Source organism: Micromonospora sp. NBRC 110038, assembly GCF_020884815.1.
Classification (GTDB): domain Bacteria; phylum Actinomycetota; class Actinomycetes; order Mycobacteriales; family Micromonosporaceae; genus Micromonospora; species Micromonospora haikouensis.
The window spans coordinates 57,672-111,824 of record NZ_BBOL01000012.1 but is presented as its reverse complement, the minus strand read 5'-3'; the positions used below and the strand labels follow the sequence as shown (position 1 = coordinate 111,824).

The following is a 54,153-nucleotide window of genomic DNA, read 5'->3' as shown; positions in this document are numbered from 1 at the left end:
GGATGGGATGTCGAGCTTGCCCAGTGGTCCGCCGACTGGGAACAGATTCCGGGCGCTTACGTCATGGTTTGGGGCTGTTTGCCCCGCCCGCCGTAATCAGAATCACCGGCCGCCGGACGGGTCGGTGAGCCGGCGACGCAGCGAGACGGTGGCCAACGCGAGCGCCAGCACCACCAGCAGCACCGAGATCACGATCAGGGCGACCGCGCCCCGCTGCGCCGTGCTGAGCCCCCCGCCGGGTCGGTCGCCGGCCCCGGCGGCGGCGAGCACCCCCTGGGAGCCGGCCGGGGCGGGCGTCGCGATCGGGGTGGCCATCGCGGCCGCCGCGGTGATCCGGAAGCTCATCTGCAACTGCCGGGCCTGCCCGCTGCGCGGGTCGAGGCGGCCGACCACGGCGCCGGCCAGCGGCGCGTCGCGCTGCGCCTCGGCGGTCGCGCTGACCGTGAGCCGCAGGGTGGCGGCCCCGCCGGCCCGCACCGCGCCGACGTCGCACCTGGTGCGGGTGGCGCTCAGCGCGGCACAGCCGGCCGGCGGGGCCGGGATCGTGACGCCGTCGGGCAGGACCACCTCGATCCGCCCGTCCGCGTCGACCGTGCCGGTGTTGCCCAGCCGGACGGCCAGCTCGCTGGCGCTCCCGCTGATGTCGAACGCCACCCCGTCGGCCCGCAGCGCGATGCCCGGCACCGGCGGGCCCGGCGGGAAGAGCACCGCGAAGCCCTCGTTGTCGTCGACCGACCCGGCCACCACCCCCGGGGCGGTGGCGCTCACCCGCACCGCGCCGCTGAGCGGCATCCGCCGCCACGCGTCGCCGTCGACCCGCACCGAGATCAGCGTGCTGAACCGCGCGCCGGCCGCCGTCGTCCACGCGCCGCAGCGGTGCCCGCCGCCCCCGGCCGGCGCGCAACCGGCGGTGCCCGCGTCGGTCAGGCCGGCCGGCAGCGTGTACGAGAGCCGGATCTGCTCGGTTGCATCGCCGGTGTTGGTCACGGTGATCCGCAGCGTGGTCGTGGTCCCGGCCGCGTTCCAGTACGCGTCGGTCAGCACGACGTCGTCGGTGCTCACCCGCACGCCGAGGCGGCCCGGTGCCGGGGCGCCCGGACCGGGGGCCGACGTGCGCACCGGCGGGGTGGTGGTCGGGGCCGACGGCCCGGCGGTGGTGGCCGGCGCCGTGGTGGTGGGCGGGTCGGCGGGGCCGGCCGGCGTGCTGGGCGCCGGCCCGGTGGTGGTGGGGGCCGGGGCGGTGGTCTCCGGCGGCGGGGGCAGCGTCGGCGGGGCCTCGGTGGGCGTCGGCTCGGCGGGCGTCGGCTCGACCGGCGGGGTCTCGTCGCCGGGGTCGCCGGCCGGCCCCGCCGGAGGGTCCGCCGGCGCGGCCGCCGCGCGGGCCGGGGGCGGCGCGGCCGTGGCCCAGCCGGGCAGCGCCGCGACCGCGGCGAGCAGCCCGACCGTCAGGGACGCGGCGAGCAGCGTCACGAGACGTCGGTCGGTTGCCCGCCGAACGGGGCGTACGTCCACGCGGGCCAGCTCCTCCGCCAACAGTCGGTGACGGTTCATTATTCGGTAACACTTGCCCGGCGGCACTAGTCCCGCCGGGAAACAGTTCCGTAACGTGCGCCGGGCGCGGCACGGTAGGCTGACCCACCGTGACCGGTTACCTGGGCTCGTACGCGACGCTCGGGCTCCTGCTGCTCGCCGCCGCCCTCTTCTTCGTCGTGGCGTTCGCCGCGAACCGGGTGCTGCGTCCCGCCCGTCCGGCGGACCCGCCGGGGAAGCGGGCCGGCTACGAGTGCGGCCTCGACCCGGTGGGCGGCGACTGGGCCCAGATGCAGATCCGCTACTACGTGTACGCCTACCTGTACGTGCTGTTCGCGGTCGAGGCGGTCTTCCTGTTCCCGTGGGCGGTGGTCTTCGACCGGCCCGGCTTCGGGCTCGTCACGGTCGCCGAGATGGGCGTCTTCGTGGGCGTGCTGGCGCTGGGCATCCTCTACGCCTGGCGCAAGAACATCCTCCGCTGGACCTGAACGCCGACGCCGGGCCTGGCCGACGGTGCGGCGGGCACCCGGGCGGGCCGGGGCCGACGGTCAGGCCAGCCCGCGGCGGGTGACGGTCGGCGGGCGGTCGCCCCGGATCGACGCCACCATGTCCAGCACCCGCCGGGTGGGCCCCACCTGGTGGGCGCGGAACACGCGCGCGCCCAGCCAGGCCGACAGCGCGGTCGCCGCGAGGGTCCCCTCCAGCCGTTCGGCCACGGGCAGGTCCAGCGTCTCGCCGATGAAGTCCTTGTTGGACAGGGCCACCAGCAGCGGCCAGCCGGTGGCGGAGAGCTCGTCGAGCCGGCGGGTGATCTCCAGGGAGTGCCGGGTGTTCTTGCCGAAGTCGTGCGCCGGGTCGATGAGGACGCCGTCGGGGCGTACCCCCAGGGCGACCGCGCGCTCGGCGAGGCCGGTGACCGTCGCGACCACGTCGGCCACCACGTCGGCGAACGCCGCCCGGTGCGGGCGGGTGCGCGGCTCCAGCCCGCCCGCGTGCGAGCAGACCAGCCCGGCCCCGGTCTCGGCCGCGACCCGGGCGAGCGCCGGGTCCGCCCCCGACCAGGTGTCGTTGAGCAGGTCGGCGCCGGCCGCGACCGCCTCCACCGCCACCTCGGCCCGCCAGGTGTCGATGGAGATGACCACGTCCGGGAAGGCGGCCCGCACGGCGGCGATCGTGTCCACCGTGCGGCGGATCTCCTCGGCCACGTCCACCTCGTCGCCGGGGCCTGCCTTGACCCCGCCGATGTCGATGATCTCCGCGCCCTCGGCCACCGCCCGCTCCACCGCGCGCAGCGCGCTGTCCTGCGCGAAGGTCGCCCCCCGGTCGAAGAACGAGTCGGGCGTGCGGTTGACGATGGCCATCACCACCAGCTCGCCCGGCGCGAAGGTCCGGCTTCCGAGCCGAAGCGCCCCGGCCATGTCGCCTCCCGATCTCCCGCAGCCGCCGATCCGTCGCGGCCACCGGTCTGTCGCGGCCGTCGATCCTTGCGGCCGCCGGTCTTCCGTAGCCGGCCGGGCGACCCGGCCGCCTCCGACGCTAGCCGGTCGCCCGGTGGTCCTTCCTGGCGGTACGACGGCACAGATCCGCACCGATCTGTGGGAGGACCGCCCGGCGGGGTCGCTCCGGGCCCGTTCGCGTGCCACGATCTCTTGCATGGGTCAGGTGCTGCTCCTGCTGGTCGTCGCGCTCACCGTCGCGGCAGTGGTCTTCGGGGTGACGGTGCTGGTCACCGGCCGCGATCCCGGCCTCGCGCCGGTCGAGCCGGACGGGCGGGCCGTTCCGCTGCCGGTCAGCCGGCCGCTGCGTGAGTCCGACGTGGGCGACGTCCGTTTCGACACGGCGCCGCGCGGGTACCGGATGTCCCAGGTCGACCAGGCGATGCGCCGGGCGGCCTACGACATCGGGTACAAGTCCGAGCTGATCGGCGTGCTGGAGGCGGAGGTCACCGCGTTGCGCGAGGGACGGGTCGCCGACGCCGACGCGCTGCGGCACACCCGCGAGCAGGCGGCGGCTGCCGCCGCCGAGCAGGCAGTGGGGGCCGACGCCCCCACCGCCGCCGCAGCCCCCACCGCCGTAGCCGCTACCGGTGCGGCTGCCGCCGCCGACGCCCCCACCGGGGACGCCGCCCCGGCCGCCGTCCCCGCCACCGGAGCCGACCTCACGGTGACCGCCGCCGCCCCCGAGGCCGGCGACCGCGAGCCGACCGACCGCCCCGTCGGGTCGGAGCCGGCGTGACCGGCTCGGCGGACGCCGAGGGCCTCCGCGAGGCGGCCCAGCCCGGCGCCGGCGAGGTCACCGCCACGGTGATCGTCAACGCGCCGGCCGAGCGGGTGTTCGCCGGCCTGCTGGCCTGGGAGCGGCAGTCCGACTGGATCCCGTTCACCACCGTCCGGGTCGTCGAGGGCGACGGCGGCGAGGGCAGCCTCGTGGAGGCGGTCACCTCGCTCGGGCCGGCGGTCCTGCGCGACGAGATGCGGGTGGTCCGGGTCGACGCGCCGTACGAGATCGGCGTGGTGCACTGCGGTCGCCTGCTGCGCGGCCCCGGGGTGCTGCGCTGCACCCCGATCGAGGGCGGGCGCACCCAGGTCGTCTGGCACGAGTGGTTCCACGTGCCGGGCGGCGCGGCCGGGCGGGTGGCGTGGCCGGTGCTCTGGCCCGGCTCCAAGGTCAGCCTGACCCAGGCGCTGAGGAAGTTCGGCCGGCTGGTCGAGCAGGGTCGCCTGCCCTGACGGCCGCCACCGCGCCGCCCGGTGCGGGCGGGTGCGGGTCGGGCGCTGCCGGGTACGGCCGGGGCGTTACCGCCAGGTCGCCGACATGGTGGGGTCCCGAGGGTTCGGATACCGCCACCACGCCGGCACGCCCTTGCCCGGCCGGCGGCTCCGGCTAGCGTGTGAGCCGTGACTGACCTGGTGATCGGCGCGGACGGGCTGGCCCGCTGCGCGTGGGGGGCGAGCACCCCGGACTACGTCCCCTACCACGACCGGGAGTGGGGGCGACCCCTGCGCGGCGACGACGCGCTCTACGAGCGGATGACCCTGGAGGCGTTCCAGTCGGGCCTGTCCTGGCTGACCATCCTGCGCAAGCGCCCCGCGTTCCGGCTGGCCTTCGACGACTTCCGCATCGAGGCGGTGGCGGCCTACGGCGAGGCCGACGTGACCCGGCTGCTGGCCGACGCCGGCATCGTGCGCAACCGGGCCAAGGTCGAGGCGGCGATCGCCAACGCCCGGGCCGCCCTGGAGCTGCCCGAGGGGCTCTCCGCCCTGCTCTGGTCCTACGCGCCGCCGCCCCGGGCCGCCCGGCTGGCCTCGTTCGCCGAGGTTCCGGCGCTGACCCCGGAGTCGACGGCCCTGGCCAAGGCGCTGAAGAAGCGCGGGTTCCGGTTCGTCGGCCCCACCACGGCGTACGCGCTCATGCAGGCCACCGGCATGGTCGACGACCACCTGGCCGGCTGCCACGTCACCGACGTGATGGGATCGACCCCATGACCGACACCGACGACCGCCCCGACAGCACGGTCCCCGAGCGCCCCGACGGCACGGTCCCCGACGGCACGGTCCCCGCCGGGCCCGACCCCGGGCGGGGCGCCGCCGCCTGGGCCGTGCTCCTCCCCCCGGGGCGCTACGAGGCCGAGCGGCTCGTCCACCACGACACCCTGGAGCTGACGGGGCTGACCGGGCTGACCGGCGACGCCGCGGCCGGCGGCCCCGCCACCGGGGCCGGGGTCGGGGCCGCCGACGCCGGGGCCACCGCCACCAGGGCCGGGGTCGGGGCCGCCACCGCCACCACCGGCCCCCGGCCGGGTGACGCCGTGGCCGTGCTGACCGAGGACCCGCTCCGGCTGGTGGCCCTCGGCCGGGTCGCCCGGGCCACCGCCGAGCGCCGCGAGGACCCCGACGACCCCCAGTCCGACCCGGCCTCCGGCGCGTTCGTGGTCGCGTACACCCGGCGGGTCTTCGACGAGCCGGTGCCGGCCGACGGGCTGGCGCTCGACGGGCCGGTCACCGCGCTGCCCGCCGACGCCTACCGGGCGCTGGTCGGGCGGCTCGGCCCGCCGCCGGCCCGCCGGTCCTGGCTGGTCAGCCTGGACCTCCCGATCGAGGCGGCCACGCCGGCGGAGGCCGTCCGGCTTTTCTGGTCCTACGTGCGCGACCTGGGCCCCCGCGAGCTGCCCGCCTTCGTCTCGCCGTCCGGCGACGAGCTGGCGATGCAGGCGTTCGTGCTGGGGGCCGAGGCCAACCAGGATCCGGAGGAGGACGACTGACCCGGCCCCGGCGACCCCGGCCGCGTCCCGGCTGCGTCCGACGGCGGGTGCGGCGGCCCACCGGGCGGCGGGTTCAGCGGCCCTCGAAGACGGGCTTCTGCTTGTTGACGAAGGCCAGGGTGGCGGCCCGGTGGTCGGCGGTGCCCCCGCAGATCGACTGGGCCTGCGCCTCGGCGGCCAGGGCGTCGGCGAGAGTGCCGGCGTCGGCGATGGAGAGCTGCCGCTTGATCGCCCCGTACGCGACGGTCGGGCCGGCGGCGAGCCGGGCGGCCAGCTCCTGCGCGGTCGGCAGCACCTGCTCGTCGTCGTCGAGCAGGCGGGTCAGCAGGCCCAGCCGGCTGGCCTCCTCGGCGGCGACCGGCTCGGCGAGCATCAGCAGCTCGACGGCCTTGGCGTGGCCGACCAGCCGGGGCAGCGTCCAGGAGGCGCCGGTGTCGGCGGCGAGCCCCACCCCGGCGAAGGCCATCAGGAACCGGGTCTTCGGCCCGCCGATGCGGAAGTCGGCCAGGAAGGCCAGCGACGCCCCGGCCCCGGCGGCCATCCCCCGCACGGCGGCCACCACCGGCTTCGGCAGGTTGGCCAGCCGGGCGGCGATCGGGTTGTAGTGGGCCCGGACGGTGTCCAGCGGGTTCGCGTCCGGCGACTCCAGGACCTGCACGTGCTCGCGCAGGTCCTGGCCGGCGCTGAACGAGCCGCCCGCCCCGGCCAGCACCACGGCCCGGCAGGACCGGTCGGCCTCCAGCTCGGCCAGGGCGTCCCGGAGCGCCTCCTTGAGCGCCACGTCGAGCGCGTTCATCGCGGTCGGGCGGTTGAGGGTCAGGGTGACGACGGCGTCGGTGCGGTCGACGAGCAGCGGCTCGGTCACGTCTTGACGACCCTTCTCTCACGGTTGGTGGCGTCGAGGCACTGCTCGACGTACCGGTCGGCGGCCGGCCGCAGCCGGGTCGCGTGTCGGTCGAAGAAACTGGCCGCGGCGGTGCCGGGCCAGCGCTCGGGCAGCAGCGCCGGGGGGAGCTGCGGGTCCCGGAACAGGAAAGTACGCCATGCGTGCACGAGCCGGAACCGGGCCGCGTACGCCTCCTCGTCGTCGCTGCGCACCGTGACGGCGGCCAGCAGCGGGCGCTGCTCGGCGACGAACTGCTCGTAGGCGTGGCCGATCTCGGTGAGGTCCCAGGCGCGGCGGACCACGCCCATCGCGCCCGGGGTGCCGGCGGCGTGCGCGGCGGTGAACCGCTCGTACCGCACACCGGCCTCTTCGAGCAGGACGTCGACGTCCTCCGCCGGCCGGGTGGCCACCCAGGTCTGCTCGTCGAGGGCGCCGTAGCCGAGGAAGCTCAGGTTGGCGGCGAGCCGCTGCCGCTCCCGGCGGGAGGCGGGGCTGTCCAGGACGAGCATGTCGAACCGTCCGTCCCAGCTGATCCGACCGGTCCGGTAGATCCGGGCGGCCGCCTCGTCGAGTCGTCGTGCGGCTTTCGGTGTGATCGAATAGCCCGGCCCCGAGGCCAGCCGGAGCGGGTCGAGCCAGCCCTGGCGGACCATCCGGCTGACCGCCGTGCGCACCGCCGGTGGGGCGATCCCGAGCGGCGCGAGCAACTTGACCAGGGCGGCGACCGGCGCGCGGCCACCCCGGGGTCGGAGGTGGTCGCCGTACAGGTCGAAGAGTGCCGACCGTGCCTGCATGACCGCACATTGTGACAGGCCTTCTCAAGATAAGCTAGGTCCTGTTACATCAATGCCTCTTCGGTTTGGGTCCGGCGGTGTTCATCAGGGAAAATCGTTGGTCGACACCGCCGTGCACGTCGCGGTGGGTGATGGCGAAGAGGCTGTGGGGCAACCCACCGACCCTGTTGCAGGTCTGAGGGGAGACAACATGGCGGCGATGAAGCCGCGGACGGGCGACGGTCCGCTGGAAGTCACCAAGGAGGGCCGGGGCATCGTCATGCGGGTCCCGCTGGAGGGTGGTGGCCGGCTCGTCGTCGAGATGACTCCCGACGAGGCCAACGCGCTCGGTGACGCACTGAAGGCAGCCGCCGGCTGACCGAGGCACGGTCCGGGCGGCGCTCGTCGCGCGGGCGGTTCACACCTCCCTGAGCCACCGGCCCCGCCGGTGGCTCAGGGCTTCACCCTGGGCCCGGGGCGCGTCCGGGCCCTCTTCCGACCCATCTGGAGGTCGTTCCAGCGTGCTTGCCATCCGCCTGGTGGGTGGGCCCGAGCGGTCCGAGGCCCTGGCCCTGCCCATCCGACCCGCCGGCACGGCCGAGGACGGCGCGCAGGGGGCGACGGTGCTGCCCGGCCTGCCGGCGCTCGCCGACGACGTGCTGGCCGAGGCCGCCGCCCTGGCCCCGGCGGCCCGGGCCACCGGGCGGGCCGGCGAGGTGCACGTCCACCTGCGGCCGGGACGGGTCCCGGCGCGGTTGCTGCTGGTCGGCGCGGGCGACGGCGACGAGTCCGGATGGCGGGCGGCGGGGGCCGCGCTGGCCCGGTCGGCGTCCGGTGAGACACATCTCACGATCATGATGCCGGTCGATGTCGAGCCCGACGCGGTGCGCGGCCTCGTCGAGGGGCTGCTGCTGGCGTCGTACCGTTTCCGGCTCACCGAGGCCGGCGAGTCCCCGGCGCTGGCCGGCGTCGACGTCGCCGTCGGTGACCCGACCGCGTACGCGGACGTGGTCGAACGGGCCGAGGTCACCGCCCGGATGACCCGCCTGGCCCGGGACCTGACCAACACCCCGTCCTCCGTGAAGAACCCGCAGTGGTTCGCCGAGCAGGTCGAGGCCGCCGTGGCCGACCGACCCGACCTGCGGCTGCGGGTCCGGCAGCCCGACGAACTGGCCGCCGAGGGCTTCGGCGGCATCCTCGCCGTCGGCGGCGGCTCCGCCAGCGGCCCGCGCCTGGTCGAGCTGGACTGGCACCCCGCCGACGCGCGCACCCACGTCGTCCTGGTCGGCAAGGGGATCACCTTCGACACCGGCGGCATCTCCATCAAGCCGGTGCCCGCCATGAAGCTGATGCGCAAGGACATGGCCGGGGCCGCCGCCGTCGTGGCCGCCACGCTGGGCGCGGCCGCGCTGCGGCTGCCGGTCCGGATCACCACCCTGACGCCGCTGGCGGAGAACGCGGTCAGCGGGTCGGCGTTCCGCCCCGGCGACGTCATCACCCACTACGGCGGCGTGACCAGCGAGACCACCAACTCCGACGCCGAGGGGCGGCTGGTGCTCGCCGACGCGCTGGCGTACGCCGTCGCCGAGCTCAAGCCCGATCTGCTGATCGACCTGGCGACGCTGACCGGGGCGAACATGGTGGCGCTCGGCAAGCGCACCGGCGCGCTCTACTCCGACAACGACGAACTGGCCGCCGACGTGCTGGCCGCGATCGACGCGGCCGGCGAGTCGGCCTGGCGGATGCCGCTGCCGGCCGACTACGTCGAATATCTGGGCAGCGACGTGGCCGACCTCTACAGCGCCCCGAACCAGGGCGGCGGGTCGGTGCTGGCCGCGCTCTACCTGCGTGAGTTCACCGGCGACCTGCGGCAGCGCTGGCTGCACGTCGACATGTCCGCGCCCTCGTGGGCCGACGGCGACGCCGCCGAGCTGACCCGCGGCGCCACCGGCTGGGGGGTGCGCGGCCTGCTGCGCTGGCTGGCCACGCTCGGGTGACGTGTGCCTCCCCGGCGGCGGGGGCGGCTCAGGGCTTCGCGCGGCGGGCGGCGTGACTCAGCACTTCACGGCGGCGAGCAGGCCGTGACCGACCGGGAGCAGCGCCGGCGTCCAGTCCTCGGACTCCCGGAGCGCCTTGATCGTCTCCCGGGTGGTCACCGTCTCCACGTCCCGGGCCGCCGGGTCGCCGATCCGGCCGTCGGCCAGCGTGCCGTGCAGGGCGAGCACCCCGCCGCGGCGCAGCAGCCGCAGCGCCGCGGCCACGCAGGAGCTGAAGTTGGTGGCCTCGGTGTCGACGAAGACCATGTCGTACGCGCCGTCGGCGAGCCGGGGCAGCACCTCCAGCGCCCGCCCGGTGATGATGCGGGTGCGCCCGGAGGGGAAGCCCGCCTCGGCGAAGATCCGACGGGCGATCCGCTGGTGCTCCACCTCGACGTCGATGGTGGTGAGGACGCCGTCGGCGCGCATTCCCCGCAGCAACCACACGCCGCTCACGCCGGTGCCGGTGCCGATCTCGACCACCGCCCGCGCGCTCCCGGCGGCGGCGAGCAGCCGCAGGGCCGCCCCCGTGCCCGGGGTCACCGCGTCGAGGCCCACCTCGCGGGCGAGGCTGCGGGCGGTCCGCAGCACGAGGTCCTCGGTGACGTACGACTCGGCGAACTGCGACGCCGGGGTCGTCGAGCTGCCGGAACTGGCGGCCGTGGCGATGGGACACCTCCGTCGGGGGCGGGTTGGCGGGTATGAGCCTAGAGGCGGGGGCGAACGGGCGCAGCCGCGAGTCCGGTGCCCGACGATCACGGTGGAACGTGCCCGATCGGGCGGTTCCCACCGGGCGGTCACGCACCGCAACCGCTGACTGCACTCGCGGCATTCGTGTAATCCTGGATGCGGTATCCCCGTCGTCGGACCGGCCAGCCCTGCCGGCCCGGGGCGAGGGGGCCGGGGACGACTGGGAGGCACCGACGTGACCGACGGCTGGGACTGGCGCCAGCCCGGGGGAGCTCCGACTCCGGCGGCACCGCCGGGGGCCGGTGCGCCGCCGGCCGGGCCGCCGACGGCGCCCGACGGCGTCCACCAGGGTTCCGCGACCTCGCCCTGGTGGTCCGACGCGCTCGCCGACCCGTGGCGCGACCCGTACGCCCCGGCGGCGGTGGTGGTGCCCGGCCCCGTCGACGGTGCCGCGGAGCCGGAGCCGGTCGTCGACCCGGACGCGCCGGGCCGGCCGACGCTGCGCCAACTGCTGCTCATCCCGCTGATCACCGCGCTGCTCGCCGGGACCCTCGGCGGTGCCCTGGGGTACGCCTTCGCGGTGCGCGGCGGCGCGGCGGGCGGCCCGGTGCTCGGTGCCGGTTCCGCCGAGGCCCCGGCGCTGGCCCAGCGCAAGCCGGAGTCGCTGGCCGGGGTAGCCCAACGCGTCCTGCCCAGCGTGGTCACCGTCCGGGTGGCCAGCCTGGGCGGGACGAGCGAGGGTTCCGGCTTCATCGTCAGCGCCGACGGCTACGTGATCACCAACGACCACGTCGTCGCCGGGGGCACCGGCAAGGCGTCGGTGGTGTTCAACGACGGCAGCACCGCCGCCGCCAGCGTCGTCGGCCAGGACCCGGAGTCCGACATCGCGGTGATCAAGGTGGCCTCCGCCACAAACCTGCGGCCGGTGGAGTTCGGTGACTCCGACGCCCTCGCCGTCGGCGACCCGGTGCTGGCCATCGGCTCGCCGCTGTCCCTGGCCAACACGGTGACCGCCGGCATCGTGAGCGCCCTGGACCGGACGATGCAGGCGGGCGACCCGGGCGGGCCGACCCGCTACTACGCGGCCATCCAGACCGACGCCGCGGTCAACCACGGCAACTCCGGCGGCCCGCTGGTGGACTCGGCCGGCCGGGTGATCGGGGTGAACTCGACGATCAAGTCGCTGGTGGCCGACGGGCAGGAGGCCGGCAACATCGGGCTCGCCTTTGCCATCCCGATCAACCAGGCGAAGCGGGTCACCCAGGACATCATCGGCACCGGCAAGGCCCGCCGTACGGTGATCGGCGCCCAGGTCGGCGGCACCGGCGCGGCCAGCGGCGGCACCGGCGGCGTACGCCTGGCGTCGGTGGAGCCGTCGGGCCCGGCGGCCGGGGCCGGGCTGCGGGCGGGGGACGTGATCCTGCGGCTCGCCGGCCGCCCGATGTCCGACCCGACCGACCTGATCGCCCTGGTACGCAAGTTCGCGCCGGGGTCCGTGGTGACCGTGGAGTACCGGCGCGGTTCGAGCCGGCAGAACGCCTCGGTGACGCTTGCCGCGGACGTCAAGTGAGACCCACCGGCCCCTCCCCGAGGAGCCTTCACCTGCGTACGCTTGGCCTGATGCCCACGAGGAGGCCCAGCAGTGTTCGAGAACCTCAACTGGTGGGAGATCGCCGCGCTGCTGCTCCTGGCGCTGCTGATCTTCGGTGACCGGCTGCCCAACGTGATCAGCGACGGGCTGCGCATGGTCCGTAACCTGCGCGCCATGGCCCGCAACGCGACCGGCGACCTGAGCCGTGAGCTGGGCACCGACATCCAGCTGGAGGACCTGCACCCGAAGGCGTTCATCCGCAAGCACCTGCTGAGCGAGGAGGACGAGCAGGCGATCCGGAAGCCGCTGCAGGGCGTCTACGACAGCCTCCGCGCGGACGTCACCGCCGTGCACGACGACCTGAAGGACGTGGCCAAGGCGGTCGACCTGAAGTCGACGGCCCCGGGCGGCGCGGTCACGGCCACCTCCGGCGGCACGGCCCCGGCCCCCCGCACGGCCAGCTACGACGACGCCACCTGACCCCGCGCCTTCGTCGCCGGTGGGGCGCGCCTCCCGGTCGGAACCCCGCCCCCGGCCTCCGGCCCGCGTGGCGGCCGATGCACAGGTCGGCGCATAGGGAGCTGAGTCAGATACGACATCACCGCCCTGCCGCCGGGACCGGGTGATCAGGAGGATCGTGCCGGCGTTCCGCCGGTCGACCCACGCTGTCCCGGTGAGATCGGCTGATGTCGTATTCGACTCAGCTCCCTATGCGGCGAGACGAGTCATCCCGCCGGGAGCGCCGAGGGGCCGGCCCGCCGGGTGGCCATCGCCACCGGCGGAAACGGCGGGCCGTCAGCGGCCAGCGGCCCGCCGTCAGCGGCCCGCCGGCTTCAGGCCGAGGGGCTTACCGAGCAGCGACTCCCGCCGCACCGCGAGCCGGTCGGCGACCTGACCGAGGGCCTTCGCAGCCGGCGAATCCGGCTCGGCCAGCACGATTGGATTGCCGGCGTCGCCGGCCTCCCGGACCCGGGTGTCCAGCGGGATCTGCCCGAGCAGCGGCACCTGCGCCCCGATCGTCCGGGTCAGCGACTCGGCCACGGTCGTGCCGCCGCCGGAGCCGAAGACCTCCATCCGGGAGCCGTCCGGCAGCTCCAGCCACGACATGTTCTCGATCACGCCGACCACCCGCTGGTGCGTCTGGAGGGCGATCGCGCCGGCCCGCTCGGCCACCTCGGCGGCGGCGGCCTGCGGCGTGGTGACCACCAGGATCTCGGCGTTCGGCAGCAGCTGGGCCAGCGAGATGGCCACGTCGCCGGTGCCCGGGGGCAGGTCGAGCAGGAGCACGTCCAGGTCGCCCCAGTAGACGTCGGCGAGGAACTGCTGCAACGCCCGGTGCAGCATCGGGCCGCGCCACACCACGGCCGCGTTGCCCGAGGTGAACATGCCGATCGAGATCACCTTCACGCCGTGCGCCTGCGGCGGCATGATCAGGTCCTCCACCCGGGTCGGGCGACCGTCCGCGCCGAGCATCCGGGGCACCGAGTGGCCGTAGATGTCCGCGTCGACGACGCCGACGTTCAACCCCCGGGCGGCCAGCGCGGCGGCCAGGTTCACCGTGACGCTGGACTTGCCGACGCCGCCCTTGCCGCTGGCGACCGCGTACACGCGGGTGCGGGAGCCGGGCTGGGCGAACGGGATCACCGGCTCCTCGGTGGCGGAACCGCCGCGCAGCTTCGCCTGGAGGCCCTGGCGCTGCTCGGGGCTCATCACCCCGAACTCGATCTCCACCCCGGTCACCCCGGGCACCGCGCCGACGGCGGCGGTGATGTCGGCGCGCAGCTTGTCCTTCAGCGGGCAGCCGGCCACGGTGAGCAGCAGCTCGACCCGGACCACGCCGTCGTCGCCGACCTGGGCGGAGCGGACCATGCCGAGGTCGGTGATGGGCCGGCGGATCTCCGGGTCGTCGACGGTGGCCAGGGCGGCCTGGACGGCGTCCTCGACGGTGCTGACGGGTGCTGACATGCCCGCAATGCTACGTCGGGGGCGATAGGTGCCGGCCGTCGGCGGGCCCCGGTGTGAGCGAATCGATGGCCCACCCGGCCTGGTCAGCGTGCCCACCAGCCCTGGTCACCATGCCCGGCAGGCTGGTCAGCGCCCGCCGGTCGACCCCTCCGGACGGCCGCCCCGGGCGAAGTCGCCGTCCAGCTCGTCGAGGGGCTCGTCGAGGTGCGCCCCACCCCCGCGCGGCGGCGGGCGCTCCTGCGCCGGGCGCTCCTGCTGCCGGCGCTCCAGCTTCTGCCGGCGCTGGGCGGCCTCGTCCAGCTCCTCGGCCAGCCGGGCCAGCTCCGAGCGGAGGAAGTCCCGCGTCGCCACCTCGCCCAGCGCGATCCGCAGCGCCGCGACCTCCCGGGCCAGGTATTCGGTGTCCGCCTTCTGCATGGTCGCGCGCCGCCGGTCCTCCTCCAGCGCCACCCGGTCCCGGTCCGTCTGCCGGTTCTGCGCGAGCAGGATCAGCGGCGCCGCGTAGGACGCCTGGAGGGAGAGCACCAGGGTCAGGAACGTGAAGGTGTACGGGTCGAAGCGCAGGTCCGCCGGGGCCAGGGTGTTCCAGCCGAACCAGGCGGCGATCACCACCGTCATGTAGACGATGAAGTTCGCCGTGCCCATGCCCCGGGCGATCCCCTCGGACCACCGGCCGAACGCCTCCGGGTCGAACCGGGGCAGCTTCACGCCCCGGGGCTCGCGCGGCTGGTCAAGCCGCTCCGCCCGCCGCTGCTCACTCATCGGCGCCGTCCAGCACCTCGTGCACGGGCGCGGGGGCGGTCGGGGCGTCCCGGTCCCGCCAGTCGCGCGGCAGCGAGTGGTCCAGCACGTCGTCGACGGTCACCGCGCCGACGAGCCGGTTGTTGCGGTCCACCACCGGCATGGCGACCAGATCGTACGTGGCCATCCGGCGGGTGATCTCCGGCAGCGGGGTGGCCGGGCGCAGCGGGTCGATGTCGTTGACCACCACCCCGCCGAGCAGGTCGGCCGGTGGCTCCCGCAGCAGCCGCTGGAAGTGCACCATGCCCAGGTAGCGGCCGGTCGGGGTGGTCAGCGGCGCACGGGTCACGAAGACCTGCGCGGCCACGGCCGGGGAGAGCTGCTCCTCCCGGATCCGGGCCAGCGCCTCGGCGACCGTGGCGTCCGGCGGGAGGATCACCGGCTCGGAGGTCATCACGCTGCCCGCCGTGCCCGACGAGTATTTCAGCAGCTGACGGACCGGGTCGGCCTCGCCGGGCTCCATCAGGTCCAGCAGCACGTCCTGCTCGGTCGGGGGAAGCTCGTTGAGCAGGTCGGCGGCGTCGTCCGGGTCCATCTCCTCCAGCACGTCAGCGGCCCGCTCCCGGTCCAGCGCGGCGAGGATCTCCACCTGGTCGTGCTCGGGCAGCTCGCTGAGCACGTCGGCCAGCCGCTCGTCGTCCAGTGCCGCCGCCACCTCGTTGCGCCGGGTGTCCGGCAGATCCTGCAGGGCGTTGGCCAGGTCGGCCGGGCGCATGTCCTCCAGGACGGCGAGCAGGTTCGCCGTACCCCGGTTCTCGCCGATGCCGCTGAGGCCGCGCACCCGGTCCCACTCGACCTGGTGCAGGTGGCCGCGGCGGGTGAGCCGACCGGTGTGCTCGCGGACGGCGACGCGGGCCAGCGACCACTCGCCGCCCCGGCTGCACTCCATGGCCACGTCGACCACCGACCCGGGCTGGCCGCCCGGGTCGAGCTGCACGCGCCGGTCCAGCAGCTCCTGGAGCACCAGCAGCTCGTTGGGGCGCTTCTCGAACCGGCGCAGGTTGAGCGTGCCGCTGCCGAGCACCACCGCATCGGCGTCGATGGTGGTGATCCGGTTGATGGACAGGAAGATCCGCCGGCGCATCGGCATCTCGGCGACCAGACCCACCACCTCCGGCGGGCGCTGGGTGGGCCGGAGCCGGGCCACCGCGTCGCGCACCCGACCCACCTGGTCGCCGTTCGGGTCGAAGACGGCGACTCCGGCGAGTCGGGCGATGTAGACCCGGTTCGGCGTGCTCACGGGCACCAGCCTAAGCGCCTACTGTTTATCAACATGTCGACCTTGGCCTACGAGATCGTGGACGTCTTCACCGACCGCCCGTTCGCCGGCAACCCGCTTGCCGTCGTGTTCGGCGCCGAGGGGCTGGCCACCGAACAGATGCAGTCGCTCGCGTTGGAGTTCAACCTGTCCGAGACGGTGTTCGTGCTGCCGCCGACCCAGGTCGGGGCCACCTACCGGGCGCGGATCTTCACTCCCACCGACGAGCTGCCGTTCGCCGGCCATCCCAGCGTCGGCGCGGCGGTGACCGCGAGTCGCCGGGGCCTGTTCGGCGTGGGGCAGATCACCCAGGAGTGCGGGGCCGGGGTGCTGCCGATCGAGGTCACCGCGCACGGCGCGACGCTGACCGGCGGCGTGCCGACGCTCGGGCCCGAGCTGGACCTGGAGCCGCTGCTGGAGATGGCCGGCCTCACCGCCGCCGACCATGCCGGCCCACCGCCCCGGGTCGCCGGGTGCGGGCTGGAGTTCCCGTACCTGCCGGTGCGGCCGGACGCGGTGGCCCGCGCCCGGGTCGACCCGGCGGCGGCGCAGCGGTACGGCCTCGAACACATCAGCGTCTTCTCCTGGGACGCCGACTCGCAAACCGCGCACGCCCGGGTCTTCGTCCCCGGGCACGGCGTGCCGGAGGACCCGGCGACCGGCTCGGCCGCCCTCGGGCTCGGCGTGTGGCTGGTCGCCAGCGGGCTGCTCCCCGGCGAGGGGCGCTCCTCCTACACCGTCCGGCAGGGCGCCGAGCTGCGCCGCCCGTCCCTGCTGGCGTGCACGGTCACCGCGGCCGGCGGTGCGGCGGTCGGCGCGACGGTGCGCGGCGACGTGATGCCGGTGGCGCGCGGCGAGATCGCCGTCCCGCCCTTCGTCGGCTGAGCCGCCCCGCCGGGGCGCAGGGAAGGTCCGGGCGTCGCCGTACGCTCGCGCGGGCCGGTGGGCATGCGGGAGGATGCCGGGGTGACTGACGAGGTGGACGGGCGGCTCGGCACGGCCCTGGTCGACGAGGCGGTGAAGAAGGCCGCCGTCGCCTGGGTGGGCGTCGCGGGCGGGCCGGCGCGGGCGCTGTGGTGCGTACCGTCGGAGGGGTCGCTCCTGGTCGTGAGCGGCCCCGGCGAGCAGGCCGCGCCCGGGCTCGCGGAGGCGGCCGAGGCGCAGGTGACGCTGCGCGGCGACCACGGCGGCCGGATCGTCACCTGGCCGGCCCGGGTGACCCGGCTGGCCCCGGGCACCGAGGAGTGGACGGCCCTGGCCCCGGCGGTCGCCGCCAAGCGGCTCAACGCCCCCGGTTCCGCGGCCGACCTGGTGCAGCGGTGGGCCGCCGACGGCTGCGCCCTGGTCCGGCTCACCCCGGCCGGCGAACCGGCCGCCGGCGACCGGTTGCCGGACGCCTCGCTGGCGGAGCCGCCCCGGGCGACCCCGGTGGTCCGGGCCACCCGCCGACCGTTCCGGCTGCACCGCGTCCGCCGCCGCTGACCGGCCCGCCGCAGGTCGGGTCAGGCCGGCACGGCGACCGGGTCCACCAGATCGAGGACGTCGCTCAGCGAGCCCAGCTCCGGCCCGTCCCAGGCCGGCTCGGCGTTGAAGACCATGTGCTCGGCGAGGTCCGGGGCGGTCAGCCGCACCGCCGTCATGCCGGCCCGCCGCGCGCCGGTGAGCTCCTGGCTGCCGCCGTCGCCGACGTACAGGCAGTCGCCCGGGGACAGCCCGAGCGGGCCGCACGCCGACAGGTAGAGCGCCGGGTCGGGCTTGCAGCGGCCGAGCTGCACCGAGAAGACCCGCACGTCGAGCAGCGGGGCCACGGCCAGCTGCGGCAGGAACTCCGGCAGCTCGTGGGTGCAGTCGCTGACCAGGCCGGTGCGTACGCCCGCCGCGCGCAGCGCCGTCAGCACGGGCACCGCCTCGTCGCGCAGCCGGGTGTCCGCGCGGACCGCCCGCTGCCGGGAGGCGACGGCCGCGCGCAGCGCGCTCTCCGGCGGGTGTACGCCCGCCTGCGCGCACACCCAGCGCAGGGTCGCCACGGCGTCGCCGAACCGCCCGCTGGCCCGCTGGTAGTAGCTGCGGTCGAGCACGTCGACGAGCGCGTCGACCGGGCAGCCGAGCAGCTCGGCGGTGGACCGGTGGGCCGCACCGCGTTGCACGCAACGGGTGAGCGTGCCGAAGAAGTCGAACAGCACCGCACGAAAAACGGGCATGGGGGAGTGCCTCCGGACGTCGAGGGGGAGGGTCGCCGGCGGAATGCGACGATCGTAATCGAACGCTGACGTTCTGTGGTGGCGGGTGGTCGGCGCGATGCTCGTGTAAGGATTGCTTCCCGTGCCCGTCCCTCACCACCACCGCCCGGTGGGCCCGCTGACCGGCGGGGTCCTCGCCCTGGCCGTCCTCGCGGTCTCGTCGTCCGCGCCGCTGGTCGCCTTCGCCGCCGCGCCCGCCCTGGCGATCGCCTTCTGGCGCAACCTGCTCGCCGTCGGGGTGCTGGGCCCGTTCGCGCTGGCCCGGCGGCGGGCGGAGTTCCGGGCGCTGGCGCGGTCGGGCACGGGCCGCGACGGGCCGGTGGGCACGGGCCGCGACGGGCGCGCACCGGCGGTTGCCGGCCGGCGCGAGGGCTGGTTGTGCGTGCTGTCGGGGGTGGCGCTGGCCGCCCACTTCGCCACCTGGATGCCGAGCGTCCAGCTCACCTCGGTCGCCGCCGCCGTCGCCCTGGTCGCCACCCAGCCGGCCTGGCAGGGGCTGATCGCCCGGGGCCAGGGCCGGCGGCTACCGCCGGCCGTCTGGGTGGGCATCGCGGTGGCGGTCGCCGGGGCGGTGCTCGCCTCCGGGGCCGACTTCGCCGTCTCCGGCCGGGCGTTCGCCGGTGACCTGCTCGCGGTGGCCGGCGGCCTGTTCGCGGCGGTCTACACCGCCCTCGGGGAACGGGCCCGGGTCACCGTCAGCACCACCACCTACACCACCATCTGCTACGGGGTGTGCGCGCTGATCCTGCTGGTCGTCTGCCTGGTCGGCGGCGTGCCGCTGGGCGGCTACGACACCGGCACCTGGCTGGCGATCCTCGGCCTGGTGGCCGGGGCGCAGCTGCTCGGCCACTCGATGTTCAACTACGCGCTGCGGCGGGTCTCCGCGACCACGGTCAGCATGCTGATCCTGCTGGAGGCGCCCGGGGCGGCCCTGATCGCCTGGGCCTGGCTCGGCCAGCTGCCCCGGGTCGGCGCGCTGCCGGGGCTCGCGTTGATCCTGGCCGGCGTGACCGTGGTGGTGCTCGGCGGGTCCCGCGCCGGCCGCCGCACCGTCCCCGCCCCGAGCTTGGCCGACGCCATCCCGCCCGGCGGGGCCCGCGCGACGCGGCCGAGCTGACCGGCGTACGCTGCCCGACCCCGCGATCGGCTGACCGGCCTGATGCCTCCCTCCTCGCGCGCCCCGCCCGGCGTCTGAACCGGTGAGAAGGGCGACTGACCAGGACCGCGCCCGGGCTCAACACCCACCTGCGCACCGACCTGAGGTCATCGACGCTCTTCACACGGCGGTCGCCTGCTGCCATTGATCGGTAACAGTATTCTTATTACGTTACCTACATGGTGATTCCCTCCGAACCAATCGGCAGCATCCCCCGTCCCGCATCGCTCCTTGCCGGGCTGGACGACCATGCCGCCGGTCGCATCGGACCAGAGCAACTTCAGGATCTCTGCGACGCCGCCCTTCGCGACACAATCTCTCGTTTCGAGGCGACCGGCTCCTCGGTGATCACGGATGGTGAGCAGACCAAGCCAAGCTTCGCCACCTACCCATTGCAGGGCTTGACCATGCTTGCCCCCGATGGTGCGGTCATCCCGTTCGCCGATGGACACACCCGACAGCTTCCACGCCTCACAGCCGGACCCTTCCGGTACGGAGTCCGCTCCGCGACGTACGTGACCGCGGCTCGGGCGTTGACGACCAGCCAGGTGAAGCAGGCTGTCATTGCTCCCTCGGCGCTGAGCCTGCTGTATCCGACCGGCGGTATCGCCGGATACTCCCGGGAGGAATTTCTCGCCGACCTGATGGACGAGGCAGAAGCCGACATCCGGGGAGCGCTCGATGCCGGCGCGGCCTCAGTGCAGGTCGATTTCACGGAGGGACGGCTGTCGCTCAAACTTGACCCGTCAGGCGGTGTGCTCAGGTCGTTCATCGAACTCAACAACGCCGTACTTGACCGTTTCAGCGAGGCCGAACGGGCCAGGATCGGGGTGCATACCTGTCCGGGTGGCGATCAGGATTCGACGCACAGCGCCGACATCGACTACGCCGACCTGCTGCCGAGCCTGCTCCAGCTACCTGTCGGCACATTTTACATTCAGCTCGCCAGCGAACCCGACCCCGAACGGGTGCTGGAGATCGTCGCCGATCACGCACGACCTAGTCAGCGGATCTTCGTCGGCGTCACCGACCCGATCAACCCCATCGTCGAAACACCCGAGCAGGTATGCGACCGGGTACTGCTCGCGGCCCGCTACCTGGGCACCGACCGCCTGGGCACCTGCGACGACTGTGGCTTCTCGCCGTTCGGTGACGATGTGTCCACCTCCCGCGACACCGCCTTCGCCAAGATCAAAGCCCGCATCGAGGGAACGGCCCTCGCGGCGGCCGCGCTCGGCGGCTAGTGCTTTGGCCACGGTTGCCTGGACCGCCGCCGACGTCGCGCTCGACGGCGGGGTCCGCCCGGCCGGACCGCCAGACTTCGGCACGCTGCCGCCGTGGCTGATCGCGCTGGGGCTGCTCGGGGCGCTGGTCGTGGCCGCCCCGGCGTGGGCGCTGCGCCGCCTGCTGCTGCGCCACCGACGTGCCCGGCTGCCCTGACCGTTACCCGGACGCCCGGTGGTCAGCCGGCCGGACCGGGCCGGACGCCGTCACGGCTCGACGCCGACCGCCTTCGCGCTGGCTTCCCAGAGCCGGGCAGCGAGCTGCGGGTCGGTGGCCTTGCGCAGCGGTCGGCGGGGTCGACGGTCGGCGTAGTAGCCGCCGTCGACCAGCCGGGCCGGATCCTGGTTGGCCAGCCAGACCAGGGTCTCCGCGCCCTTCTCCGGGCTGCGGAACGGCATGATCCGCATGCCGAGGGCGACCAGCCGGCTGTCCGCGCCGAACCGGGTCCGCACCACGCCCGGGTGGAAGCAGTACGCCGGGATGTCCGGCCAGCGCCGGGCCGCCTCGCCGGTGAACAGGATGTTCGCCTGCTTGCTGGTGCCGTACGCGCGCATCGAGCGGTAGCCGCGCAGGGCGGCGTTGAGGTCGTCAGGGTCGAGGACGCCGCTGCGGTGCGCGCCGGAGGCGGTCACCACCAGCCGGCCCACCCGGTCCCGCAGCAGGGTGCTGAGCAGGAACGGCGCGAGGTGGTTGGCCTGCATGGACAGCTCGAACCCGTCGACCGTGGTCACCGGGCGCAGCACGATCGCGCCGGCGTTGTTGGCCAGCACGTCGATCCGGTCGTACGCGGCGCGCAGCCGCTCGGCGAGCCCCCGCACGTCGTCGAGGACCGCGTAGTCGGCCCGGAACAGCTCGGGCCGCTCGCCGCTGGCCTCCCGCACCCGCTCGCCCGCGGCCTGGAGCCGGGCCGGGTCCCGCCCGACCAGCACCACCCGGTCGCCCCGGCGGGCCAGCTCCACCGCGGCGGCGAGGCCGATGCCGGAGCTGGCGCCCGTCACCACCACGGTCCGTCGCCCCGTGAGATCCTCCACAGGCCCATTCACCCCAGTCACGGCACGAGGTTACCGTGGCGTCACAAGCACCTTTGTGATCGTTCAGTAATCCGCTTGCCGAACAGGTGGCGTCGGCCCGCCCGCCGCGCCGGAAGGAGGCCCCATGACCGCCGCCGGTCGTCCCCGCCGGTCCTGCCTCGCCGTGCCGGGCTCCAGCGTCAAGATGCTCGGCAAGGCCCAGGGCCTCCCCGCCGACCAGGTCTTCCTCGACCTGGAGGACGCCGTCGCCCCGCTGGCCAAGCCGGACGCGCGCAAGAACATCGTGGCCGCCCTCAACGAGGGCGACTGGGCCGGCAAGACCCGGGTGGTCCGGGTCAACGACCTGACCACCCCGTGGACGTACCGGGACGTGATCGACGTCGTGGAGGGGGCCGGCGCGCACCTGGACTGCGTCATGCTGCCCAAGGTGCAGGACGCCGCCCAGGTGCAGTGGTTGGACCTGACGCTCACCCAGCTGGAGAAGACCCTCGGCCTGCCGGTCGGCCGGATCGGCATCGAGGCGCAGATCGAGAACGCGGCCGGGCTGGTCAACATCGACGCCATCGCCGCCGCCTCGCCCCGCGTCGAGACGATCATCTTCGGCCCGGCCGACTTCATGGCCTCGATCAACATGAGGTCGCTGGTGGTCGGCGGGCTCATGCCGGACTACCCGGGCGACCCCTACCACTACATCCTGATGCGCATCCTGATGGCCGCCCGGATGCACGACCTGCAGGCCATCGACGGCCCGTTCCTGCAGATCCGGGACACCGACGCGTTCCGCGAGGTGGCGAAGCGCTCGGCCGCGCTGGGCTTCGACGGCAAGTGGGTGCTGCACCCCGGCCAGATCGACGCCGCCAACGAGGTCTACTCGCCGGCCCAGGCCGACTACGACCACGCCGAGCTGATCCTCGACGCGTACGAGCACTACACCTCGGAGGCCGGCGGCCGGCTCGGCGCGGTCATGCTCGGCGACGAGATGATCGACGAGGCGTCCCGCAAGATGGCCCTCGTGATCGCCGCCAAGGGCCGGGCGGCCGGCATGACCCGCACGTCGCGCTTCACGCCGCCCGCCGAGTGACCCGACGCCCCGTGAGCTGAGAACCGGCGGGCTGCGGTGCCGCCCCGGTCGGGGCGGCACCGGGCCGGTCAGTAGTTGTAGTCGCCGCTGCCGGAATCGCCCGTGCTGATGGCGATGACGATCAGCACCACGTAGAAGAGGATCGCCAGCACCAGCAGGCCGGTCAGGATCCAGCCGACGATGATGGCCGCCTTCGCCATTCCCTCGCCGCCCTCGCCCGTCTCGCGGATCTGCTTGCGGGCCACGTGCCCGAGGATCGCGCCGATCGGCGCGGTGATGCAGGAGCCGATGCCGACGAGGGCGAGCACCAGCGCCGCGATCGCCATCCCGTTGGTCCTCGGCGGCGGCGGGTACCCGTACCCCGGGTAGCCCGCCGCCGGGTAGCCGGCCGGGGCGTAGCCGGGCGCGGCGTAGGGGTCGGCGACCGGCGCGGCCTGCTCCATCTTCATCCCCGCGTACGGGTCGGCCGGCGCGTACGGGTCGCCGCCGGTCGGCTGCCCGCTCGTCGGCAGCGTCGGGTCGACCGGCGGCGTGGACGGCTGGGACCAGGGGTCGCTCGGACCGTCAGCCGGTGGGGGGTAGGTCATGGGTTCTCTCCGCGTCTCGTCGAGGGTGCGCGGTCAGGGTAGCCAGGACCACCCAAAACGCGGCGTCCGTCACCGGGTGCCGCGTTGCCCGGAGCAGGGCGAACCGGCAGGATCGCGGCATGGCAATCGACGCGCGCGCCGCGGACCGCTCCGGCAGCCGACCACGACGGGACGTGAGCCGCCCGGGCATGGCCCGGCGCAGCCGCCCCACCAGCGGGGCCGGCCCGGCCGACGAGGACGCCCCGGTGGCGCTGCCGGAGCCGGTCACCATGCGGCTCGACGGCCGGGTCGCCCTGGTCACGGGTGCCGGCAGCCCCGACGGCATCGGGTACGCCACCGCCCGCCGCCTGGCGGATCTGGGGGCCCGGGTGGCCATCGTCTCCACCACCCGGCGCATCCACGAGCGGGCCGGCGAGCTGGGGGTGACCGGGTTCGTCGCCGATCTCACCGACGAGTCGGAGGTCGGCGCGCTCGCCGACGCGGTGGCCGAGCAGCTCGGCGACGTCGAGGTGCTGGTCAACAACGCCGGCCTGGCGAGCCGGGCCAGCCCGGAGGTGCTGCGCCCGGTGGCCCAGCTCAGCTACGACGAGTGGCGCGGCGAGATCGACCGGAACCTGACCACGGCGTTCCTGTGCAGTCGGGCGTTCATCGGTGGGATGGCCGAGCGCGGCTGGGGGCGGATCGTCAACCTGGCGGCCACGGCCGGTCCGGTGAACGCCCTGCCCACCGAGGCGGCGTACGCGGCGGCGAAGGCGGGCGTGGTGGGGCTGACCCGGGCGCTGGCGATGGAGATGATCGCCGACGGGGTGACGGTGAACTCGGTGGCCCCCGGCACCATCCACACCGCCGCGTCCACGGTGGCGGAGATCCGGCAGGGCCTCGGCACGCCGGTGGGCCGCCCCGGCACCCCGGACGAGGTGGCCGCCGCGATCGCCTTCCTCTGCTCGCCGGCCGCGTCGTACATCACGGGGCAGATGCTGGTGGTCGACGGCGGCAACAGCGTCCGGGAGGCGCAGTTCCGCTGACCGCGTCCGGGCTCAGTTGTAGGAGCTGCCGTCCATGGAGCCGCCCCAGAAGGCCAGCCCGATCCAGCCGCAGCAGGCGATCAGGCCGATCACGGTGAAGACGTAGCTGAGGATCAGGCCCCACGTGGCGAGCTGGTCGCCGTCCTCGCCGGTGCGCCGGATCTGCCGCTTGGCCACGTGGCCGAGCACGATGCCGGCGGGCGCGAAGACGAACGCGAAGACCAGCGACAGCACGGCGAGGACGTTGGTGCCCCGTCCCTGACCGGGAGGCGGGCCGTACTGGCCCTGCCCCGGCGGGCCGTACTGCCCGTAGCCCGGGGGCGGGCCGCCGTACTGGCCGGGCGGCGCTGGCTCGTACGGCGATGGCGGCGGCTCGTACTGGCCGGGCGGCGGCTCGTACGGGGATGGCGGTTCGTCCGGCTCGCGCGGTGGATAACTCATCCGGCACCTCCCGCTACCCGTCGTGACCTGGCCCATTGCGGACGCTACCCGCAGCGGTGAACCTTTTCACAGCGCTTGGGTGGACTGGTCGCCTTGGCCTCGCCGGCCCGGCGGGTCGATACTTACCGGGCGTTCAGTTACCCACGAGTAACGCGTCGATGAGTGATCCCCGGAGGCTGAGATGGCCAGACTCGCCCAGACGCCCGGCCTGACCGACGTGCAGCGGTCGATCCTGGAGACCGTCCGCGAGTTCGCCGACCGGGAGATCATCCCGCACGCGCAGCGGCTGGAGCACGCCGACGAGTACCCCACCGACATCCTCGACGGGATGCGCGAGATGGGGCTGTTCGGCCTCACCATCGCCGAGGAGCACGGCGGCCTGGGCGAGTCCCTGCTGACCTACGCCCTGGTGGTCGAGGAGCTGTCCCGGGGCTGGATGTCGATCTCCGGCATCGTCAACACGCATTTCATCGTGGCGTACCTGATCTCGCAGCACGGCTCCGCCGAGCAGCGGGCCCGGCTGCTGCCGAAGATGGCCACCGGCGAGGTGCGCGGCGCGTTCTCCATGTCGGAGCCCGAGTGCGGCTCGGACGTCTCGGCGATCAGGTCCAAGGCGGTCCGCGACGGCGACACCTACGTCCTGAATGGTCAGAAGATGTGGCTGACCAACGGCGCGTACTCCTCGGTGGTCGCCACGCTGGTCAAGACCGACACCGGGGCCGACTCGGTCTACGGCAACATGAGCACCTTCCTGCTGGAGAAGGAGCCCGGCTTCGGCGAGACCGCGCCCGGCCTCACCATCCCCGGCAGGATCGACAAGATGGGCTACAAGGGCGTCGAGACCACCGAGATGGTGCTCGACGGCGTCGCCGTCCCCGCCTCCGCCGTGCTCGGCGGCGAGGGGCAGGTCGGCCGGGGCTTCTACCAGATGATGGACGGCATCGAGGTCGGCCGCGTCAACGTCGCCGCCCGCGCCTGCGGCATCTCCATCCGCGCGTTCGAGTTGGCCGTCGCGTACGCCCAGCAGCGCAGGACCTTCGGCCAGCCGCTCGCGAAGCACCAGGCGATCGCGTTCAAGCTCGCCGAGATGGGCACGAAGATCGAGGCCGCGCACGCTCTCATGGTCAACGCCGCCCGGCTCAAGGACGCCGGCCAGCGCAACGACGTCGAGGCCGGGATGGCCAAGCTGCTCGCCTCCGAATACTGCGCCGAGGTCGTCCAGGAGGCGTTCCGCATCCACGGCGGCTACGGCTACTCCAAGGAATACGAGATCGAGCGGCTGATGCGGGAGGCCCCGTTCCTGCTCATCGGCGAGGGCACCTCGGAGATCCAGAAGACCATCATCTCCCGCGGCCTCCTGCGCGACTACAAGCTCTGACGGCGCACGGAAGGGCCCCTGCGAACCGCCGGCTAGCCGAGGCGCGTCAGGTCGGCGGCGGCCCGCTCGATGATCAGGCAGCGGTCCTCGACGTAGTCGACGCCGGCCTCCTCGGCGATCCGCCGCGCCTCCGGCGAGACGATCCCGAGCTGCAACCAGACCGCGGGCGCGCCGATCGCCACCGCCTCGCGGACCACCCCGACGGCGTCGCGGGCCGGGCGGAACACGTCCACCAGGTCCACCGGGTGCGGGATGTCGGCCAGCGACGCGTACGCCCGCTCGCCGAACAGCTCGTCGACCGTCGGGTTGACCGGGATGATGCGCCAGCCGTACCGCTGCATCTGCGCCGGCACCCGGTGCGCGGCCTTGCCGGGGTCGCGGGACGCGCCCACGACGGCGATCACGGCGGAGTCGGCGAGGATCTGCTGGGCGCTGCGCATCCCGCGACTCTAGCCCGTCGCCCGGCTCGGAGCAGGCCGTGCCGGTCTCCCGGGAGGCGGTGGACGCAGGCATGCGAGCGGCCCCGAGTGGAGGTCATCCCGCGAAGCCGGGCGTGTCGAAGGTGCGGGTGACCGCGCCGGGCAGCGCCAGCGGCAGGGGTGGAGCCGCCGGCGCTGCCCGCTCGGAACCGGCCTCGTCCGGGGGAGCGGAGAGGTTGTCCCAGCGCATGGACCCCATTCGAACACGCGTACGAACGAAGTGCAAGTGACGTGCCGGACACCGGCGCACGGCGGGACGGACGCCGGGGGAGGATGGGGGCATGGAGAGGTCGACCTTCGTCTACGACGGCGACTGCGCGTTCTGCACGAAGTGCGCGGAGTTCATCGAGCGCCGCATCCCCACCCGGGCGCGGGTGCTGCCCTGGCAGTTCGCGGACCTCGACGCGCTGGGCCTGACGGAGGCCGAGTGCACCGAGGCCGTGCAGTGGGTCGGCGCGGACGGCTCCCGGGCCGCCGGGCCGGACGCGATCGCGCGGCTGCTCGGCGACAGCGGGCCCCTGTGGCGGGTCGCCGGGGCGGGGCTGCGCTTCCCGCCCGCCCGCGCGGCGGCCTGGCCCGCGTACCGCTGGGTGGCCCGCAACCGGCACCGGCTGCCGGGCGGCACGGCCGCCTGCGCCGTGCCCTCGGCCCAGCGGGACTGATCCTCACCACGCCCGCAGCGCGGAGAGCAGCCGCTCCAGCAGCTCCAGCGAGGGCCGCCCGTCGTGGGACGGCAGGTCCCGCACCTCGACCAGCCCCGCCCGGCGCAGCCCGTCGAGCAGCACGCGGACGGCACCCACCGGCAGGTCCAGGTCGGTGGCGATCTCGGCGACCGACAGCGGACGCCGGCACCGCCGGACGATCCGCGCCTGCTCGGGGGTGAGGCGGGGGAGCCGGCCCGTCCCCGGCCGGGCCAGCACCAGGGAGGCGAGGTCGGGCTGCTCGGCCTCGGTCGCCCCGCCGGCCGCGCCCGGGGCGGGCGGCGCGGCGGCCGCCGCGAGGAGGGCCGGCCGGATCCGGCCGGGCGCGGTGGTCCCGGCCCGGACGACCGGCCCCGACGGTACGGGCAACGGCAGCGCCGCCCCCGACCCGGGCGGGACGCCGGGCGACGGGTGCGTCGCCCCTGGTGCGGGCGCGTCGGGCGGTGGGGGCGGCTGCGCGGGCAGGTGCCGGTCGGCCTCCGTCACGAAGCGCGCCACCTCGAACTCGATGTCGGCCGCCCGGGACTGTTCGCAGGTGTGCAGGGCCAGGACGACGCCGGTGCGGATGCCGGTGACGTGCAGGAGTGCCTCGGGCATCCGGGTGACGATCCGTCGTGGCTCGGCGTCGGCGCAGAACCGGGCCGTGGCCGCGCCGAGCGCCCACAGGCCGGCGACCATGCCCGAGACCTGTTCGGCCACCGCCGCGTCGGTGCCCCGGGAGGCGCCGAGCCGGAGCCCGTCGGGCGAGAGCAGCACGGCGAGGCGCGCCCCGGGCACCCGGTCGATCAGCGCGTCCAGGGCCCGCATGAGCGCGTCGCTCCCGGCCGCCGCGCCTGCGGGCCGGGTGGCGTGGGCGGCCGGTCCGGCGGTGGGCTGGGTGGCCGCCGCCGGACCGTCGACGACCGGCGCGGTGCCGCTCGGCGTGGCGGCAGCCGCCCCGGCCGCTGCCGGACCGGTGCCGGGTGGTGCGTCCGGGCAGGTCGTCGTCATCTGGTCGACCGTTCCCGCCAGGCCCCACCGCCTGCGACGGCCATCCGCTCCGCGACGAGGGTGCGCAGCAGGGCCAGCAGTTCGGTGCGGTTGGCGCAGTTCAGTCGCGACCGCATCCGGGCCACGTGGTGCTCCACGGTCTTGGCGGAGATGAACAACCGGTCGCCGATCTCGCGGTAGGTCAACCCGGCCAGCACCAGCTCGGCCACCTCGTGCTCGCGTTCGCTCAGCTCGCTGCGGGGCACGGCGTCGACCTCGGCGGCCGGTGGGGCCGCGCCGCCCGGGGGACGCTGCCCGCCCCTGGCCCCGCCGGGCCCGCCCTTCCCGCCGGCGGGCCCGCTCTTCGCCCCCGCGTGCCGACCCTGGAACACCCGGGCGCAGTCCAGCAGGGCGGTCATCGCCCGCCGGTCCGCCGTGCGAATGGCGGCCTGCCCGGCGAGCCGGGCGGCGTCCCAGCAGAACCCCGCGTCGTACAGGCCACGGGCGGCGGCCTCGACCCGGGCCGGGTCGACCGTGCCCCGCAGGACGTCCACCCAGCTCGCGGCGGCGGTGGCGGCCACCGCCGCGTACCGGCTGTGGTCCGCGTCGGCGGTCAGGGCCGCCACGTGTTCCTCGGCCGCGCCGGGCCGGTCGGCGAGGATCGCGGCGTGCAGCCCGCTCCAGTGCAGCGGCGCGCTCCACAACGGCGGGTCGCCCAGCCGGCCCAGCAACGTCCGGGCCTGGTGCAGGTGCGGTTCCAGCCGGTCGAGTTCGCCCAGCCGGGCCGCCGCGATCGCCAGCTCGCCGAGGGGCAGCAGGGTGAACAGGTCGACGGGGTGCCGGACCACGGCGTCCAGCGCATGCCCCCAACCGCGCTGCAACGCGCCCAGGTCGCTGTTGCGGCGGGCCACCCCCAGCTCCAGGGTCGTGGCGAAGAGCAGGTCGCGGGACTCCAGCGGGCCACCCGAGGCGGTCGCCGCCGCGGCGGCGTCGGCCGCGGCGGCCGTGCGTCCCCGCAGCATCAGGATCCACGCCCGCAGCAGCAGGTGGCGGCGGGCCAGCAGGGGACCGCCGATCCCGCTGGCGGTAGCCCGGTCGAGCACCCGCTCGGCGATGTCCAGCTCCGCGCAGTGCACCCCGGTCAGCGCGGCCAGCGCGGCGGGACTGTCGGGCAGGAGGACGGTGCGGCCGTCCGGCTCCAGCAGGGCCGCCGCCTGCACCAGGGTGGACAGGGCGGTGGTGGGCGTACCGTCGATGCTGGCCCGGACCCCCTCGGCCATCAGCCGGGCCGCGCCGGCGCCCAGCGTCGGCGGACCGCCGGTGGCCGGGCCCACCGGCCCGGCGTCGCCGGTCGTCGTCGCGGTGGCGAGCGACCCGACCTCGGCGAAGGCCGCCGCCGCGGGCGTGCCCGACCACCGGTACAGCTCCACGCTGCGGCCGGTCTGTCCCCGGTGCGCCAGGGCGGTCGCGGCGACGGCCGCCGCCTCGGCCCGGTCGTCCGGCGCGGCACCGGCGAGCAGCCGGTCCGCCAGCCGCAGGGCGGTGTCCAGGTCGCCGGCGAGCAGCGCGGCGACGGCCTGGCGGCCGGGGGCGGACGAGCCGGCGGCGGTGGCGGCGGCGAACAGTTCGGCCGCCAGCGCCGGCTGTTCGGCCAGCGCCTCCTCGGCGGCCGCCCGCAGCGCGGGCGCGGGGCAGTCGCCGAGAGCGCCGACGGCCCGCAGCGCGGAGACCAGCGGCAGGACCGGGCCGCCCCGGCCGAGCCGCTGGTCGACGAGCCGGTGCCAGACCGCCGTCCGGTCGGTGGGCGGGCTGAGCGCGACGACCGCCCGCCGGGCGAGCGGCGTGATCCGGTGGTCGGCGGTGAGCAGGCCCGCCGCCCGGGTCGCGGCGACGAGTTCGGCCACCGCGCCGGGCGTCCGGTCGAGCAGCGCGCCGAGCAGGTCGACCGTCAGGGGCACGCCGGCGGCGAGCGCGAGCAGCAGGCACCGGGCGTCCGGCGTCAGCCGGTCCAGGTCCGGCCCGAACTCCACGAGGGCGGACTGCGGCGGCTCGCCCGGCGACGCCGCCCCGCCCGGCCCCGGCGCGGCCGACGGAAGCAGAGCCGACGCGGCCGACAGGGTCGAGCCCGGCGCGGCGGACAGCGCGCGTACCAGCCGGTCCACGTCCCGGGGCACCCCGGCGGTCTGCGCGTGCACGTGGTCGGCCAGGCGGGCCGCCTCCGGTGCGGCGGCGCACCGCGCGGCGGTCTGCTCCGGGGTGAAGGGGACGAGCAGCAACGGGTCGGCGTGCCGGCGCAGGGCGTCGGCCAGCTCGACCAGCGCCGGGCACCGTGGCCAGGGGCGGTATCCCACGACGATCCGGTGCCGACCGGTGTCCACCAGCGCGCGGAGCGCACCGAGCCGCGTGTCGTCGAGCAGGTGTGCGTCGTCGACCAGCAGCACGGTGCCGGGCCCGGGCGGCTCGGTGGCCGCCGGCACCGTGGTCAGCACGGTCTGCCCGGCCTGCCGGCAGCGGCGCGCCACCTCGCCGAGCAGGGCGGTCTTGCCGTGGCCGCCGGGGCCGGTCACGGCGAGCGCGAACGGCACGGCCGGGTCGGCGGCGAGCCGGTCGAGCAGGGACCGCCGCTCCCGGCTGAGCAGCAGCGGGCGCTCGATAGTCATGATCATCGTACGCTTCCCTCGCGGCCACGCCGGCGCAGCGACGCCAGGCGGGACGCTCTCGGCAGTTCCAGTGGGGCGATCCGGACCGGGGGCCGGGGCGGTGGCGTGCCCGGGAACCCGTCGTCGCCGTGCTCGTCGTGCCGGGGACCGCGCCCTCCGGCCGGCACCCGGGCGACCGCCGCCGCCCTGCCCACCCGGACCCCGGCGACCCCCACCGGCTCGGCCCCGGGTCGTGTGGCCGGCACGCGGGGCCGGGGCGCGACCACCTGGCGCGCGGCCAGCGCCGCCCCGGCCGCCGCGACCAGCTGCGGATCGGGGGCGACCTTCACCGGGCCTGGCAGGGCCGCGCCGAGCAGCTCGGCGACCAGCGGAACCCGGGTGGCGCCGCCGGCGAGCAGGACGCCGTCGAGGCGCGCCGGCTCCAGCCCGGCGCTGTGGACGGCCCGCAGCAGCAGGTCGACGGTCCCCCGTACGGCGGGTCGGATCATCTCCTCGAACTCCGCGCGGCTCACCGGCACCCGCGCCGGCCCGGTCGGCAGGTCCAGCACCACGTCGGCCTGCGGGGCGACGGACAGCTCGTGGGCGGCCCGCTCGCACGCCGACGGCAGCTCCCGCGCCGCGGCGTCGGCCCACTGCCCGTCGAGGGCGGACAGCTCCCGCGCCAGCACGGCCCGGACGTGGTCGGTCAGCTCCGCGACGAACTCCGCCCCGCCGCAGCCGGGAAGGCCCAGCGGCAGGCCGAGGGGCGCGTACGTGCCGTCGTCGTTCCGCCGGACCAGCGCGCCCTCGAAGGTCTCCCCGCCGAGCGCGTACACGGCCGCGAGGTCGCCGGCGAACCCCCGCGCGGCGTGCCCCTCGGCGACCGTCACCGGGCAGGGCAGCAGCGTCACCCCGGGCACCTCGAACTCCCACAGCGCGCGCCGCAGCAGCTCCCGTCGGTGCGGGCCCCAGCCCGCCGGGTGGCTGACCACGACGGCTTCGGCCGGGCCGCCCTCGGTGGCGCGTACCTGCTCCACCACCCAGCCGGCCAGCATCGCCGTCAGGGTCTGCGCCGGGTACGCCTCGCCGCCGAGCACCACGGGCACGTCGTCGCCGACGCGGCGGACGAAGCCGCGCACGGTCCGGCCGCCACCGTCGGAGGTGGACGCTCCGACGGTGAGGCCACCGTGGGCGGACAGGCACAGCGCGGAGGGGACGGTGGCCGACCCGGCGTCCAGCGCGACGGCCTCGGCGTGCGTCCAGTCGATGCCCCGTCGCCGGACGACGCTGGCGGTGGTCGTGGTGTTCCCGATGTCTATTCCCAGGACGTACGGCATCGTCTCTTCCTCACCAGGAGTTGGCCGACCGGCGGCGACGGTGTCGGGACGTGCGGTGACCCGGCCCGGCGGACCCCGTGGGTTCATACGTTCGTACCAGAGATCGAAGCTGAACCGGGACCCTAACTTCAGGCTGCCGGATTCCCCCCATCCCCCTAACGGGCGGCGGGGGTGGGGCCCCGATCCGGCGGGGGCGGTTTCGGGTCGTTCCCCGATGCCCGTCGTCGACTCCGTCCGTAGCGTCACCGGTCACGGTCGACGTCCGTCGACGCCGGTCACTGTCGACGCCCTGTCGACGCCGGCGACACGTCCGAGGAGAAGCGGCTCATGGAACCGAACCAGACCCTGCACGACTTCGTGCTCAACCTGCTGACCGACCCCGATGCCCGGTCGGCCTTCGACCTGGACCCGGAGGGCGCGTTGCAGGCGGCCGGGCTGCAGGACATCACCGCCGCCGACGTTCAGGACGTGGTGCCGCTGGTGGTCGACTACGCGCCGGTGCAGGGCCTCACCTCGCTGGCCCCGGCGGCGCAGTTCGGCCTCGACCCGCTGCCGGCCGACCCCACCGACGCGGTGGGCCAGCTGCAGCACGTGGCGCAGCAGATCGGCGTCACCGGTTCCTCGGCCGGGGTGGACGTCAAGGCCGGGGTGCTGGGCACCATCGCCGTGGACCCGGCCACGGTCTCGGCCGGGGTGACCGTGCTGCCGGGGGTCGGGTTGGGCGTCGGCCGCGGCGGCCTCGACACCGACCTGACCGGGGTCGGCGACGTGGCGCACACCCTCGACGACGGGGTGGTGCCGGGCCTCGACGCGACCGTGGACCCGGTGGTCGGGGGCGTCACCGGCGCGGTCGACGGCCTGCCGGGCGCACCGGACGCGGGGGGCCTGGACGACTCCGACCTGCTCGACGGGGACCTCGGCGGCGTCCTGCCCGGCGTGCACGGTCAGGTCGGTGGGCTGGTCGACTCGATCGGCGTCGACGACGCCCTGGGTGGCCTGGGCCTGCCCGGCGGCGCGGGCGGCGTGGTGCCGCCGGTCGACGTGCCCGGCGCCGTGTCGGGGGTGACCGACCACGTGGACGACACGGTCTCCGGGACGCTGGGTGGCGTCACGGGTGCGGTCGGTGGCATCACCGGCGGCGTGACGGGCGGCCACGGCGGCGCGCCCGCCGGCACCGACTCCGGCCTGCTCGGGCTGGGCGACGGGCTGTTCTGAGCGGCCCCGGCGGCGGACGGGACCGGGGCACGAGGGGGTGCCCCGGCCCGGTCCATCGTTCACCACCTCTTGATAATTTCTCCGCAATCGGCACACTTGGTCCCGTGATGGCGGGAATCTGGCTGGACGTGCTCGACGAGATCGCCCGGACCTGCACCGCCCACGGGCGTGCCGACCTGCTCCGCACGGTCCACCACAAACGGGTCCAACTGCTCGACCCGGCGCTGCGCGTGCTGGTCGTCGGCGAGCCGGGCCAGGGCAAGAGCCAACTGGTCAACGCCGTCGTCACCGCGCAGGTCTGCCCGGTCGGCGACGGCCGCACCACCGTCCTGCCGACGGTGGTGCGGCACGCCGAGGCGGCGTGCGCCGCCGTGGTCCGGCACCCGGTCCAGCGGGAGCGGCCCGCCGGCTCGGACGGGGCCGCCGCCCTGGCCTCCGCCGGGTCCTCCGTCGCGCCCTACGCGGCGGTCCCGGCCGTGTCCCCGGCCGCCGAGCGGACGCCGCTGCCGCTGGACCGGCTCGCCGCCGGGGTCGCCGGGATCATCCCGCGCGGCGCTGGCCCGGCCCACGTCGAGGTGGGCGTCCCCCGGGCGTTGCTCGCCGACGGTCTGGTGCTCGTGGACACCCCGGCCGGCGACGGCACGATCCCCGCCTCCGGCACGCCGGAGGCCGCGCTGCACCGGGCCGACCTCGTGCTGCTGGTCTCCGACTCCACCCGGGAGCTCTCCGTCGCCGAGCTGAACCTGCTGCTGCACCTCACCCGGTCGCACCCGAACGTGGCGGTGGTGCAGACCAAGACCGACCTGGTGCCCGACTGGCGGGCGGTCGCCGAGCGCAACCGGCGGCACCTGCACGAGGCCGGCGTACCGGCCGCGCTGATCCCGGTCTCGGCGGCGCTGCGGCTGCGGGCGGCCGTCGCCGACGACCACCCGCTCAACGCCGAGTCGGGCTTTCCCGTGCTGATCGCCCGGCTCCGCCGGGACCTCGCCGGCAAGGGCGACGCGCTGGCCCGTACGGCCGTCACCATGCTCGCCCGCACGGTCGTCGAGCAGCTCGCCGCCCCGCTGCGCGCCGAGCTGGACAGCCAGCAGGTCGAGGAGCAGGCCGGGCCGATCTCCCGGCTGCACGCCGCCCAGCGCGAGGTGGACGAGCTGCGGCGCTGCTCCACCCGCTGGCAGAACACGCTGTCGGACGAGATGACCGACCTGCTCTCCGACATCGAGTACGACCTGCGGGAGCGGACCCGGCAGATCCTGCGCGAGGTCGACACGGCGTTCGACACGGCCGACCCGCTGACCGGCTGGGACGTCTTCGAGGAATGGCTGGAGCGCAGCCTCGCGGCGGCGGCGCGGGAGAACCGCGAGTGGCTGGTCCGCCGCTGCGACTGGACCGCCCGCCGGGTGGCCGCCCACTTCGGCCGGTACGGCCACGACTCGCTGCCGGAGTGGTCGACGGCGGTGCCGGAGGACCCCGCCGAGCGGCTGCCGCACTTCGAGCGGCCGGCGATCGACCGGTTCACCGTCACCCAGAAGGTGCTCAGCGGCATGAAGGGCTCGTACGGCGGGATGCTGATGTGCGGGCTCGCGCTGACCCTGGCGGGGATGCCGATGATCAATCCGGTGTCGGTCGGGTTCGGCGCACTGCTCGGGGGCAAGGCCATCCGCGACGAGAGCCGGCAGCACCTGCGGCACCGGCAGTCGGCGGCGAAGACGGCGGTCCAGCGGCACGTCGACGAGTTCTTCCTCCGGGTGACGAAGGACTGCCGGGACACCGCCCGGCAGGTGCAGCGGCTGCTGCGTAACCACTTCACCGCACTGACCGAGGAGCTCCAGGAGGGCATCGTCCAGTCGCTGCGCAGCGCGAAGCAGGCCGCCGACACCGACGCGGCGGCCCGCGACCGCCGGCAGCGGGAGATCCGGGCGAGGATGGCCCGGCTGGCGCGGCTGCACGAGCAGGCCCAGGGGCTGACAGCCGGGCGCGGCGCCGGCCCGGTGCTGCTGGAGCAGCCGGCATGACGTCCGGGCGGGGGCTGGAGGACGCGGTGTGGGCCCTGCTGCACGAGGCCCTGCACCACTACCGGGACCACCCCTGGGCCGCCGACCGGCTGCGGCACGAGCTGGCCAGGCTGGAGGAGCCGCTGCGGGTCGCCGTCGCCGGCGGCTGGCGGTCCGGGAAGTCGACGCTGCTGAACGCCATCATGGGGGAGCAGGTCGCGCCGGTCGCCGGGGTCGACGGCGAGGACACCTTCACCTGGTACGAGGACGGGCCCGCCCCGGGGGCCACCGCCTGGTCGACCGACGGCGTGCCGCAGGAGCTGGCGGTGACCCGGTCGGCGACCGGCCTGCGGGTCGACGGGCCCGGCTGGCGGCCCGGTGAGCTGCGCGACCTCGTCGTGCGGTGGCCGACGCGGGCCCTGCGCCAGCTCACCCTCATCGACACGCCCGCCGTCGCCGACCCGGACGAGCGGGGGCGCGCCCCGGTGGTCGAGCGGGCCCTGCGCGACGCCGACGCCCTGCTCTACCTGACCCGCGACGGACGCGACAGCGACCTGCGGGCGCTGGATTCCGAGCGGGACGGGATCGTCGGCCAGGCCGGCGCGGTGCACGTGCTCCTGGTGCGCTCGCGCGCCGACGAGACCGGCGGCGGGCGGATCGACGCGCTGCTGACCGCCCGGCAGCTCGTCCGGCGGCAGCAGCGCGACCCCCGGGTGGCCGCCCGCTGCGTACACGCGCTCGCGTGCAGCGGCACCGTGGGCCTGGCCGGCCGGATGCTGGGCGAGGCGGACTTCGCCGCGCTCGCGGAGCTGGCCCGGGTGCCGCGCCCGGAGCTGGACGCACACCTCCTCTCCGCCGACCGGTTCGTCCGGGCCGGGCTGCCCGTGGGCCTCTCCGCCGACGCGCGGGCCGCGTTGCTGGAGCGGCTGGGGCTGTTCGGCGTCCGGCTGGCCACCACGCTGGTCCGCACCGGCTGCGACAGCCGGGTGAAGCTCTCCACCGAGCTGATCCGGCGCAGCGGCCTCACCGAGCTGCGGGAGTCGGTCAACCGCCTCTTCGTCGACCGGCAGGGCACCCTGAAGGCCCGGTCGGCGCTGGTGGCCGTGGAGGGGCTGCTGCGCGCGGAGCCGGGCCCCGGCACCGGCGAACTGCTCGGCGCCGTGGAGCGCATCGTGGCCGGCGCGCACGAGTTCGCGGAGCTGCGCCTGCTCGCGGCGCTGCGCGCGGGCCGGGTCGGGTTCGCCGCAGAGCCGGCTGCCGAGGCGCAGCGGCTGGTCGGCGGCGAGGGCACCGCGCCGGCCGCCCGGCTCGGGGCGGAGCACGACGCGACCGCGCGGCAGCTGTGGGAGCTGGCCGTCGACGCGCAGTGGCGGTGGCGGGAGCGCGCGGAGGACCCGACCCTACGGCTGGTGCAGCGGCGCGGGGCGGAGGTCGTCGCCCGCAGCTGCGAGGGGCTGATCGTCGAGCTGGCCGGGCCGCCCCGCCGGTCCACCCCGGCGTAGCCGTCCCGCCGGCCCGCCCCCGCCGAGCCGGCGCAGCCAGGCGACGGGGCGCACCCGCTCCAGCGGCAGGAAGCTGGCCATGGCCACCAGGTGCGGGGCGAACGAGATGGTGATCGTCGCCATGGTGACCAGGTGGAACGAGTAGAAGAAGCCCACCGTGGCCAGCCGGGCGCGGGCCGGCAGCACGAAGACCACCGGGCTGAGCAGCTCGAAGGCGAGGATGCCGAACTGCGCCACGAGCAGCAGGTGGGGCACGCCGGCGATCAGGTCGGCAAGGTCGGTGCCGCGCCGGATGATCGCCTTGGCGAGCACCGAGCCGGTGGCCCAGTCGAGGCCACCGAACCGGAACTTCGCGAAGGCGGCCAGGAAGTAGGTGCAGATCACCGCGATCTGGGTGACCCGCAGCGCCCAGCCGCCCGCCTCGGTGCGGGTCGGGTCGCCGTGCCGGGCCCGGCCGGCGGTGGGCAGCGCGGCGAGCGCGACGAGCAGGCCGAACCGGTCGTGGTCGACCTTGCCGTAGCTCATCGCGATGATCATCCACTCCAGGTAGAGCGCGAAGACCGACCAGCCGAGCAGGCGGTGGGCCCGGCCGGTCGCGGCGAGCAGGGCGAGGGCCAGCAGCACCCAGAAGATCACGCCGACCAGCGCCGGGGTGGGGGTCGGCAGCGGGAGCACCCGCCCGACGAGCAGCGGCTGGTAGAGGTCGCCGGGGACGCTCGCGCGGGCGCGTACCCAGGGGGTGAAGAACACCAGGTCGGCGGCGACGAAGAGGTAGACCAGGGTGCGGAAGGCGGCCACCCGGCCCCGGGGGACCGCCTCGGTCAGCCAGCGGGTCACCCGTCCGCCCGCCAGCTCACCACGGTCTCGTCGGTCCAGCGCCCGGTCGGCCGGGCGTCGGCGATGCCGTACCAGCGGATCACGATGCGCACCTCGACCAGCGCGGCGGCGTCGGGGTGGCGTTCGGCGTACGCGTCGGCGACCCGGCGCAGCCGGGCGGGGTCCTCGACGTACCGGCTCTGCTGGCCCTCGATCTCGGCCCGGCGGATGCCGGTGGCGTCCTGGCCCAGGTCGACCACGGCGCCGGTGCGGTCGACGCCCTCGATGCGGGTGTCCGGGGCGGCGGCGTCCGGCGGGTCGGACGTGGAGTACATCCGGAACGGCCCGAACGGGAAGTCGTCGTCGCTGCCCCAGACGGTGCCGGCCAGCAACACGACGAGGCCGAGCGCGGTGGCGGCCAGTCGGGCCCCCCGGCCCCGGCGGGTCAGCGTTTCCATCGGTTTCCGACGGTACGGGATGAAGGGCGCCCTTCGGGTCCCTCCGTCGGGTGGCGTGCCCCAACCGTACCGGTGACGCGGGGCCGGTGACGCCCGCCGGAGGGCGGGTGGCGCGGCGGCGGCCGGACCCGGGTGGGGTCCGGCCGCCGGCTGCGCGGGCTCGGTGGTGCCCGGCGCTCAGTGCTTGTGCTCGGCCAGCTTCTTGCGGACGTCGTCCATGTCGAGGCCCTGGACCTGCTCGATGAGGTTCTCCAGGGCCGACTCGGGCAGCGCCCCCGGCTGGGCGAAGACGATCACGCCGTCCCGGATCGCCATGATCGTCGGGATCGAGCGGATGTCGAACTTCGCGCCGAGCTCCTGCTGGGCCTCGGTGTCGACCTTGCCGAAGACGATGTCGGGGTGCTTGTCGGAGGAGCGCTCGTAGACCGGGGCGAACCGCTTGCACGGGCCGCACCACTCCGCCCAGAAGTCGACGAGGACGATGCCGTCGCCGCCCGCCACCTCGTCGAAGTTCGCCGTGGTCAGCTCAACGGTTGCCATGTGGACTCTCCGATCACCGCGGAATCACGTACGCCTCCTGGAACCAGGACGGGACCCGGCGCATTCCCGGGCGTCCGCCCCCGAAACCCGGCGGGGCCGGGGGACGGGGTGTCAGCGTATCGATTCATATCTGTTGCCGGCAGCCTTGCCGTGTGCACTTGCATGACGCATTTGCGTGACGGGACGTGATGGGAGCGTTTCCACAGGTGGGGGCCCTGATTGCTGATCAACTTCGATGATCTGATGCCTGACTAGCGGCGATTCGACCTGCGGTGATCGCTCCCACACTTCATGATCGTCACTCTTCGTATTGTTACGAAAAGATAAATGTGACGCCGGTCTCTGTTGACCGGGCCTCGTCGTGCGGCAGAATCTTCCCCATCAGAGCGTGGGCGGCGGGTGCCGGGGAGGGCCCCGCCGCTCATTGCGTCTCCCCCCGGGAGCGCGGCCGGTGTGACATTTCCTCGCCCGGCTGCGGCCCCCGGCCTCGCCTTAACCCTCGATAAGGCATGCTGGCCCGAACTCCGTCGCCCGCCCGTGGAGGGGACCCCGATGCAGTTCGGCCGCTACTACGAGGAGTTCGAGGTCGGCGCGGTCTACCGGCACTGGCCGGGCAAGACCGTCACCGAGTACGACGACCACCTCTTCTGCCTGCTCACCATGAACCACCACCCCCTGCACCTCGACGCGCACTACGCCGAGTCGGCGAGCCAGTTCGGCCGCAACGTGGTGGTCGGCAACTACGTCTACTCCCTGCTGCTCGGCCTGTCCGTGCCCGACGTCAGCGGCAAGGCCATCGCGAACCTGGAGGTCGAGTCGCTGCGGCACGTCGCGCCGACCTTCCACGGCGACACCATCTACGGCGAGACCACCGTCCTGGACAAGCGCGAGTCCTCCTCGAAGCCCGACCGGGGCGTGGTGTCGGTGGAGACCCGCGGCTACAAGCAGGACGGCACCATGGTCTGCGTCTTCCGCCGCCGGGTGATGGTCCCCAAGCGGGCGTACGCGGCCGAGACCGTGCCCGAGGGCGTCGACCCGGAGCGCCCGAGCTTCCCCGAGCCGCGCTGACCCCACCCGGGCGCCGGCGGCCCCGCGCCGCGCGGTTGCGGTGAAGGGGCCCGACGCGCCGTACGGGGTCATATGCTGGCGCCGGAGGTCCCCATGAGCCACTCCGTCGCCGGAGAGCCGCCCTCTGCCGGCCGCCGCGCCGCACCGCTGACCACCGCCGCCTACTCCGCCGCCGAGTGGGACCTGCTGACCGGCCTGCCCGGCCGGGTGCTCGTGGCCGCCGCCGCCCCCGACCCCGGCGGCCCGTCCCGGGGCGTCGCCGCCGGGCTGGCCGGCCTCGACGCCGTGGCCGCCGGGCGTGCCTCCGACAGCGACCTGGTCCGCGCCGTGGTCGCCGCCATCTACGCCCGGCACGACGGGGCGACCGCCCCCGAGGACCGGCTCACCGACCTGGTCGACCTGCTGGCCGCCTGTCGCGCCACGGTCCGGGTGCTGCGTCGGCGGGCCGACCCCGCCGACTCGGCCGCGTACCGGCAGTGGGTGCAGTCGGTGGCGGCCCGGGTCCGCCGGGCCACCGCCGGCGCCCCGGCGGGCGGGGACGTGACGCCGACCGACCGGCGGTTCCTGGACCGGCTCGGCGGGGCCCTCGGCCTGGGCTGATCCCGCCCGACCCGGCCGGGTGGCCCCGGCGCACCCGGCGGTGCGGGGCGACCGGGCGGTCCGTACCCTCTGGAGACCGTGACCGGTGATCAGCTTGAGGTCGGCGTGGGCCCGTGGGCCGGCGACCCCCCGGCCGACCCGCGCTTCGACCCGGAGCTGCTCGCCGAGGGCGACCGGCGCAACGTCGTGGACCGGTACCGGTACTGGCGGCGGGAGGCCGTGGTGGCCGACCTCGACCGGCGTCGGCACGACTTCCACGTGGCGATCGAGAACTGGCAGCACGACCTCAACATCGGCACGGTGGTCCGCAACGCCAACGCCTTCCTGGCGGCCGAGGTGCACATCGTGGGGCGGCGGCGGTGGAACCGGCGGGGTGCCATGGTGACCGACCGGTACCAGCACGTCCGGCACCACGAGACGATCGAGGAGTTCGCCGCCTGGGCGGCGGACCGGGACCTGCCGGTGGTGGGCATCGACAACCTGCCCGGCTCCCGCCCGCTGGAGACGACGAGCCTGCCGCGCCGCTGCGCGCTGCTGTTCGGCCAGGAGGGACCGGGGCTGTCCGAGGCCGCCCGGTCGGCCTGCGACCAGCTCTTCTCCATCGCCCAGTACGGCTCGACCCGGTCGATCAACGCCGGGGTGGCCAGCGGCATCGCCATGCACGCCTGGATCCGCGCCCACGCCGGCCCGCCGCCCGCCTGACCTCCGCGCCCCGCCCGCCCCGCCCGCCGCGCCCTGCCCGCCCCGCCCGCCGCGCCCTGCCCGCCCCGCCCGCGCGTCGGTCGGTCGCGCGCCGCTCGGTCGTGTGTCGGTCGGTCGTCCCGCCGTGTCGGCGACATGGCGGTGTCCAGGGCTCCCGGACCGCCCGATGCCGGCGACATGGCGGCGCCCGTTCCCTTCCGGACCGGGGCAGGCCGGCGGGGGCGACGCGCCGGGGGATTCGGCCGCTCCACTTGACTGGGCGGCGAGCCGGGGCGACGGTGGAAACGTGAGTGTCGCGGTGAGTTGCCCCAGGTGTGGTGGATCCGTCCGGGAGCCGGACCTGATGCACACGGAGTGGCGCTGCGCGCGCTGCGGTCCCGTGCCGCCGCTGCACGTGCCCGAGCACATCGGCGCGGAGATCGTGGCCAGCGTCGTGGGCCGGGTCGCCGCCGCCGGGCCCCCCGACGGCCCCGCCACGCCGGTCTGGTGCCCGTGGCCCATGCCGCCCGGCTGGACCCTCACCGGCGTGGCGTACGCCGGGGACGAGCGCGCCGGGGTGCGCGCCACCGTCGTGGCCTTCGCCGGGCCCGAGCCGCTCGGCGGCGGCCCGGCCGACCTGGTGTTCGTGGCCGAGGAGCCGGGCGTCGGGCTGGGCACCCGGTTCGCCGGCATGGCCGGCCCCGACCCGGGCCCGCAACTCGCCGAGGCGCTGGACGATCCCGGCCCCGGGCATCCGGGGCATGTCGGGCAGGCCAGGATCCGTGTCGCCGGCCACCCGACTCCACTGTGGCTCGTGAATTCTCCGACGGATCGAAGCGCGTACGCCGGCGAGGCTCGGGGATTGTGGCTTCATGCGATAGCCTGGCCGGCGAGTGCGGGGCATCTGCTCGCCGAGGACGTGGAGCTGCACGACCTCACAGAGTGGACGCCGTCCGAGCTCGTGTACGGCGCTCCGTCTCCGTACCTGCACGGGAAGGCCTGACCAGCCGAGAGGCTTGGCAAGTCTCCCGTTCTGTCGGAGAACGGACGCAGAGATTCACTGTACGACACCTTACTGATACTCTGGGTGCCGCTGCGGTAAATGGACCCGGCGCCGCGCGAGAGGATGGCCCGCCATGGTCAAGAAGGTCCTCACCTGGGCCGGTATCGCATTCTTGATCTTCTTTGTTGCGTACCGGCCGAACTCCGCCGCAGACGTCTTCAAGTCGATCGGCGGCGGCATCATGGACATCGCCCAGGGGTTCGGCGACTTCTTCACCAGCCTCATCGCCTAACCGCCGATGGGCAGCCCCTCCGGTCCGCCGTTCGACCCCGACGACCCCGACCGGGAGCGCCGGGACCGAGACACGGAGCCGATCCCCCGGGTCAGGCCCGACGACGTTCCGGGCCCAGGCCCGGGGCAGGGCTTCTCCGACGGTCCGCCCTTCTCCGACGACGCCGGCTACGGCGACGGTCCCTTCGGCGGCCAGGCGCGCTCCGGGCGGGCCTGGGTCCGCGATCCGGAGGCCGACTACCAGCCGCCGCAGATCTCCGAAGAGGAGCTTGCCGGGCTGCGGGTCGACGCCTCCGGCATGCCGCTCGGCCCCCGACGGGTCCTGCCGCTGGAGGACGAGCCCAGCTCGCTGGTGGCGCGCTACCTCTTCCCCACCGAGCGCTACCGGGGCGAGTGGAAGCGGCACTGGATCCACCTGACCACGCCGATCCTGGTGGGCATCGGGGCGACCTTCGTCCTCGGCTACCTCTCCGGCTTCCTCGCCGGGCGGGACGTGGGCGCGCTGACCACCATCGCGGTGCTGCTCTGGTTCGCCGTGATGGGCTGGGTGGCCTGGAAGGTCGCCGACTGGTGGTACGACCGGTTCATCCTGACCAACAAGCGGGTCATGGTGGTCAACGGCATCGTCACCCGCAAGGTGGCGATGATGCCGCTCGCCCGGGTCACCGACATGAAATACGAGCAGAGCCCCACCGGCCGCGCCCTCAACTACGGCACGTTCGTGCTGGAGTCCGCCGGCCAGGACCAGGCGCTCCGTGAGATCAAGAACCTGCCCAACCCGAACGAGCTCTACCTGCGCGTCGTCGAGGAGATGTACGAGCCGCAGGCAGTCGAGGCCCGGCTGGGCAAGGAGGCGGACGAGGCCAAGGCCGACGACGGGGCGTGAAACTTTCCGTCCGAACATCGGAGGAAGCCCGCACCTTTCGCCGTCGCCCGGTCCGCCCCCGGCATGACAACCTGCCATGCAGGCACGGGGGTGCGGGAGGTGAGCGGTGGCCGCGAAAGACCCGCTGGAGGAGGAGTTCCGCGAGTTCGTCGCGGCCCGCTCCGGGGCGCTGCTGCGCACCGCATACCTGCTGACCGGCGACTGGGCCACGGCGGAGGACCTGCTTCAGACCGCGCTGACCAAGACCTACCTCGCCTGCAAACGGCTCGGCGGCATCGAGGCGATCGAGCCGTACGCGCGTCGCGTCATGGTCAACACGTCGACGAGCTGGTGGCGGCGGCGCTGGCACGGTGAGCGGCCGACCGAGGTGCTGCCCGAACGCGCCGGGGTCGACGAGATCGAGCAGCAGCTCGACCGGGACGTGCTGTGGCGGCAGCTCAGGGCGCTGCCCAGCCGGCAGCGCGCGGTGCTGGTGCTGCGCTTCTACGAGGACATGTCGGAGGCGCAGACCGCCGCGCTGCTGGAGATCTCGCCGGGCACCGTGAAGAGCCAGACCTCCCGGGCGCTGGCCACCCTGCGCCGACGGCTGGGCGCACAGGCCGCCCTCGACCTGACCGACGCGCCGCAGCCGCAGCCCGACGGGCGGGCGGGCAACCGTCCCGCCCCCCGGACGCGGCCCGCGGAGGCCGCCCGCCTCCGGCCCGCCCGACAGGCCGACCCCGCCGCCGCCCGTCCCGCCCCGGCGACCCCGCCCCGGCCCGCCCCGACGGTGCCCGCTACGCCGCGCCCGGCCCGGGCGGGGGTGCCCGCCGCGTCCACCACGAGCGGAGCCGGCCCTCGTCCCGCCCCGGCCGGCGGCGCGCCGCTCCCGGTGCGCGTCGAGCCCGTCGGTGCCCCGGTGCCGGCCGAGGCCGTCGGCGCGGAGCGGAGGTGAGCGGGGTGGCCGGTCCCGGTGACAACCGGACGCCCGTTCCCGCGCGTCCAACAGTCGTGACGGCGGACGAGCTGGAGCGTGCGCTCCGGGAGACCCTCTCCCGGCAGGCCGCCGTGCCGCTGCCGTGCACCGTGGACCCGGCCAGCCTGGCCATCCGGCGGGCCACCCGGACACGCCGCCGCCGGGTCGTCACCGGCACCGCCCTGGCCGGGATGGCCACGGTGCTGGTCAGCGCCGGCATGGTGCAGCTCAGCCCCCAGGCAACGCAGCCCACCCCGCCGACCGTGGTGCTCGGCGACCCGCGCGGCTCCTCCTGGACGGTCCCGGAACCGGTGCCGAGCCCGTCGGGCGGATCACCCCGACCGGCCCTCGGGCCGGCCGGCGGCGCGGTCGACCTGGTCGTCGACGGCACCCTCTACACCGCCGGGAACACGAACATCCCCCTCGGGGTGGCCGACGCCGACCGGGCGCAGCGCGTACCGGACAAGGGGGGTTGGCTGGTGGTGGGCGCGCCCACCGTCGCCGGCCGGGCCCTGCTGTCCGTGCACGCCGACGGCAGCACCAGGGTGCTGCTCGCCGGCGCGGAGGCGATCGCCGTCGCCCCCGACGGCGGCCAGGTCGCCTGGCGCGACGGCGACCGGCTCTCCATCGCCGGGATCGTCGGCGACAAGCTCGTCGCGGTCGCCGGCACGACGGCGCCCGGCGCGGCCGTGCCGGTCGGCTTCGCCGGCAACTCCGTCCTGGTGCGCCGCGATCCGGCCCGACCCGGGTACGCGCTCTGGCATCCGGCCGCGGGCGGGCTTCCCACCGCCGGCTGGCGCGACGTCCTCGCCGTCCACGGGGCGCTGCCGGACGGCCGGCTCGTCGGCCTCGTCTCCGCCGGCACGCCCCGACGCCCCTGCCTGGCGCTGCTCGACCCCACCCGGGCGCTGGCGACCATCCGCTCGGCCTGCGGGCCGACCCTCAGCTCCGACGGGCTGGGCGGGGTCTCCGCCGACGGCCGCTGGCTGCTGCTGAACGGCCGCACCGGCTCCTCCGATGCCACCGGGGCGCTCCTGGTCGACCTCGCTACCCTCGGCGGCACGTTGGTCGCCCGTCCCGCCGGCCCGACGCTGGCCGGCGCGGTGTGCTGGACGCCGGCCGGCACCGCCTGGTATGCCGACGCCCGGGGCGGGCTGGTGCCGGTGCGGCCCGACCGCGTGGTCGCCGGAGAGCGGGCCGCCGCCAGCCCGTTGACCGGCGTCGAGCCGGCCGGCCGGCCGGTGGTCGTCACCGACCCGGCACCCTGACCGGCCGGCGTCACCGATAGCGTCGGGCGATGACCCCGCCCCCGGTGCCGGCCGCCGCCCGGATCGACCTGCACGCCCACTCGACGGCCAGCGACGGCACCCTCACGCCGGCCGAGCTGGTCCGGGCGGCCGGCGAGGCCGGCCTGGACGTCGTGGCGATCACCGACCACGACACCACCACCGGGTGGGCGCCCGCGGTGGCCGCGTTGCCGCCCGGCCTCACCCTGGTCCGGGGCGCGGAGATCTCCTGCCGCTGGCACGGGGCGGACCCGCCGGTGGCGCTGCACCTGCTCGCGTACCTCTTCGACCCGGCGGAGCCGGAGCTGGGCGCGGAGCTGGCCCGGGTGCGGGCCGCCCGTGAGGTGCGCGGGGAACGCATCGTGGCGCTGCTGCGCGCCGACGGCGTCGAGCTGAGCTGGCCGGAGATCCTGGCCGGGGCGGGCGGCGGGACGGTGGGTCGCCCACACATCGCCCAGGCTCTCATCCGCGCCGGGCTGGTGGCCACCACCACCGAGGCGTTCGGGCCGGAGTGGCTGGGTGAGCGGTACCGGCTGCCCAAGGACGACATCGACGTGTTCCGGGCGGTCCGGCTGGTGCGGGCCGCGGGCGGCGTGCCCGTGTTCGCCCACCCGAGGGCGAGCCGGCGCGGCCGGATCGTGCCCGACGAGCTGATCGTCGAGCTGGCGGCTGCCGGGCTCGCCGGCCTGGAGGCCGACCACGAGGACCATTCCCCCGCCGAGCGGGCGCACGTGCGGACGCTCGCCGCCGAGCTGGGCCTGTTCGTCACCGGCTCGTCGGACTTCCACGGCACGCACAAGACCGTCCGGCTCGGCGCGTTCACCACCTCGCCCGAGGCGTACGGGCGGATCGTGGCCGAGGCCACCGGCGTGACCCCCGTCGCTTCGGCCTGATCCGCCTCCACCTGCGCGGCTACCCTCTCCGGGTGGATCTGAAGCTCTTCGGTGAGGTCTTCGTGACCCTGCTGGTCATCGTCGACCCGCCGGGCATGATGCCGATCTTCCTTGCGCTCACCGGCCCCCTGGCCGCCCGGGACCGCAACCGGGCCGCCTGGCAGGCGGTGGCCCTGGCGCTCGGGGTGATCGTGGTCTTCGCCGTGGCCGGGCAGACCCTCCTCGCGTACCTGCACGTCGACCTGCCGGCGCTCCAGGCGGCCGGCGGGCTGCTGCTGATCCTCGTCGCGCTGGAACTGCTGACCGGCAAGGCCGACGACCCCACCCAGCAGGCCACCTCGAACATCGCCCTGGTGCCGCTGGGCACCCCGCTGCTGGCCGGACCGGGCGCGATCGTGGCGACCATGCTCTTCGTCCAGCAGGCCGACCGGGCGCTCGACTACGGCGCCATCGCCGCGGCCATCGTGGCGGTGATGCTCACCGTCTGGGTGGTGCTGCGCTTCTCCGGCGGGATCGTCAAGATCCTGCGCCCGGGCGGGATCGAGGTGCTCACCCGCATCGCCGGCCTGCTGCTCGCCGCGATCGCGGTGCAGCTCATCGCCGACGCCATCGCGGCCTTCGTCACCCAGTACACGAGCGCGACCTGACCCCGGGACGCGGGCGTGGCGTCAGCCGGGGCGGCGGGCGGGCCCGATCCGTGCCCTAGCCCGGCCGGAGCCGGTGCCGGGCGTGGCTGATCCGGCGGTGCGACCCGCCGGCCGGGTCGGAGCGGCTGTCGTAGCCGGGTGGCAGGATCGCGGGGTGCGACCAGCCTCCTCATCCGGCCGCCCCGCCGGTCGACCCGCCGCCGGGGCGGGCCGGACCCCGCGCCCCCGCGCGGGCCAGCCCGCCCAGTCCCGCCCGGCCGCCCAGCCCGAGCAGCTCGGCTTCGACGGCATGCCGGAGCGGCTGTTCGTCTGCACCCCCAGCAAGCTCGGCGCGTACGCGGACTGCCCCCGCCGCTACCGCTACTCGTACGTGGACCGGCCCGCGCCGCCGAAGGGCCCGCCGTGGGCCCACAACTCGCTGGGCGCGAGCGTGCACAACGCCCTGAAGAACTGGTATGCCCTGCCCGCCGACCGCCGCCGCCCGGAGGCGCTGGCCGGGCTGCTGCGGGGCACCTGGGTACGCGACGGGTTCCGCGACGACGAGCAGGAGCGCGACGCGTACCGGCGGGCGTTGGCCTGGCTGGAGTCCTACGTCGAGACGCTGGACCCGCAGGCCGACCCGGTCGGCGTCGAGCGGGTGGTGGCGGTCAGGACGGCGGTGCTGGCGTTCAACGGGCGCGCCGACCGGATCGACCTCCGCCCCGGCGCGAGCGGGCCTGAGCTGGTCATCGTCGACTACAAGACCGGCCGCACAGGGCTGGACGCCGACGACGCGCGCGGCTCGCAGGCGTTGGCCCTCTACGCGTACGCCGCCGAGCGGGTGTTCCGTCGGCCGTGCCGCCGGGTCGAGCTGCACCACCTGCCCACCGGCACGATCGCCGCCCACGAGCACACCGTCGAGTCGCTGGCCCGGCAGGTCACCCGCGCCGAGGAGACGGCGCGGGACATCATGGCCGCCGAGCGGGCCGTCGCCGACGGGTCCGACCCGGACGACGCCTTCCCGGCCGAGCCGGGGCCGCGCTGCGGCTGGTGCGACTACCGCCGCACCTGCCCCGCTGGCGCGCAGACGCCGGGGAAGGATCCCTGGGCGGCCATGGACCGCCGGGACTGACCCCGCCGGCCTGCCGACCCCGGGCCGGCCCCCGGGCGGCCTCGGGCGCGCGGGGCGGGTGTGGGGTCGGCGGGGCGGGCGTGTCATGTCGGGCTGATGGCGGTATCCGAGCGGCGGGATGCCGCCATGCCGGCGACATGACGCCGAGCCCTCGGCCCCGGGCGGGCCGGCCTCGGACGGGCCCCGCCCGGTCAGCGCGGGGTCAGGCGGGCGGCCCGTTCCTTCGCCGCCTGCTGCAACGGCCCCTCCCGCCAGCGCTGCGGCAGGGCCGTCAGCGCCAGCCGCAGGGCGCGGACGGTCAGGTCGGCCGACAGCTCGGTGGTCGGCAGCCCCAGGCCGCCGTACAGCCGGCGGGCCCAGGGCGGCAGCAGCGCGAACGCGGTGCCGGCGACGCCGAAGTACGCCAGCCGGGCCGGCCCGAGGTTCATCCCGACCCGGGCCGGGAGGTTGAGCTTCCACGGCAGGGGCGGGGCGGTGAGGAAGACGGCCGTCTCCGCCGCCTCCCGGGTCATCCGCAGCGCCGGCCGGACCTGCCGGTAGTAGTCCGCGACCTCGGCTGCCGTGCCGGGCACGTCCGCCGGGTCCAGCCCGACCAGGGCCGCCGCCCGGCGCTGCTCGGTGTAGTAGCCGTCGACCTCCGCGTCGGTCAGCGGCAGCCCGGCCCGGCGGGCGGTGCTCAGGAACGACTCGACCTCGGTGACGTGCACCCAGCGCAGCAGCTCCGGCTCGTCGATCCGGAACTCCTCCCCGGTGTCCGGGTCGGTGGCCCGCATCCGGCCGTGCAGCCGCCGCAGCCGGGCCCCGGCGGCCTCGGCCTCGGCCGTGGTGCCGTAGATGGTGGTGGCGACGTAGGTGGCCGTCCGGACCAGCCGGCCCCACGCGTCGGTGCGGTAGTTGCTGTTCTGGGCCACCCCGGCCATGGCCCGGGGGTGCAGCGCCTGGAGGTAGAGCGAGCGCAGGCCGGCGACGATCAGGATCGGCTCCTCGTGCACCTTCCACGTGACCGATCCCGGACCGAACAGGCCGAGGTCATCGGAGTCCACCCGACCAAGGGTGCCACGCCCGGCCGTGTGCCCGGTCGGGGCGGGACGGCGGTGTCAGTCGTCGGCGCTGCGGCGGGCCTGGCAGGTGGGGCAGAGCCCCCAGAAGGTGACCTCCGCCTCGTCCACCTCGAAGCCGTGGGCGGTGTTCGGGTCGAGGCAGGGCTTCTCGCCGACCGCGCAGTCGATGTCGGCGATCTCGCCGCAGCCCCGGCAGACCACGTGGTGGTGATTGTCGCCGGCCCGCGCCTCGTACCGGGCGGGACTGCCGGCCGGCTCGATCCGGCGGGACAGCCCGGCGCGGGACAGCGCGCCGAGGACGTCGTACACGGCCTGGGTGGAGACGGAGTCGAGGCGTTCCCGCACCCGCCGGGTGATCTCGTCGACCTCCAGGTGACCGCCGGCGGAGAGGACGTCCAGCACGGCGAGGCGCGGCCGGGTGACCCGCAGGCCCCTCGACCGCAGCAGTTCCTCGCCACCGGACATGAAGTCAATGACAGCACGGGGTGCACCGGGCGACAAGCGAGCTCCTGACCTGGGTGGTCCGGGCCACAGCCGCCGGGGCGGCGTACGCTGACGCCGCGGGGATCGCGTCCACGGCCGGAGGTGTCGGTGTTCAGGGAGATCAACGGGCTGCCAAGCCACATCCTGGTGATCCACGCGGCGGTGGTGTTCGTGCCGCTGCTCGCGCTGCTGGCCAGCGCGTACGGGCTGGTGCCGAGGTGGCGTCCCCGGCTGGGCTGGGCGGTGGCCGGCCTCGCGGTGCTGACCCCGATCGTCACCTGGGTGTCGACCGAGACGGGCGAGGCCCTGGAGGAGGCGTTCGAGGAGAAGGGCTTCGACCAGGCCCTGCTCGCGCAGATCCACGAGCATTCGGAGTACGCCGAGACGCTGCTCTGGTTCACCGTGGGGCTCGCCGTGGCCGCCATCGCCCTGCTGCTGGTGACCCGCAACGACGACCGGGTCTCCCGGCTGCCGTCCTGGGCGCCCCTGCTGCTGACGGTGGTGGTGGTCGTGCTGGGCGTGGCCTCGCTGGTCTACGTCTTCCTCACCGGGGACTCCGGCGCCGAGGCGGCCTGGGGCCGGGTGCTCTGAGCCGACGCGGCCCGGGTCGGACGGCGCGGGTCAGCCGGCCCGGACCACGCGAACGGTCAGCGGACGCCCGGGAGCCGCAGTCAGCGGAACGCCCTGGAGCACAGCAGGCAGAGCAGGACCAGCAGCACCACGCCGGCGACCGCGCCGACGCCCCAGGTGACGTGTTGAGCCCGCTGCTCGACCGCGTCCAGTCCGGCCATGTCCTGCGGCGGCAGCTCGCGGGGCGGCGCGGCCTGCACGTGCAGCGGGGGACGCCACCCGGGCGGCGGCGGCGTGGTGGGTGGGGGCCCGCCGTAGCCGGTGGGCGGGTCGACGCCGGACGGGCCGGGCCCCGGTGGGCGCGGCGGGTCGTCGGTCGTACCGCCGTCGGCCGGGTCGGGCGGTCGACGCCAGTAGTCGTCCTCGGGGCGGTCACCGCTGGGCGTGGTCACGCCGACCGACGCTACCAACCGTCCGGGCGGGTGGCCGGTCGGACGCGGGCCGGAACCCGGGTAGTCTTGCCGTTCGTGAGCATCGACCCGGGGGCGCAGGCGCGCGGCGACGACGATCGCGCCGTCGACCTGAGCGAGGACTTCGTGGTGCTGCCCGAGCAGACGGCCGACGACACGGACCGGGGCTGGGGAGAGACGTCCGGCGGCAACGACGACTGGCTCCTCGCCGAGCGCCCCCCGCACTGGAGCTGAGCGCCGCCGAGGCCCCGCATGGCCCTCCCACCCGTACGCCAGCCGCGACTCCCTCGGAGGTGACGGCGGCTCACCCTCGCACCGGAGCCCTCGCCGGGCTCGCGGGCCGGCCGTGCCCGACGGGGTCGGCCAGCAGGAGCGTCATCCCCGCACCACGATCGCGAAACGGCTGCCCTCCGGGAGCCCGACGGCGCGGTGCGCCTGCTCGGGCCGCAGCGCCAGGTAGAGCGCCGAGGAGCCGTCGGTCGCGCCGGCACCGACCACGTCGAGCACCAGCGCCCGGGGTGCCAGCAGGTCGGCGTCGCCGGCCTGCCGACCGGCCGGTACGGCGAGCAGGTCGACCCGGGCCCCGGGGCGGACGACCGCGAGCGCGGCCGGCTCGGCCAGCCGGATCGGCACCCCGACCGCCCCGTCGGGCAGCGGCAGGGCAGCCGGCGGCACGGCGGGGTCGGAAGCCGCCTCGGCGGGCGGTGGCGCGGCGGGGCCGGGGGAGCGGTCGCCGGCCGGCGGCGGGCAGCCGGACGGGGTCTGCAGGACCGCCGCGGCGAGCCCGAGAAGTGCGGCGACCAGCGCGGCGCGCAGCAGCGTCGCCCGCCCCGGCAGCCGGGGCCGGCGCAGCGGTCGCAGTGATCCCGTGTCCGCCCCGGCGTTCCCCATCCGGCCCTCCCGCCCACCCCCGGCACCAGTGCGGTGCCGGGAGCAGCAGGCTAGGCCGCGCGGGGGCCGTCCCGCCCGGCCAGGGGCGGAACCTGTGGACAACCGGGCCGCCTGTGGACAACGCCCACCGGGGCCGATGATCTGCTATGGCACGGGCACGGCGTGAATCTTGGAAGATTCCGGCCCCCGGAGGGGCCCGTTTCTTCCAAGATCTCCTATGCCCGGAGCCGCTGCCGTCAGGAGGCGCTGGAGGCGGGGGCCTTGGCCGTGCCGCTCGACGAGGACGAGCCCGACGACCCCGACGAACCGGAGACCCCCGAGGAGCCCGACGAACCCGAGGAGCCCGACGACCCGGACGAGCCCGACGACGCCGAGGAGCCGGCGGACGAGCCGCCCGACGTGCCCGACGAGCCGGAGTCGCCGCCGGAGGACGACTCCGAGGCGGCCGGCTTGCCCGAGCCGTTCTTGGCCGCGTCCGAGCCGGAGCGGGAGTCGGTGCGGTAGAAGCCCGAGCCCTTGAAGACGATGCCGACGGAGTTGAACACCTTGCGCAGCCGCCCCGCACACGCCGGGCACTCGGTCAGCGGCTCGTCAGAGAAGGACTGCACCGCCTCGAGCTGCTGGCCGCACTCGGTGCAGGCGTACTGGTACGTGGGCACGGTCTCCTCCGGATCTGGCACAGCCGGTTGGCACTCGACTCATTCGAGTGCCAATGGTGCGTCATCGGACCCGGGTTCGTCCAGCGGAAGTGCCCGGACCGACACGGAGTCGCCCGTCAGCGTACGCAGCCCGCCGGAGGGGCTCACCACCGCGCGGACGGGCCGGTCGTGCGGCTCGGCGGGCAGCCGCGCGACCAGCTCGCCGTCGTGCAGCAGGGCCACCGTCAGGGCGTCCGTGCCGACGCGGGCCAGCGCCTGGTCGTAGCTGCCGCCGCCGCGCCCCAGCCGCCGCCCGCGCCGGTCCACCGCCAGGGCGGGCACCACCACCAGCCGCGCGTCGGCGACCGCCGCCCGGCCGAGCCGGGGACCCGTCGGCTCCCGCAGGCCCCGTCCGGCCGCGACGAGGCAGCCCGGCCCGGTGTACGCCGCCCAGTCCAGGTCGAGGTCGTCCCGGAGCACCGGCAGCAGCAGCTCGCCACCCGGCGGCAGCGCCGCGCGCAGCGCCTCCGGCAGCTCCGGCCCGCCCGGCTCCGAGCCGACGGGGACGTACGCGGTGACCCGGGCCGGGCGCAGCCGGCGTACCAGATCGGTCAGCGCGGCCCGGACGCGCGCCGCGGCCTCCGCCCGCGCCGGGGCGGGCAGCGCGCGGCGGCGGGCGAGCAGCTCCACCCGCGCCTGCCGCTTCGCCTCGTGGGTCACTTCCGCTTCATCAGAAAAATCCGGCACGCAACACTCCTGACGCAACGTTTGTCTCGCGGTCGCACTGTGTCAGCATCGCTACATCGGGCGCGGAACTTCCGGGGGGAGCGTTGACGCTACGCGGGCGGTTGACGGCGGCCTTCCTCACGGTGGTGCTCGGCCCGGTCCTGCTCGGGGCGTTCTTCGTCGGCCTGACCATGACGACCGTCGACCGCAACCGGGCGGCCGAGCGGCTCGGCCTGGCCGCCGCGACCGTGCGTACCTCGGTCGACGCCCTCTGCCAGCAGCTGCGCGCGGCGGCCGACGCGGTCGCCCTGGCCCCCGACGCGGCCGGGCGGGCGGGCACGGCCGGGCAGGTGGTCGGCCGGGGCCTCGCCGCCGCCGTGCTCGTCACCGACGTGGCCGGCGTCCCGACCTACGCCACCCCCGGTGCCCCGGCCGCGCCCTGGCGGGACTGCGGCGCCGCCGACCCGGCCGCCGGGCCGGTCGCGGCGCTCGCCGCCCGGGTGGCGCTGCGCGACCGGGCCGGCGGCGACCTGGGCGCGGTCGTCACCGCCCAGCCGGTCGACCCGGGCCTCGTCGCGCGGCTCGCGGCGGTCACCGGCGTCGCGGTCACCCTCCTCGACGGCGCGCCAGGCTCCGTCGGGGTCGCGCAGACCACCGAGGCCCCGGCCGTACGCGACGGGGTGCTCGCCGCCGCACGCCGGGCCGCCGGCGACCAGGTCACCGGCACGGGCGACGGCCGGTACGTCCGCCGCGTCCTCCCCGCGCCGGGCCAGCCGCTGCCGCTGGTGCTCTCCGTCCCCAGCGAGCAGCCCCCCGACCTGTACGCGGCGCTGGTCGGCGCGGTGCTGCTGGCCGGGCTGCTGGCGGTGGCCGCCGCCTGGCGGCTGGCCCGGGTCACCACCCGCCCGCTCGTGGAGCTGGCCGGCGCGGCGGACCGGGTGGCCCACGGCGACCTCGCCACCCGGGTGCCGGTGCGCAGCCGCGACGAGCTGGGCCGGCTGGCCGGCGCGTTCAACCGGATGACCCGGGAGACCGGCATCTACGTGCAGGCGCTCACCAGCAGCCGGGACCAGCTGCGCGGCCACCTCGCCGTGCTCGGCGACACCCTGGCCAGCACCCACGACCTGCAACGGATCCTGCGGGTCATCCTGCACAGCGCGATCGCGGCCACCGGGGCGCGGGCCGGTGCGGTGCTGCTGGTCGACGGCGGCGTCCTGGTCGGCCGGTGC

General features: G+C 75.5%; 61 protein-coding genes (1 of these 61 cut by a window edge). 35 read left to right on the top strand and 26 right to left on the bottom strand.

What is annotated here, in order from left to right:
* Positions 1 to 102: 102 nt before the first annotated feature.
* Positions 103 to 1,551 (bottom strand): hypothetical protein, encoded by a 1,449-nt coding sequence (locus tag LPU61_RS30050; protein ID WP_229406826.1) that lies wholly within the window; start codon positions 1,549 to 1,551, stop codon positions 103 to 105.
* 89 nt (positions 1,552 to 1,640) lie between these two features.
* On the opposite strand from LPU61_RS30050, the gene LPU61_RS30045 reads away from it, so the two are divergent.
* Positions 1,641 to 2,018 (top strand): NADH-quinone oxidoreductase subunit A, encoded by a 378-nt coding sequence (locus LPU61_RS30045; protein WP_043961720.1) that lies wholly within the window; start codon positions 1,641 to 1,643, stop codon positions 2,016 to 2,018.
* A gap of 60 nt (positions 2,019 to 2,078) precedes the next feature.
* Here LPU61_RS30045 and folP read toward each other — a convergent pair whose 3' ends face one another.
* Positions 2,079 to 2,948, bottom strand: a complete 870-nt coding sequence (folP, locus tag LPU61_RS30040) for a dihydropteroate synthase (RefSeq protein WP_091283239.1) — start codon at positions 2,946 to 2,948, stop codon at positions 2,079 to 2,081.
* A gap of 235 nt (positions 2,949 to 3,183) precedes the next feature.
* Between folP and LPU61_RS30035 the strand changes: the two genes are divergently transcribed.
* From LPU61_RS30035 to LPU61_RS30020, 4 genes are all read left to right on the top strand, one after another.
* The gene (locus LPU61_RS30035; RefSeq protein ID WP_229406825.1) at positions 3,184 to 3,765 is read left to right on the top strand and encodes a DivIVA domain-containing protein; all 582 of its coding nucleotides are present in this window, start codon (positions 3,184 to 3,186) and stop codon (positions 3,763 to 3,765) included.
* Positions 3,762 to 4,259 carry an SRPBCC family protein gene (locus tag LPU61_RS30030; protein ID WP_043961722.1) on the top strand — a complete coding sequence of 166 codons (498 nt, stop codon included), beginning with the start codon at positions 3,762 to 3,764 and terminating at the stop codon, positions 4,257 to 4,259. The genes LPU61_RS30035 and LPU61_RS30030 overlap by 4 nt, the downstream gene beginning before the upstream one ends.
* A gap of 168 nt (positions 4,260 to 4,427) precedes the next feature.
* Positions 4,428 to 5,015, top strand: coding sequence for a DNA-3-methyladenine glycosylase I (locus LPU61_RS30025; RefSeq protein WP_305072019.1), 588 nt, complete (start codon positions 4,428 to 4,430; stop codon positions 5,013 to 5,015).
* Positions 5,012 to 5,791 (top strand): hypothetical protein, encoded by a 780-nt coding sequence (locus tag LPU61_RS30020; protein WP_229406824.1) that lies wholly within the window; start codon positions 5,012 to 5,014, stop codon positions 5,789 to 5,791. Before LPU61_RS30025 ends, LPU61_RS30020 begins: the two co-directional genes overlap by 4 nt.
* 73 nt (positions 5,792 to 5,864) lie before the next feature.
* Here LPU61_RS30020 and LPU61_RS30015 read toward each other — a convergent pair whose 3' ends face one another.
* Entirely contained in the window at positions 5,865 to 6,656 is a 792-nt protein-coding gene (locus LPU61_RS30015; RefSeq protein WP_043961725.1) for an enoyl-CoA hydratase/isomerase family protein, read from the bottom strand.
* Complete coding sequence (locus tag LPU61_RS30010) at positions 6,653 to 7,471, bottom strand: PaaX family transcriptional regulator C-terminal domain-containing protein (RefSeq protein WP_043961726.1); 819 nt, start codon at positions 7,469 to 7,471, stop codon at positions 6,653 to 6,655. The genes LPU61_RS30015 and LPU61_RS30010 overlap by 4 nt, the downstream gene beginning before the upstream one ends.
* Positions 7,472 to 7,661: 190 nt before the next feature.
* Here LPU61_RS30010 and LPU61_RS30005 point away from each other — a divergent pair, with 190 nt between their 5' ends.
* Entirely contained in the window at positions 7,662 to 7,829 is a 168-nt protein-coding gene (locus tag LPU61_RS30005) for a DUF3117 domain-containing protein (RefSeq protein ID WP_007455245.1), read from the top strand.
* A gap of 142 nt (positions 7,830 to 7,971) precedes the next feature.
* The gene (locus LPU61_RS30000) at positions 7,972 to 9,447 is read left to right on the top strand and encodes a M17 family metallopeptidase (protein WP_229406823.1); all 1,476 of its coding nucleotides are present in this window, start codon (positions 7,972 to 7,974) and stop codon (positions 9,445 to 9,447) included.
* A gap of 57 nt (positions 9,448 to 9,504) precedes the next feature.
* On the opposite strand, the gene LPU61_RS29995 is transcribed toward LPU61_RS30000, so the two are convergent.
* Entirely contained in the window at positions 9,505 to 10,155 is a 651-nt protein-coding gene (locus LPU61_RS29995) for an O-methyltransferase (RefSeq protein WP_255378719.1), read from the bottom strand.
* Between the two features lie 241 nt (positions 10,156 to 10,396).
* Here LPU61_RS29995 and LPU61_RS29990 point away from each other — a divergent pair, with 241 nt between their 5' ends.
* Positions 10,397 to 11,746: a S1C family serine protease gene (locus LPU61_RS29990; RefSeq protein WP_229406840.1), complete on the top strand. Its 1,350-nt coding sequence runs from the start codon at positions 10,397 to 10,399 to the stop codon at positions 11,744 to 11,746.
* Positions 11,747 to 11,818: 72 nt separating this feature from the next.
* On the top strand, positions 11,819 to 12,247 hold the full coding sequence (locus tag LPU61_RS29985; protein WP_043961730.1) for a preprotein translocase subunit TatB: 429 nt from the start codon (positions 11,819 to 11,821) through the stop codon (positions 12,245 to 12,247).
* A gap of 336 nt (positions 12,248 to 12,583) precedes the next feature.
* On the opposite strand, the gene LPU61_RS29980 is transcribed toward LPU61_RS29985, so the two are convergent.
* The 3 genes from LPU61_RS29980 to LPU61_RS29970 form a co-directional block, all read right to left on the bottom strand.
* A complete protein-coding gene (locus tag LPU61_RS29980; RefSeq protein WP_077935994.1) occupies positions 12,584 to 13,732 on the bottom strand; it encodes an Mrp/NBP35 family ATP-binding protein in 1,149 nt (382 codons plus the stop codon).
* Between the two features lie 126 nt (positions 13,733 to 13,858).
* Entirely contained in the window at positions 13,859 to 14,494 is a 636-nt protein-coding gene (locus LPU61_RS29975) for a DUF1003 domain-containing protein (protein WP_077935995.1), read from the bottom strand.
* On the bottom strand, positions 14,487 to 15,773 hold the full coding sequence (locus LPU61_RS29970) for a magnesium transporter MgtE N-terminal domain-containing protein (protein ID WP_043963906.1): 1,287 nt from the start codon (positions 15,771 to 15,773) through the stop codon (positions 14,487 to 14,489). Before LPU61_RS29970 ends, LPU61_RS29975 begins: the two co-directional genes overlap by 8 nt.
* A 33-nt stretch (positions 15,774 to 15,806) precedes the next feature.
* Between LPU61_RS29970 and LPU61_RS29965 the strand changes: the two genes are divergently transcribed.
* Positions 15,807 to 16,676, top strand: coding sequence for a PhzF family phenazine biosynthesis protein (locus tag LPU61_RS29965; RefSeq protein ID WP_043961733.1), 870 nt, complete (start codon positions 15,807 to 15,809; stop codon positions 16,674 to 16,676).
* Positions 16,677 to 16,739: 63 nt separating this feature from the next.
* Positions 16,740 to 17,273, top strand: a complete 534-nt coding sequence (locus LPU61_RS29960) for a hypothetical protein (RefSeq protein ID WP_144420167.1) — start codon at positions 16,740 to 16,742, stop codon at positions 17,271 to 17,273.
* 20 nt (positions 17,274 to 17,293) lie between these two features.
* On the opposite strand, the gene LPU61_RS29955 is transcribed toward LPU61_RS29960, so the two are convergent.
* Entirely contained in the window at positions 17,294 to 17,992 is a 699-nt protein-coding gene (locus LPU61_RS29955) for an HAD family hydrolase (protein WP_043961735.1), read from the bottom strand.
* Positions 17,993 to 18,113: 121 nt separating this feature from the next.
* On the opposite strand from LPU61_RS29955, the gene LPU61_RS29950 reads away from it, so the two are divergent.
* The 3 genes from LPU61_RS29950 to LPU61_RS29940 all read left to right on the top strand — a co-directional run bounded on the left by LPU61_RS29950 (position 18,114) and on the right by LPU61_RS29940 (position 20,627).
* Positions 18,114 to 19,148, top strand: coding sequence for a DMT family transporter (locus LPU61_RS29950; RefSeq protein WP_043961737.1), 1,035 nt, complete (start codon positions 18,114 to 18,116; stop codon positions 19,146 to 19,148).
* Positions 19,149 to 19,366: 218 nt separating this feature from the next.
* Complete coding sequence (locus LPU61_RS29945; RefSeq protein ID WP_043961738.1) at positions 19,367 to 20,431, top strand: cobalamin-independent methionine synthase II family protein; 1,065 nt, start codon at positions 19,367 to 19,369, stop codon at positions 20,429 to 20,431.
* Positions 20,432 to 20,435: 4 nt separating this feature from the next.
* Positions 20,436 to 20,627 (top strand): hypothetical protein, encoded by a 192-nt coding sequence (locus tag LPU61_RS29940; protein ID WP_043961739.1) that lies wholly within the window; start codon positions 20,436 to 20,438, stop codon positions 20,625 to 20,627.
* A 50-nt stretch (positions 20,628 to 20,677) separates the two neighbouring features.
* Here LPU61_RS29940 and LPU61_RS29935 read toward each other — a convergent pair whose 3' ends face one another.
* Positions 20,678 to 21,502, bottom strand: coding sequence for an SDR family NAD(P)-dependent oxidoreductase (locus LPU61_RS29935; protein ID WP_077935999.1), 825 nt, complete (start codon positions 21,500 to 21,502; stop codon positions 20,678 to 20,680).
* 124 nt (positions 21,503 to 21,626) lie between these two features.
* Between LPU61_RS29935 and LPU61_RS29930 the strand changes: the two genes are divergently transcribed.
* The gene (locus LPU61_RS29930) at positions 21,627 to 22,583 is read left to right on the top strand and encodes a CoA ester lyase (RefSeq protein WP_043961741.1); all 957 of its coding nucleotides are present in this window, start codon (positions 21,627 to 21,629) and stop codon (positions 22,581 to 22,583) included.
* 68 nt (positions 22,584 to 22,651) lie between these two features.
* On the opposite strand, the gene LPU61_RS29925 is transcribed toward LPU61_RS29930, so the two are convergent.
* Positions 22,652 to 23,170: a DUF4190 domain-containing protein gene (locus tag LPU61_RS29925; protein ID WP_043961742.1), complete on the bottom strand. Its 519-nt coding sequence runs from the start codon at positions 23,168 to 23,170 to the stop codon at positions 22,652 to 22,654.
* 188 nt (positions 23,171 to 23,358) lie between these two features.
* Here LPU61_RS29925 and LPU61_RS29920 point away from each other — a divergent pair, with 188 nt between their 5' ends.
* On the top strand, positions 23,359 to 24,195 hold the full coding sequence (locus LPU61_RS29920; RefSeq protein ID WP_374199730.1) for an SDR family NAD(P)-dependent oxidoreductase: 837 nt from the start codon (positions 23,359 to 23,361) through the stop codon (positions 24,193 to 24,195).
* 12 nt (positions 24,196 to 24,207) lie between these two features.
* On the opposite strand, the gene LPU61_RS29915 is transcribed toward LPU61_RS29920, so the two are convergent.
* The gene (locus tag LPU61_RS29915) at positions 24,208 to 24,636 is read right to left on the bottom strand and encodes a DUF4190 domain-containing protein (RefSeq protein WP_229406822.1); all 429 of its coding nucleotides are present in this window, start codon (positions 24,634 to 24,636) and stop codon (positions 24,208 to 24,210) included.
* A 181-nt stretch (positions 24,637 to 24,817) separates the two neighbouring features.
* On the opposite strand from LPU61_RS29915, the gene LPU61_RS29910 reads away from it, so the two are divergent.
* Positions 24,818 to 26,014 (top strand): acyl-CoA dehydrogenase family protein, encoded by a 1,197-nt coding sequence (locus tag LPU61_RS29910; RefSeq protein WP_229406821.1) that lies wholly within the window; start codon positions 24,818 to 24,820, stop codon positions 26,012 to 26,014.
* A 32-nt stretch (positions 26,015 to 26,046) separates the two neighbouring features.
* On the opposite strand, the gene LPU61_RS29905 is transcribed toward LPU61_RS29910, so the two are convergent.
* Positions 26,047 to 26,454 carry a CoA-binding protein gene (locus LPU61_RS29905; protein WP_043961746.1) on the bottom strand — a complete coding sequence of 136 codons (408 nt, stop codon included), beginning with the start codon at positions 26,452 to 26,454 and terminating at the stop codon, positions 26,047 to 26,049.
* A 94-nt stretch (positions 26,455 to 26,548) separates the two neighbouring features.
* Positions 26,549 to 26,683: a hypothetical protein gene (locus LPU61_RS31540; protein ID WP_255700264.1), complete on the bottom strand. Its 135-nt coding sequence runs from the start codon at positions 26,681 to 26,683 to the stop codon at positions 26,549 to 26,551.
* 91 nt (positions 26,684 to 26,774) lie between these two features.
* Between LPU61_RS31540 and LPU61_RS29900 the strand changes: the two genes are divergently transcribed.
* Positions 26,775 to 27,155: a thiol-disulfide oxidoreductase DCC family protein gene (locus LPU61_RS29900; protein WP_043961747.1), complete on the top strand. Its 381-nt coding sequence runs from the start codon at positions 26,775 to 26,777 to the stop codon at positions 27,153 to 27,155.
* A gap of 3 nt (positions 27,156 to 27,158) precedes the next feature.
* On the opposite strand, the gene LPU61_RS29895 is transcribed toward LPU61_RS29900, so the two are convergent.
* Genes LPU61_RS29895 through LPU61_RS29885 form a run of 3 tightly spaced genes read right to left on the bottom strand, consistent with a single transcriptional unit; the run spans position 27,159 to position 32,139 of the window.
* Positions 27,159 to 28,184: a DUF742 domain-containing protein gene (locus tag LPU61_RS29895; RefSeq protein WP_229406820.1), complete on the bottom strand. Its 1,026-nt coding sequence runs from the start codon at positions 28,182 to 28,184 to the stop codon at positions 27,159 to 27,161.
* Positions 28,181 to 30,823 (bottom strand): helix-turn-helix transcriptional regulator, encoded by a 2,643-nt coding sequence (locus LPU61_RS29890; RefSeq protein WP_229406819.1) that lies wholly within the window; start codon positions 30,821 to 30,823, stop codon positions 28,181 to 28,183. The genes LPU61_RS29895 and LPU61_RS29890 overlap by 4 nt, the downstream gene beginning before the upstream one ends.
* Before the next feature lie 2 nt (positions 30,824 to 30,825).
* Positions 30,826 to 32,139, bottom strand: a complete 1,314-nt coding sequence (locus LPU61_RS29885) for an Hsp70 family protein (protein WP_229406818.1) — start codon at positions 32,137 to 32,139, stop codon at positions 30,826 to 30,828.
* Between the two features lie 327 nt (positions 32,140 to 32,466).
* On the opposite strand from LPU61_RS29885, the gene LPU61_RS29880 reads away from it, so the two are divergent.
* The 3 genes from LPU61_RS29880 (at position 32,467) to LPU61_RS29870 (ending at position 36,850) form a co-directional block, all read left to right on the top strand.
* Positions 32,467 to 33,354, top strand: a complete 888-nt coding sequence (locus tag LPU61_RS29880) for an IniB N-terminal domain-containing protein (protein WP_229406817.1) — start codon at positions 32,467 to 32,469, stop codon at positions 33,352 to 33,354.
* Between the two features lie 107 nt (positions 33,355 to 33,461).
* Complete coding sequence (locus LPU61_RS29875; protein WP_229406839.1) at positions 33,462 to 35,369, top strand: dynamin family protein; 1,908 nt, start codon at positions 33,462 to 33,464, stop codon at positions 35,367 to 35,369.
* Positions 35,366 to 36,850: a hypothetical protein gene (locus LPU61_RS29870; protein ID WP_229406816.1), complete on the top strand. Its 1,485-nt coding sequence runs from the start codon at positions 35,366 to 35,368 to the stop codon at positions 36,848 to 36,850. The genes LPU61_RS29875 and LPU61_RS29870 overlap by 4 nt, the downstream gene beginning before the upstream one ends.
* Here LPU61_RS29870 and LPU61_RS29865 read toward each other — a convergent pair.
* From LPU61_RS29865 to trxA, 3 genes are all read right to left on the bottom strand, one after another.
* On the bottom strand, positions 36,749 to 37,687 hold the full coding sequence (locus LPU61_RS29865; RefSeq protein ID WP_228986385.1) for an MFS transporter permease: 939 nt from the start codon (positions 37,685 to 37,687) through the stop codon (positions 36,749 to 36,751). The two genes, LPU61_RS29870 and LPU61_RS29865, sit on opposite strands and share 102 nt — an antisense overlap.
* Positions 37,684 to 38,124 (bottom strand): hypothetical protein, encoded by a 441-nt coding sequence (locus tag LPU61_RS29860; RefSeq protein ID WP_229406815.1) that lies wholly within the window; start codon positions 38,122 to 38,124, stop codon positions 37,684 to 37,686. The genes LPU61_RS29865 and LPU61_RS29860 overlap by 4 nt, the downstream gene beginning before the upstream one ends.
* Before the next feature lie 177 nt (positions 38,125 to 38,301).
* Entirely contained in the window at positions 38,302 to 38,664 is a 363-nt protein-coding gene (gene trxA, locus LPU61_RS29855; RefSeq protein ID WP_043961753.1) for a thioredoxin, read from the bottom strand.
* Positions 38,665 to 39,216: 552 nt separating this feature from the next.
* Between trxA and LPU61_RS29850 the strand changes: the two genes are divergently transcribed.
* The 11 genes from LPU61_RS29850 to LPU61_RS29800 all read left to right on the top strand — a co-directional run bounded on the left by LPU61_RS29850 (position 39,217) and on the right by LPU61_RS29800 (position 48,085).
* Entirely contained in the window at positions 39,217 to 39,732 is a 516-nt protein-coding gene (locus LPU61_RS29850) for a MaoC family dehydratase (RefSeq protein ID WP_043963916.1), read from the top strand.
* 72 nt (positions 39,733 to 39,804) lie between these two features.
* Positions 39,805 to 40,332 (top strand): hypothetical protein, encoded by a 528-nt coding sequence (locus LPU61_RS29845; RefSeq protein ID WP_043961754.1) that lies wholly within the window; start codon positions 39,805 to 39,807, stop codon positions 40,330 to 40,332.
* A 78-nt stretch (positions 40,333 to 40,410) separates the two neighbouring features.
* Positions 40,411 to 41,034: an RNA methyltransferase gene (locus tag LPU61_RS29840; RefSeq protein WP_229406814.1), complete on the top strand. Its 624-nt coding sequence runs from the start codon at positions 40,411 to 40,413 to the stop codon at positions 41,032 to 41,034.
* Between the two features lie 286 nt (positions 41,035 to 41,320).
* Positions 41,321 to 42,016 (top strand): DUF6758 family protein, encoded by a 696-nt coding sequence (locus LPU61_RS29835; RefSeq protein WP_308102618.1) that lies wholly within the window; start codon positions 41,321 to 41,323, stop codon positions 42,014 to 42,016.
* A gap of 133 nt (positions 42,017 to 42,149) precedes the next feature.
* Entirely contained in the window at positions 42,150 to 42,308 is a 159-nt protein-coding gene (locus LPU61_RS29830; RefSeq protein ID WP_165878125.1) for a hypothetical protein, read from the top strand.
* A gap of 6 nt (positions 42,309 to 42,314) precedes the next feature.
* Positions 42,315 to 43,193, top strand: a complete 879-nt coding sequence (locus tag LPU61_RS29825; protein WP_043961757.1) for a PH domain-containing protein — start codon at positions 42,315 to 42,317, stop codon at positions 43,191 to 43,193.
* 106 nt (positions 43,194 to 43,299) lie between these two features.
* Positions 43,300 to 44,127, top strand: a complete 828-nt coding sequence (locus LPU61_RS29820) for a SigE family RNA polymerase sigma factor (protein WP_043961758.1) — start codon at positions 43,300 to 43,302, stop codon at positions 44,125 to 44,127.
* 56 nt (positions 44,128 to 44,183) lie between these two features.
* On the top strand, positions 44,184 to 45,416 hold the full coding sequence (locus LPU61_RS29815) for a hypothetical protein (protein WP_199486053.1): 1,233 nt from the start codon (positions 44,184 to 44,186) through the stop codon (positions 45,414 to 45,416).
* A gap of 29 nt (positions 45,417 to 45,445) precedes the next feature.
* Positions 45,446 to 46,327, top strand: a complete 882-nt coding sequence (locus LPU61_RS29810; protein WP_229406813.1) for a PHP domain-containing protein — start codon at positions 45,446 to 45,448, stop codon at positions 46,325 to 46,327.
* A 32-nt stretch (positions 46,328 to 46,359) separates the two neighbouring features.
* Entirely contained in the window at positions 46,360 to 46,974 is a 615-nt protein-coding gene (locus LPU61_RS29805) for a MarC family protein (RefSeq protein ID WP_043961761.1), read from the top strand.
* A gap of 289 nt (positions 46,975 to 47,263) precedes the next feature.
* The gene (locus LPU61_RS29800) at positions 47,264 to 48,085 is read left to right on the top strand and encodes a PD-(D/E)XK nuclease family protein (RefSeq protein WP_229406838.1); all 822 of its coding nucleotides are present in this window, start codon (positions 47,264 to 47,266) and stop codon (positions 48,083 to 48,085) included.
* 191 nt (positions 48,086 to 48,276) lie between these two features.
* Here the strand turns inward: LPU61_RS29800 and LPU61_RS29795 are convergent, their stop codons facing one another.
* Both LPU61_RS29795 and LPU61_RS29790 read right to left on the bottom strand, forming a co-directional pair.
* Positions 48,277 to 49,128, bottom strand: coding sequence for an oxygenase MpaB family protein (locus LPU61_RS29795; RefSeq protein WP_043961762.1), 852 nt, complete (start codon positions 49,126 to 49,128; stop codon positions 48,277 to 48,279).
* A gap of 54 nt (positions 49,129 to 49,182) precedes the next feature.
* Positions 49,183 to 49,611, bottom strand: a complete 429-nt coding sequence (locus LPU61_RS29790) for a Fur family transcriptional regulator (protein ID WP_043961763.1) — start codon at positions 49,609 to 49,611, stop codon at positions 49,183 to 49,185.
* Positions 49,612 to 49,737: 126 nt separating this feature from the next.
* Here LPU61_RS29790 and LPU61_RS29785 point away from each other — a divergent pair, with 126 nt between their 5' ends.
* The gene (locus LPU61_RS29785; protein WP_043963920.1) at positions 49,738 to 50,220 is read left to right on the top strand and encodes a DUF2231 domain-containing protein; all 483 of its coding nucleotides are present in this window, start codon (positions 49,738 to 49,740) and stop codon (positions 50,218 to 50,220) included.
* Positions 50,221 to 50,300: 80 nt separating this feature from the next.
* On the opposite strand, the gene LPU61_RS29780 is transcribed toward LPU61_RS29785, so the two are convergent.
* On the bottom strand, positions 50,301 to 50,651 hold the full coding sequence (locus LPU61_RS29780; protein WP_229406812.1) for a hypothetical protein: 351 nt from the start codon (positions 50,649 to 50,651) through the stop codon (positions 50,301 to 50,303).
* Between the two features lie 66 nt (positions 50,652 to 50,717).
* On the opposite strand from LPU61_RS29780, the gene LPU61_RS29775 reads away from it, so the two are divergent.
* Entirely contained in the window at positions 50,718 to 50,903 is a 186-nt protein-coding gene (locus LPU61_RS29775) for a hypothetical protein (RefSeq protein WP_043961765.1), read from the top strand.
* 141 nt (positions 50,904 to 51,044) lie between these two features.
* Here the strand turns inward: LPU61_RS29775 and LPU61_RS29770 are convergent, their stop codons facing one another.
* The 3 genes from LPU61_RS29770 to LPU61_RS29760 all read right to left on the bottom strand — a co-directional run bounded on the left by LPU61_RS29770 (position 51,045) and on the right by LPU61_RS29760 (position 52,945).
* The gene (locus LPU61_RS29770; protein ID WP_043961766.1) at positions 51,045 to 51,560 is read right to left on the bottom strand and encodes a hypothetical protein; all 516 of its coding nucleotides are present in this window, start codon (positions 51,558 to 51,560) and stop codon (positions 51,045 to 51,047) included.
* A gap of 236 nt (positions 51,561 to 51,796) precedes the next feature.
* The gene (locus LPU61_RS29765; RefSeq protein ID WP_229406811.1) at positions 51,797 to 52,219 is read right to left on the bottom strand and encodes an FmdB family zinc ribbon protein; all 423 of its coding nucleotides are present in this window, start codon (positions 52,217 to 52,219) and stop codon (positions 51,797 to 51,799) included.
* Positions 52,220 to 52,258: 39 nt separating this feature from the next.
* On the bottom strand, positions 52,259 to 52,945 hold the full coding sequence (locus LPU61_RS29760; protein ID WP_229406810.1) for a 5-formyltetrahydrofolate cyclo-ligase: 687 nt from the start codon (positions 52,943 to 52,945) through the stop codon (positions 52,259 to 52,261).
* Positions 52,946 to 53,028: 83 nt separating this feature from the next.
* Between LPU61_RS29760 and LPU61_RS29755 the strand changes: the two genes are divergently transcribed.
* Positions 53,029 to 54,153, top strand: partial view of a diguanylate cyclase gene (locus LPU61_RS29755; RefSeq protein ID WP_229406809.1) — the 5' portion only. 1,044 nt of this gene lie beyond the right edge of the window; the window shows 1,125 of its 2,169 coding nt (coding positions 1-1,125); the start codon lies at positions 53,029 to 53,031; the stop codon falls past the right edge of the window.

Bases quoted from the DNA above. Each gene is read 5' to 3' on its own strand.
- LPU61_RS29910 (WP_229406821.1), top strand. From the start codon at position 24,818: ATGGCCAGACTCGCCCAGACGCCCGGCCTGACCGACGTGCAGCGGTCG.
- LPU61_RS29900 (WP_043961747.1), top strand. From the start codon at position 26,775: ATGGAGAGGTCGACCTTCGTCTACGACGGCGACTGCGCGTTCTGCACG.
- LPU61_RS29860 (WP_229406815.1), bottom strand. From the start codon at position 38,124: ATGGAAACGCTGACCCGCCGGGGCCGGGGGGCCCGACTGGCCGCCACC.
- trxA (WP_043961753.1), bottom strand. From the start codon at position 38,664: ATGGCAACCGTTGAGCTGACCACGGCGAACTTCGACGAGGTGGCGGGC.
- LPU61_RS29965 (WP_043961733.1), top strand. From the start codon at position 15,807: ATGTCGACCTTGGCCTACGAGATCGTGGACGTCTTCACCGACCGCCCG.
- LPU61_RS31540 (WP_255700264.1), bottom strand. From the start codon at position 26,683: ATGCGCTGGGACAACCTCTCCGCTCCCCCGGACGAGGCCGGTTCCGAG.
- LPU61_RS29960 (WP_144420167.1), top strand. From the start codon at position 16,740: ATGCGGGAGGATGCCGGGGTGACTGACGAGGTGGACGGGCGGCTCGGC.
- LPU61_RS29975 (WP_077935995.1), bottom strand. From the start codon at position 14,494: ATGAGTGAGCAGCGGCGGGCGGAGCGGCTTGACCAGCCGCGCGAGCCC.
- LPU61_RS29770 (WP_043961766.1), bottom strand. From the start codon at position 51,560: ATGGGGAACGCCGGGGCGGACACGGGATCACTGCGACCGCTGCGCCGG.
- LPU61_RS29800 (WP_229406838.1), top strand. From the start codon at position 47,264: ATGCCGGAGCGGCTGTTCGTCTGCACCCCCAGCAAGCTCGGCGCGTAC.
- LPU61_RS29875 (WP_229406839.1), top strand. From the start codon at position 33,462: ATGGCGGGAATCTGGCTGGACGTGCTCGACGAGATCGCCCGGACCTGC.
- LPU61_RS29895 (WP_229406820.1), bottom strand. From the start codon at position 28,184: ATGACGACGACCTGCCCGGACGCACCACCCGGCACCGGTCCGGCAGCG.
- LPU61_RS29920 (WP_374199730.1), top strand. From the start codon at position 23,359: ATGGCCCGGCGCAGCCGCCCCACCAGCGGGGCCGGCCCGGCCGACGAG.
- LPU61_RS29790 (WP_043961763.1), bottom strand. From the start codon at position 49,611: ATGTCCGGTGGCGAGGAACTGCTGCGGTCGAGGGGCCTGCGGGTCACC.
- LPU61_RS29930 (WP_043961741.1), top strand. From the start codon at position 21,627: ATGACCGCCGCCGGTCGTCCCCGCCGGTCCTGCCTCGCCGTGCCGGGC.
- LPU61_RS29890 (WP_229406819.1), bottom strand. From the start codon at position 30,823: ATGACTATCGAGCGCCCGCTGCTGCTCAGCCGGGAGCGGCGGTCCCTG.
- LPU61_RS30010 (WP_043961726.1), bottom strand. From the start codon at position 7,471: ATGCAGGCACGGTCGGCACTCTTCGACCTGTACGGCGACCACCTCCGA.
- LPU61_RS29870 (WP_229406816.1), top strand. From the start codon at position 35,366: ATGACGTCCGGGCGGGGGCTGGAGGACGCGGTGTGGGCCCTGCTGCAC.
- LPU61_RS30050 (WP_229406826.1), bottom strand. From the start codon at position 1,551: ATGAACCGTCACCGACTGTTGGCGGAGGAGCTGGCCCGCGTGGACGTA.
- LPU61_RS29845 (WP_043961754.1), top strand. From the start codon at position 39,805: ATGCTGGCGCCGGAGGTCCCCATGAGCCACTCCGTCGCCGGAGAGCCG.
- LPU61_RS29850 (WP_043963916.1), top strand. From the start codon at position 39,217: ATGCAGTTCGGCCGCTACTACGAGGAGTTCGAGGTCGGCGCGGTCTAC.
- LPU61_RS29945 (WP_043961738.1), top strand. From the start codon at position 19,367: ATGGTGATTCCCTCCGAACCAATCGGCAGCATCCCCCGTCCCGCATCG.
- LPU61_RS30020 (WP_229406824.1), top strand. From the start codon at position 5,012: ATGACCGACACCGACGACCGCCCCGACAGCACGGTCCCCGAGCGCCCC.
- LPU61_RS29880 (WP_229406817.1), top strand. From the start codon at position 32,467: ATGGAACCGAACCAGACCCTGCACGACTTCGTGCTCAACCTGCTGACC.
- folP (WP_091283239.1), bottom strand. From the start codon at position 2,948: ATGGCCGGGGCGCTTCGGCTCGGAAGCCGGACCTTCGCGCCGGGCGAG.
- LPU61_RS30035 (WP_229406825.1), top strand. From the start codon at position 3,184: ATGGGTCAGGTGCTGCTCCTGCTGGTCGTCGCGCTCACCGTCGCGGCA.
- LPU61_RS29885 (WP_229406818.1), bottom strand. From the start codon at position 32,139: ATGCCGTACGTCCTGGGAATAGACATCGGGAACACCACGACCACCGCC.
- LPU61_RS29905 (WP_043961746.1), bottom strand. From the start codon at position 26,454: ATGCGCAGCGCCCAGCAGATCCTCGCCGACTCCGCCGTGATCGCCGTC.
- LPU61_RS29825 (WP_043961757.1), top strand. From the start codon at position 42,315: ATGGGCAGCCCCTCCGGTCCGCCGTTCGACCCCGACGACCCCGACCGG.
- LPU61_RS29810 (WP_229406813.1), top strand. From the start codon at position 45,446: ATGACCCCGCCCCCGGTGCCGGCCGCCGCCCGGATCGACCTGCACGCC.
- LPU61_RS29915 (WP_229406822.1), bottom strand. From the start codon at position 24,636: ATGAGTTATCCACCGCGCGAGCCGGACGAACCGCCATCCCCGTACGAG.
- LPU61_RS29830 (WP_165878125.1), top strand. From the start codon at position 42,150: ATGGTCAAGAAGGTCCTCACCTGGGCCGGTATCGCATTCTTGATCTTC.
- LPU61_RS29925 (WP_043961742.1), bottom strand. From the start codon at position 23,170: ATGACCTACCCCCCACCGGCTGACGGTCCGAGCGACCCCTGGTCCCAG.
- LPU61_RS29980 (WP_077935994.1), bottom strand. From the start codon at position 13,732: ATGTCAGCACCCGTCAGCACCGTCGAGGACGCCGTCCAGGCCGCCCTG.
- LPU61_RS29955 (WP_043961735.1), bottom strand. From the start codon at position 17,992: ATGCCCGTTTTTCGTGCGGTGCTGTTCGACTTCTTCGGCACGCTCACC.
- LPU61_RS30005 (WP_007455245.1), top strand. From the start codon at position 7,662: ATGGCGGCGATGAAGCCGCGGACGGGCGACGGTCCGCTGGAAGTCACC.